This is a genomic window from Mycoplasma sp. 1578d (assembly GCF_024582695.1).
Lineage (GTDB): Bacteria > Bacillota_I > Bacilli_A > Mycoplasmatales > Metamycoplasmataceae > Mycoplasmopsis.
Map to the genome: position 1 here is coordinate 346,029 of NZ_CP102081.1, position 57,671 is coordinate 403,699.

The 57,671-nt window shown below is 29.4% G+C and carries 24 protein-coding genes and 1 tRNA gene (1 of these 25 only partly in view); 17 read left to right on the plus strand and 8 right to left on the minus strand.

The features are described 5' to 3' along the window. Window positions 1-26 precede the first annotated feature (26 nt). Window positions 27-968 (minus strand): DNA (cytosine-5-)-methyltransferase, encoded by a 942-nt coding sequence (gene dcm, locus NPA11_RS01530; protein WP_257043888.1) that lies wholly within the window; start codon window positions 966-968, stop codon window positions 27-29. A 287-nt stretch (window positions 969-1,255) separates the two neighbouring features. On the opposite strand from dcm, the gene NPA11_RS01535 reads away from it, so the two are divergent. The 13 genes from NPA11_RS01535 (at window position 1,256) to NPA11_RS01595 (ending at window position 45,636) form a co-directional block, all read left to right on the plus strand. Beyond that, window positions 1,256-1,636, plus strand: a complete 381-nt coding sequence (locus NPA11_RS01535) for a DUF6088 family protein (RefSeq protein WP_257043889.1) — start codon at window positions 1,256-1,258, stop codon at window positions 1,634-1,636. Window positions 1,637-1,969: 333 nt separating this feature from the next. Then, window positions 1,970-2,164 carry a nucleotidyl transferase AbiEii/AbiGii toxin family protein gene (locus NPA11_RS01540; protein ID WP_257043890.1) on the plus strand — a complete coding sequence of 65 codons (195 nt, stop codon included), beginning with the start codon at window positions 1,970-1,972 and terminating at the stop codon, window positions 2,162-2,164. Between the two features lie 214 nt (window positions 2,165-2,378). Continuing rightward, window positions 2,379-2,918 (plus strand): nucleotidyl transferase AbiEii/AbiGii toxin family protein, encoded by a 540-nt coding sequence (locus NPA11_RS01545; RefSeq protein ID WP_257043945.1) that lies wholly within the window; start codon window positions 2,379-2,381, stop codon window positions 2,916-2,918. 163 nt (window positions 2,919-3,081) lie between these two features. Beyond that, window positions 3,082-5,259, plus strand: coding sequence for a UU173 family protein (locus NPA11_RS01550; protein ID WP_373457156.1), 2,178 nt, complete (start codon window positions 3,082-3,084; stop codon window positions 5,257-5,259). Further along, entirely contained in the window at window positions 5,252-6,334 is a 1,083-nt protein-coding gene (locus NPA11_RS01555; RefSeq protein WP_257043892.1) for a M42 family metallopeptidase, read from the plus strand. Before NPA11_RS01550 ends, NPA11_RS01555 begins: the two co-directional genes overlap by 8 nt. A 58-nt stretch (window positions 6,335-6,392) precedes the next feature. Then, on the plus strand, window positions 6,393-6,644 hold the full coding sequence (locus NPA11_RS01560) for a YneF family protein (RefSeq protein ID WP_257043893.1): 252 nt from the start codon (window positions 6,393-6,395) through the stop codon (window positions 6,642-6,644). A gap of 17 nt (window positions 6,645-6,661) precedes the next feature. Continuing rightward, a complete protein-coding gene (locus NPA11_RS01565) occupies window positions 6,662-8,455 on the plus strand; it encodes a TrkH family potassium uptake protein (RefSeq protein ID WP_257043894.1) in 1,794 nt (597 codons plus the stop codon). A 5-nt stretch (window positions 8,456-8,460) separates the two neighbouring features. Next, on the plus strand, window positions 8,461-9,141 hold the full coding sequence (locus NPA11_RS01570; RefSeq protein WP_257043895.1) for a TrkA family potassium uptake protein: 681 nt from the start codon (window positions 8,461-8,463) through the stop codon (window positions 9,139-9,141). A 122-nt stretch (window positions 9,142-9,263) separates the two neighbouring features. Next, the gene (locus NPA11_RS01575; protein WP_257043896.1) at window positions 9,264-11,063 is read left to right on the plus strand and encodes a hypothetical protein; all 1,800 of its coding nucleotides are present in this window, start codon (window positions 9,264-9,266) and stop codon (window positions 11,061-11,063) included. Between the two features lie 226 nt (window positions 11,064-11,289). Further along, a complete protein-coding gene (locus NPA11_RS01580) occupies window positions 11,290-19,722 on the plus strand; it encodes a hypothetical protein (RefSeq protein ID WP_257043897.1) in 8,433 nt (2,810 codons plus the stop codon). A gap of 13 nt (window positions 19,723-19,735) precedes the next feature. Beyond that, on the plus strand, window positions 19,736-28,351 hold the full coding sequence (locus tag NPA11_RS01585) for a hypothetical protein (RefSeq protein WP_257043898.1): 8,616 nt from the start codon (window positions 19,736-19,738) through the stop codon (window positions 28,349-28,351). 257 nt (window positions 28,352-28,608) lie between these two features. Beyond that, window positions 28,609-37,044, plus strand: coding sequence for a hypothetical protein (locus tag NPA11_RS01590; RefSeq protein ID WP_257043899.1), 8,436 nt, complete (start codon window positions 28,609-28,611; stop codon window positions 37,042-37,044). Between the two features lie 15 nt (window positions 37,045-37,059). Next, on the plus strand, window positions 37,060-45,636 hold the full coding sequence (locus NPA11_RS01595) for a hypothetical protein (RefSeq protein WP_257043900.1): 8,577 nt from the start codon (window positions 37,060-37,062) through the stop codon (window positions 45,634-45,636). Between the two features lie 71 nt (window positions 45,637-45,707). Here the strand turns inward: NPA11_RS01595 and NPA11_RS01600 are convergent, their stop codons facing one another. After that, the gene (locus tag NPA11_RS01600) at window positions 45,708-46,727 is read right to left on the minus strand and encodes a nicotinate phosphoribosyltransferase (RefSeq protein WP_373457098.1); all 1,020 of its coding nucleotides are present in this window, start codon (window positions 46,725-46,727) and stop codon (window positions 45,708-45,710) included. 295 nt (window positions 46,728-47,022) lie between these two features. On the opposite strand from NPA11_RS01600, the gene pgk reads away from it, so the two are divergent. Together pgk and NPA11_RS01610 are read left to right on the plus strand one after the other, a co-directional pair. Continuing rightward, entirely contained in the window at window positions 47,023-48,213 is a 1,191-nt protein-coding gene (gene pgk, locus NPA11_RS01605) for a phosphoglycerate kinase (RefSeq protein ID WP_257043901.1), read from the plus strand. A gap of 84 nt (window positions 48,214-48,297) precedes the next feature. Then, on the plus strand, window positions 48,298-48,852 hold the full coding sequence (locus NPA11_RS01610; protein WP_257043902.1) for an inorganic diphosphatase: 555 nt from the start codon (window positions 48,298-48,300) through the stop codon (window positions 48,850-48,852). A gap of 318 nt (window positions 48,853-49,170) precedes the next feature. On the opposite strand, the gene NPA11_RS01615 is transcribed toward NPA11_RS01610, so the two are convergent. Next, window positions 49,171-49,261: transfer RNA gene (locus NPA11_RS01615), tRNA-Ser, on the minus strand. A 141-nt stretch (window positions 49,262-49,402) separates the two neighbouring features. Here NPA11_RS01615 and NPA11_RS01620 point away from each other — a divergent pair. Further along, window positions 49,403-50,323, plus strand: coding sequence for a hypothetical protein (locus NPA11_RS01620; protein ID WP_257043903.1), 921 nt, complete (start codon window positions 49,403-49,405; stop codon window positions 50,321-50,323). A gap of 197 nt (window positions 50,324-50,520) precedes the next feature. Here NPA11_RS01620 and NPA11_RS01625 read toward each other — a convergent pair whose 3' ends face one another. Together NPA11_RS01625 and NPA11_RS01630 are read right to left on the minus strand one after the other, a co-directional pair. Continuing rightward, on the minus strand, window positions 50,521-51,666 hold the full coding sequence (locus NPA11_RS01625; protein ID WP_257043904.1) for a trigger factor-related chaperone: 1,146 nt from the start codon (window positions 51,664-51,666) through the stop codon (window positions 50,521-50,523). 104 nt (window positions 51,667-51,770) lie between these two features. Further along, on the minus strand, window positions 51,771-51,986 hold the full coding sequence (locus tag NPA11_RS01630; RefSeq protein ID WP_257043905.1) for an MAG6790 family protein: 216 nt from the start codon (window positions 51,984-51,986) through the stop codon (window positions 51,771-51,773). A gap of 256 nt (window positions 51,987-52,242) precedes the next feature. On the opposite strand from NPA11_RS01630, the gene NPA11_RS01635 reads away from it, so the two are divergent. Further along, window positions 52,243-53,256, plus strand: a complete 1,014-nt coding sequence (locus tag NPA11_RS01635; protein WP_257043906.1) for a DNA adenine methylase — start codon at window positions 52,243-52,245, stop codon at window positions 53,254-53,256. On the opposite strand, the gene NPA11_RS01640 is transcribed toward NPA11_RS01635, so the two are convergent. From NPA11_RS01640 to ligA, 3 genes are all read right to left on the minus strand, one after another. Beyond that, window positions 53,249-54,379, minus strand: a complete 1,131-nt coding sequence (locus NPA11_RS01640) for a hypothetical protein (protein ID WP_257043907.1) — start codon at window positions 54,377-54,379, stop codon at window positions 53,249-53,251. The two genes, NPA11_RS01635 and NPA11_RS01640, sit on opposite strands and share 8 nt — an antisense overlap. Window positions 54,380-54,547: 168 nt before the next feature. Further along, window positions 54,548-55,528, minus strand: a complete 981-nt coding sequence (locus tag NPA11_RS01645; protein ID WP_257043908.1) for an aspartate--ammonia ligase — start codon at window positions 55,526-55,528, stop codon at window positions 54,548-54,550. A gap of 14 nt (window positions 55,529-55,542) precedes the next feature. Further along, window positions 55,543-57,671 carry the 3' portion of an NAD-dependent DNA ligase LigA gene (gene ligA, locus NPA11_RS01650; protein WP_257043909.1) on the minus strand. 85 nt of this gene lie beyond the right edge of the window, so 2,129 of the gene's 2,214 nt are visible here — the last part of the coding sequence; the start codon falls outside the window, past its right edge; its stop codon occupies window positions 55,543-55,545.

The window sequence follows — 57,671 nt, forward strand, 5'->3', positions numbered from 1 at the left end:
CTAGATTTATTTTTTTTCATTTTTACCTATTCTTTGATATTCTTTAGCATTGCTTTGGCAATACTTTCAATAACATTCACTGTCATTGCATTACCCGCTTGTGATAATACTCTATTATTATTTAATTGATATTTTTTGACTTTTTGTGCGATTTTCTTCGTAAATCCTTGTAGTAAAAGCGCTTCATATCCATTAACTTTTATTAGTTTGCTATTTTTAATGTAAAACAAACCATGCCTACCATTTCTCAATGTTGGGAAAACGTTATCATAACGTCTTAAATCTGATTGTCTTCAATCAACAACGCAATTTTCCCAGCTTAAAATTTGTTCATTGGTGAATTCGTTTTGATTATACTTATTTGCTAAATATTTTTGAAAAGTTGGATTGTTAATATTTAATTCTGAATGATTCTCTTGATCTAAAAAATAATCAAAACATTTACTTGATCTTTTTCTAGTTGGGAAGGTAAATTTACCGTAGTCATATTCTTTTTTAAAACCAACTAAATAAATTCTTTCTCTCATTTGAGGCACAACAAAACCAAGACTATTTAAAACTTTTGCATAAACATTGTAACCAATTTTTTCAAGCTCGTATTTAATAATTTTAAAGGTTTTACCCTTATCATGATTTTGTAATCCTTTGACGTTTTCTAAGATAAAATATTTAATATTTTTTTGTTTTAAGATTTTAATTAGCGAATAGATAATTAAACCACGTTCATCATTTAATCCAGCCCTTTTTCCAGCAATTGAAAAGCTTTGACACGGAAATCCGGCAATCATAAAATCAAAATCTGGGAGTTTATCTATTTGTAATTTAGTTACATCGCCATAATTTCGGTTATCATTAAAGAAAAGTTGATATGTATGTGCAGTTATTGGATCAATTTCGCTATGTCCAACACAGATTAACCCATTCCTTCCACCTCCAATTCCTGCACAAAAGTCAAAAAACTTTAACATATACTAACCTTTCTTTTCAAATTAAACAGTTATTTACAATTATTTTTTTAATTCTTTATCAACTTATTTATCTTTTATCTTTATTATATAAAAAACTTAATATTCAAGTAAAAAAGTCATTTTTCAACAACTCAACAAGACCAAAAAATGGACTTTTTCGTCAAAAATCCATTTTTTAATAAAATTGAATATTTTTTATTATGATATTAGTATATGTTGTTTTTGTAAATAGAAATAATAATTTTTTGCAACTATAAAATGTATACTTTTGGGTGCAAGGAGAAAGAATGCAAACAGCCACTAGTACAATCGAAAACATGATGATTAAGAATCCTGGGAAAATCTACTCAATTAACGATTTTTATAAAATGGCACCTAAAAACACTATCAAATCTATTTTAAAAAGACTAAAAGAAAAGGGAGTTATTGTTAGAGTTATGGATGGACTATATGCTAAGCCTGTATATATAGAGGAATTAAATAAACATTTTTATCCTACAGTAAAAGAGGTTGCAAACAAAATTGCTGAAAAATTTGATTGAACTATTGCTCTCGGAGGTCAAATTACATTAAATTATACCGGTCTATCAACCCAAGTTCCAAGCGAATATGTATACATATCAGATGGTAAATCAATAGTTTATAACTATCGTAATCAAAAAAATTAAATTTAAACATACTGCAAATAAATATATAAAATCACACTCAGCTGAATTATCAATTTTAATTGAAGCAATAAGAATGTCGATGAAGCAATATATCACGAAAAGAAACATAAAAATATGAGCTTTTTTTCTAAAAATATTAAAGAGGATTTAGAACAAGCAGCGAAAACTCTTCCAATTCGATTAAGAAATATTTTGTTACAAATTAAGGAAATTAGTGCAAATCAGTAATTTTTAACCTCCTCTTTTAAAGAAAGAAGATTATTAATTAAGGAAACTGCTAAAAAATTTCATCTTGCACCTTATATAATCGAAAAAGACTTTTGGATTTGCTACTTGCTTAATTATCTTTTTAAAAAATTTAAACACAAAGATGCTATTGTGTTTAAAGGTGGAACAAGTCTTTCCAAAGCATTTAATGTTATTGAACGATTTTCTGAAGACATAGACTTATCATTAAATTGAGAAATTATAGGATTTGATAAAAAAGAGTTAGATAAAGCAAAAAGTAAAAATCAGTATGAAAAATAGGAAAAGAAATAAACAAAAAACTTAGAGATTTTTTTGAAAATAATATCATTAATTTATTTAAAGAAGATTTTAAAAAAATTCTACCAAAAGGAAAATATGATTTTCGCTATGCGGATAGCGAAAGGGAGTGTCATAGAAAATTTCACTGTGTTTATTTTGAATACCCAAAACTATTTAATAGCAAAAAAATAAATATTTTTCACCATATATTAAATTAGAGATAGGCGCTTTATCAGAAAATGTTTCATCACTCAAAAAAGGCGTTAAATCTTATATATCTGAATATTATCCAAATTTATTTAAAGGAGAAATATCTCTATTAGTTACCGATCCACTTATAACTTTATTTGAAAAGATAACAATTTTGCATAGAGAAGTCCATCGAACAGATGAAGAATATCCAAGCAGGTATTCAAGGCATTTTTATTATATTTACAAGCTAATCCAAACAGAATTAAGACAAAGAAGTTTTAATGAACTAGATAAATTCCGTTCAGTGATTGAGAATAAGAAAAGATTTTTTCCTATCAAAAAAGCAAAATACGATGATATTTTTTTAGGAGAAGCAAGATTAGTTCCTAATGAAGAAGCAATAAAAATTTTTGAAAATGATTACAGAAAAATGAAAAGTATGTTATTTGGAGAAATTCCGACTTTTGAACAAATTATTGATGAGCTTAAAGTTTATGAAATCCAATTAAATAATAGAATTAAATCTCACAAAGATTGAAGTAAACTTACAAACCAAAACTAAAAGGAACTAACATGAACAAAATCATCAAGTGAAATTTATTTAAAAGAGTTTTTGAAATAATCCAGCGTTAATTTGAGTTGGAGATGATTTTGTTCAATTTTTAAATCAAGCTTTTGAACAACAGTGAAATAAAAAGCGAATAATTACCCAAGAAGAATCAGACTTATTTACTGAAAATGATGAAGCTCCTGATTTTGATTTTGGATATATGGAATCGCTTGATCAAGATCAATCCAATGAAAGTATTAATAATATCGATCTCATTTCGGTGCAAAATTTTAGAAAACTTAAAACTAAAGCAATTGAATTTTATGCACATAAATATCAAATCCAAATGGATCAAATTGGATATATACCAAGTAATTTAAAAGTAGAGCAAAAAATTACTTTAACTAATCAATTGCTCAACGATCACAATGTTCAAATAATTATTGATGCACATTTTTCTCACATTTTTCAAACAAATCAGCAAACTTATCAGTATGTTGCTGATTGTTTTATTTTTGATAAAACTAGCAAAAAAATGGTGCTCTTAGGTTATTCATCTAAATCACCTTTAGAGAATTTTTATAAATTCTTTTATTTAATTAACACGGCTAAAAAAGAGCATGAAATTTTAGATGCTAGCTTGATTATTATTGATCCAGTCATCAATCAACTTCGTCAAACCCAAGCAAAAGAAATTAATTTTAGCGAGAGTTTTTCAGCTCATTTAAGCAAAAGTTTGCCACCTAGCAATATTAAGTTGAGCTGTAAAGAAAACTTTTATAAGCAAATTTTAGCTCGAACTGGTGATGGGACTTTATTTTTAGATAGTCCTTATTGAAATAAAAGATTTTATTCTTTTTATGGAGTTGCAATCAAAAAAGAATTACCTATTACAACTTTTAAAGTCCAAGAATTAGAGCATTTACCAGATGATTTAAATAATTATCATAATAATAAAACTAAACCTGATTTTAAAGTTATTTTTAGCACAGGTAAAAATTTTAAAGCAATTGAATTTGAAAATATTGATTGATATTATCAGCTGATTGCTCGAGCAGATGAAAAATATTCAAATCAATCTAATTATAGTGATATTGCATATTTTACTCAAATTGATTTTTCACTCAAAGAAAATAAACAAATCTTAGAAAATTTTATTCAAGGAAGCTTGATCATACCTCCAGTAGTTTTAAATGTAGTTTTTCTGCCAAATTTATTTATTAAAAACGAAGAAATTTTAGCACTGATTACTTATGTTTTTGGAATTGCACAATGAACTTTAAGTAAGACACTCTTTAAATCATTAGGTCTGAAATACCAAAATTATCAACACATCCAACAAACAGAACAAGTTGCTAGCGAGCTAATTAATTATTTTAATATTGCTATTTTAGATGTGATTAAAAAAATTCACATCAAGGATCAACGGATTATTTGATACGACTACGAGGGATTTTCTGATTTATTTCCCATCTTAAAAACTTCAAAGTCATATGAGCAAATTGTTTCCCAAGTTTCAATTATCGAGACAATCAATGGGACTGAAACGAACAAAGTTAATCATGTAGTTGATACCAAAAATATTACTCTTCAAGATTTAGTGCAATTAATTTTATTAATTTATGCTAATGGAGCTGATTTATTTATTGTTTATAATAAAACTTACGAAAATACTCGTAATAAAGAAATTTATAATCTCGTTGAACAAGCTATAAAAAATTCTTCTAATGAAGAATTTAGTAATTGATTCACAGAGCAAAATTTAGATTTAACCACATTTAAAGCAATGATTGATCACATTAATCTTAATACAATTGATTTATATGATTGCTTTAAATATCGTGACCTAAATAGAGCTTATCCACATTTTTGTAATGATGAAAGCTTATTTACTTTTAAAATCAAAAATAATACTATTGTTCCAAGTAATCAAGTAAAAGAGTTAAATCCACAATTAAAATATAAAACTTTAATATTTTTAGATCAACTTATGCTTCAAGGATCAATTAAAAAAGTTGAAAAGTTTATCACTCATAATAAGCTAGAACTTAAAACATTAATTATCCCTTATACTGAATTAGTGATTCAAAAAGGAACAATGGCTATGAATGAAGCCATTTTACGTTATCATGGATATACTGGTCAATCACAATGAACTTGTATTAAAGGTGAATTGGAAAAATATTGTGAAAATGATGTTCGTGCTATGATTATGGTTTATGAGTTTATTATGCAAGCCATTCGAAGTGTATTTCCAATAATTGATCAATACGAATATCAAATCGCTCATCAAGATTTTGAGTACAATATAATAAATAAGCAATTAACAATATCAAGGAACAACAATGAATAAAGAGCAATTTAAACAAAGATTAATCCAATACATGGAACTTGAAGCTATGTCTCGCTTTGAAGAACCAGTGGTTAATGCACTCAAACAAAATGTGAATTCAAGTGTTTTTGAATTTACACGTGATAATTTTGGTTCACTAATTATGCATAAAAAGAGCAAAAATCCTAACGCACCTAAAGTCATGATTGCTGCTCATATGGATGAGATAGGATATTTAGTCCGTGAAATTGATAAACAAGGGCAATTATTGCTCTCGCCAGTAGGCGGAATATGACCAAGTGTAGTCATTGGGACTAAAGCAAAATTAATCAACTCACTTAATGAAGAATTTTTAGGTGTCTTTGGGCACACATCAATTCACATTCTTGAACCAGAAAAAGTGTCTAAAGCCATCACTAATAATGAAATATACGCTGATTTTGGATTTAAAAATCGTCAAGAAGCTCTTGAAAACAATGTCCAAGTCGGTGATCGAGTATATATTTCAGGTGAAACCGTTTTGTTCAAAAATGAGGATTTGATCGGTGGAAAAGCCATGGATAATCGTGCCGGAGTTACTGTACTTGATTATGTTGCATCACAAGTAGCCAATTTAGATTTGGATGTGGATTTATATTTAGTAGGAACTGTTCAAGAAGAAGTAGGGACTCGTGGAGCCAAAACTTCAGTAAGTTTAATTAATCCACAAGTAGCTATCGCACTTGATACTACTAGTTCACACGATACAATCGGAACAATTTCTGGAACAACACGTTTATTTGCCGGAGCAGCATTAAGAATCAAAGATGGTGGGACCTTAATGGACCCAAAGTTAGTGCAATTTGTTTATAATACGGCACAAAAATACTCAATCCCAGCTTATAAATTTGTTGCCATGGGTGGTGGAACTGATGCTCATGAGCTTCAATATGCTCGTGGGGGAGCCGCTACATTAACCATTTCACTTCCACAAAGATACTTACACAGTCCAATTGGAGTATGCTCAATTTCAGACTTAATGGCAGCTGGAAATTTACTGGTAAAATTTTTACAAGACTTTTCACAACAAGAATACATCAAGATGGAATATAAGTAGTTTAGTATTAATGTGCTAAAATTAAAACAATAAATATTAAATTTATAAAGGAACAAATATGGTTGAATTAAGTACCGGTGGTTTAGTAGGAATGATAATTGGAATAGTAATTGGTGTTGCTTTAATCACTGCTCTAATTACCTTTCTATTAGCACGTAAAATGTTTGAAAAGCAAATTAAAGAAAATCCACCCGTATCAGAAAAAATGATTCGTGTTATGTTCAAACAAATGGGACGCACCGCTTCAGAAACTCAAATTAGACAAATCATGCGTTCAATGCAAAACGCTAAGTATCAAAAAGATAAATAATTAACAAGCAGGTTGTAATGAACAATATTAAAGGCTGATTTAAAAAAAGTTGATTCACCCGTCCTTTTGATGAAATTAGCAAGTTCAAAAAAAATACATCAAAACTCAAATACTTGTTATTTGTGTATTTTTTGGTCGTGATTATTTCAGCATTAATGCTATGAAGTCCAATTGCTCAAAATCTAGTTGATCCAGTCACTAAAGTTGAAAATGTTCCTTTATCTTTTGTTGATGCATTGTTCACAGCTTCAAGTGCTTTTAGCGATACTGGGTTAACTGTTAAGGCTACTTATTCACAATTTAATATTTTTGGTCAGTTTTTGCTAGCTATATTAATTTTTAGCGGCGGTATTGGAATTTTTGCCATTAAATTATTTGTTTTTAACTTCATTTTTCGACGTAAAAATATCTCTCTGAGTGATGCAAATTTAGTTCAATCTGAACGGGGCGGAAACGATTCATCAAAGGTGATTAATTTAGTGATTGCTTCAGTGAAATTTTTAGTTGTTATCACCATTACCTTTGGCTTTTTACTTTCAATTTACTTTTATTATGCCAATGATAATGCCACTACACCAGGAATAGCTGTTTATTTAAAAGAACAAAATCCTGCACTTGTTCACGCTGATCATTATGCTGGTTTTCAATCACCAAGAGGGAATTGATCACTTGCGTTTCGCTTTGGTTTTTTTCACACAGTTTCAGCTATTAACAATGCTGGTTTTGATATTATTTCAAACGTATCATTAATGCCTTATTATAATGATTATTTTTTACAAATTTGTTTTATCATTCTTTTTATCATTGGTGGTTTAGGGTATCCAGTTTTGTATGATATTTATGGTTGATTTAAACATAAAATTAGCAAAAATACCAAACCATACAACTTTACTTTATTTTCAAAACTCTCACTTATTATTTACTTTCTCGTTTTTGTTGTTGGTTTTTCGACTTCGTTAATTTTTGAAACGCTCTCTAAAGATTACAATACTATTTGAAATAAATATTATGTTTCTGATCATCAAACCAATGCTTACCGACTTTATATTGCTAATAATTCACAATTTGTCACACCGTGAAAGGATCCAGACGGAAATGAAATAGCACCAGCAAAACTAGTTGGTTATCAAGTTATTATTAATAATATTAAAGCTAACGGCCCAATGTATGGTAATACATTTCAAAAAATCTTTGCCATTTTATTTATCAGTCTCTCAACCCGAAGTGCTGGATTTTATACTGCTTTATTATCTGATTTTACCTTTAATAGTTATATTACATATTCCATTATGATGTTCATTGGAGCAGCTCCTTCAAGTACTGGTGGAGGAATTCGTACCACAACTTTTGCATTAGTTATTTTAACGCTTTTTGCCACATTTAAAGGCGATTCAAAAATTCGTTTATTTGGTCGTTCAATTAATAAGGATAATTGTTTTAATGCACTAAAAGTGTTCATCATTAGTTTATTTTTAATTATTCTTGCCACTATTATTTGCGTGACTTCTTTTGATGTGTATAGTAAAAATGGAGCAACCACTTCAGGAACCTTAACTGATCAAAGTGGATTTAGAAATGTAACACAAAATTATCGTCTTGAGCAAATTGTTTTTGAAATTTGTAGTGCTTTCGGAACAACTGGACTTTCACTTGGAATTACCCCAGTTCTTAATGATGGTTCAAAAATTACACTTACCATTGTTATGTTCATTGGACAATTTGGAGTGAGCTCGTTAATGTTTGTGTGAAAACGGAAAAAAAGATACAATAGATATTATGAATACATCGAAGAAGATGTTGCGATTGGATAAAAATTATGGGAATTAAGTATAAAAATGATATTGCAGTGATAGGTACTGGTCGCTTTGGGCGAGCTGTAATTGATCAATTAATTACAATGAATAAAAGTGTCCTAGTTATTGATAAAGATGAAGAATCAGCTCGTAATTTTGTCGACGATGTTCAAAGAGTAGTTATTGCTGATGCTGCTGAAATTAAGGCACTCAAAGGAATTGGAATTGAAAATATTGAAACAGTAGTAGTGGCTGTTTCAGATAATATTGAAATTGTAGCTGCTTTACAAGAACAAGGAGTTAAAAATTTAATTGTGAGAGCCATTAACGAACGCCATGCTCGGGTACTGAATCAAATTGGGGTTAATATAATCATTCGTCCTGAGCATGAAGCCGGAATTAGAACCGCTTTAATCGCTGGGAATAGACATTTTATTGATTATAGTGCTAATTTAAAAGAATTAGGTGATAACTTTGTGCTTGGAACCACCAAAGTCATAAGCGAAAATTTTAGCGATAAAAAAATTCGCGACCTGAACTTTAATAACTTTGGTGTAACCATTGTATTGATTAAACGTGGTGCAGTAACCATTCGTCCACAAGGAGATACTGAGCTTAAACGTGAAGATTTAGTTACTATTATTGGTGAAATTGCTGATGTTACTCACATTTTTAAACTTCTTAACACCAGTGAAATTATTTAATTTTTTAGCAAATGGTAATTAATTTGACAAGTTTCAAAACGAAGGGAATTTGGTGTTCCCTTCGTTTTTATTGTATAATTGTATTACTTTTACTCACATAATATAAAAAGGAAAAAATCAATATGGGCAAAAAATGACGATTAATAACCCCTTTATTAAGCTTTAGTTCAATTATTTCGGCTTCGTGTACCAACACAAACCAAACTTCAGCACCCAGCCTTAGCACCCAGCCTGAAAAAACTCCTAAAGAAGACAAGGTTATGCAACCTAATCTAGATCAAGTTTCTCAAGAAAGTACTCAAACTCTTAGTTTTGAAAAGTTTAACAATGAGATTCTTGAATCAGCTCAAAATGAACATCCAAGTGTATTTATTTCACGCAACGCATCACAATTTTTTATAAGTAGTTTTATTGCAATGGTTGCTCAGTTACAATTAATAAAACACCAAACTGAGAAAAAACCTTATAATGATATCATCTATCTCATTGATTCTGATGTCAATTCATATGCTAAAACACTTAAAAATGAAGATCAAAGATTCAATTTTGCTCCATTACTAGAAAAATATGGTGATGCTGCTCTAAAAGATTATGAACAAAAATATAATCTTGGATTTGGGAAATTACTACTACTTGATAATACTAAATATTTAGAAGATTATCGATTTACTAATTATTCAATTTTCCCACGAAAAGTTGAAGAATTCCAAGCATATTTAAAACCTTATTTAGACGCTGGAGTTAAACTTTTTGATTTTTACATTCCTGATATTTCTTATACTGCTCTTGATTCTAAAGCCCGTAATTTCATGCTTGAACACGCAAATAAAATTGTTATTTTAAGCGATGGAAACGCCCAACCTTACAGTTTTATTAATAATAATTACATTAAATGAGTTAAAAATCAAACTAAGCATTATAATAAAGAGCAACTTTTACAAGCATGAGATAGTTTAAAAACTGATAACCCAATGAAAATTGATTATCATTACTTTTATCCACTCGAAGAAAAGTTTAAAATTTACAATTTATCAGGGAAATATTCAAATAGTTTTAATCAGGATTTGATTAAAAATGGATTTGATTGAGCCAAAATTAATGTTTATGATTATCCACTTAATTATCAAAACGTGACTAAGGAATTAACCCAATTAGATGAACAAGAGTTTTTAAACGATTATAATAAATTAGTTAATTTAAGCAGTAAAAAACTTGATGATTTGATCATTCACGGGAAAGAAAACTTTAGTAAAAGCAAGAAAAATCTTGTCTTTATTGGATCAAGTTTATTTAGACAAGATAAAGGTGGACCATGAAGAATTATCGCTGATGTCCAATCGCAGAAAGAACTGCACGCTTATTTTGCTAAGATTTTAGAGTTATATCCACCAGAACAATATAACTATTTCTATAAGCTCCATCCAGTGTACAAAGGAGCTCAAGCTATTGAATATATAAAGCATTTTACTAATGGACACGAAGATAAAGCTATTATCTTAGATCCATCAGTATCCTGAGAAAATATGCTCGCTCTTGATATGCAAGGAATTGCCAGCGGAGATTCGATTTTGTTTAATAAAGATGATTTTATCAGCGGAAAAGCCAAAACTAAACTCTTTGGAATTCAACCAACTTCAACAACATTATTAGCTACTTTAGTCATGCTTCAAGGATTTTTTAAAATAAATTTAGAGCAAGCTCTCTTATTTGTTGATCCTAATAATTTTCCAATTTCTGATACTTTTAATATTATTAAAAGAGACTTTCACTACTTTGGAGACCAAGGTCAAAAAGCTAATCGAAAAGAACTTTATAATGTCTATAAGTACTTTATTGATCCCGGATTATTTCCTGCTTTGGAAAAATTTCCGCCAATGAGTGAATTTTTAATGAAAACTCGATCTGAACTTAATCAAGACTAAAATATTCATTTTTTGAACGAATAATATTGTTTTTGAATCATATAGAACTTCAATGACAAGTTTTATATACCGTAAATTTATTTAAAATTTACAAAAATCGCCCCTGAATGTCAAACTTCCTTGACATATATTAGATGGAAGAAAGTGATAAAATATAAAAAAACTCATTAGTATAGTAAATACTAATTTTAGTTTTTAATACAAAATATTTTTTGAGGTAAATTTTATGAGGAATTCTAAAAAAACTTTAACTGCTTTAGGTATAGCCGGCGGTATTGCGTCAGGCACAGCTCTTATTTCGGTGGGAGTGTTGTTATCGTTGCACAACTCATTTAAACCGGAGCGGAAACAAACCTATTTTTTTAAAGAACTTCAACAACAAGTAATTGAAACTTCAAAAGCATTAGATTCAGTTCCAAAAGCTAATTTAAACAATCAATTGGTTCAAGAGCTTAAATCAGAGATTGCTTTTGCTAATCAATTATTATCTAACGAAGATTCTTCAATTGCTTTAATGCTTGAGCAAAGAAATAAACTTAAACAATTAACACCCAAAACCTTGCTTAGTGTCACAACTGATAGAGCCGAAATAAAAACCTTAATTAATGAGTATTATTCTTTGGTTAAAGCTGTTGATTTTCAAAGTGAAGCAAAAGATGCTAAAGACAAAGTTTTAAGTGCTCTTGAAACTTCAACCGATAAGCAAAATACATTAAATTCTTTTTATAATTTCATTGACCCATTAATTGAACGATCAAATCAATTTTCCTTTGAGTTAGAAACTAAAATTTGAACCAATCACGAACAATTAATCAAGCAAGGATCAACCCTATTTAGTGCTCAAGAAAAAAGCGCACTCTTCTCAACTATTGAACAAATTCTTAATTTACTCAACCAACCTGAATATTCGCGTGATGCAGTACTAGAGTATGAAAAAGTTTATGATCAAATGGTGGCTAAATTGAGCTCAAACAAAGCCCAAGAAAATAAAAATCTTAATAACTTTTTAGAAAATGTAATTAGAGTACGGAACGAGATTAGCATTCTTAATTTAAGCGATTCACTCAAAGACAACTTTCTAAAACGTATTGACGATTACAAAAACATTGCTTTAAATCCAGTTCCAAAATTAGCAATAACTAAAGCTGATGAAATTGTTTATTTAAACGATTTAGTCAACAATCAACTTAAGACTTTAATCGCTGAAAATCCAGATAAAAACAAGCTAGTACAAACATTAACTAACGATTTAGATAACCTACGTTCGTCTCAAATTGAAAATTCAATTGCTCAAATAGTTCAAATGCAAATTGATAAAATACAGCACAATCCACAGGAAAATGAAATTGATCTTTTAAATAGCATTGCTCAAGCTACTAATTTATCAAGTACTATTAAAAACCTTGAAAATTTAATCAAAACTATTAAATCAAGAATTAGCGAGTATTTAGCTCAGAAAAATCTTAATTCAAATGATGCTAGTTCTTTCGAAAAAACACTTAGCGAGATTATTGGTTCAAACTTTGATAATATTAATGAATATTTAAGTAAACTTAACGATTTATACAATGACATTTATGATAATGTCCTTTTAGGTTTGGTCTTTAAAAATTCACTCAAAGCACTCAATAATCAGATTTTAGAAGCACAAAACAAAGGAAGAGATGTTAACAAGAATGTCCTCGCTAGAATGTCCTCTAAACTCTTATCATTACTTAATTCTAATCCATCAGTTAAAGAACTTAACGATGCACTCAGGGAACAAAGTAACGCATTAAGAGAAATTAACCGTGCTGAATTGAAGAGCTGATTCAAAGCATCTAATTCAATTCTTGAAGCTGAAAATGCAATCAGTGTTGATGTTAAAGATAAATTAACCTTTTTAAATTCCCAAGCTGCTCCATTAATTGCTAATAATTCTACTGCGATTAGAGAAGAATTACAAAGTTTAATTAGACAATATCGTTCAGAGTTAGAAAAAGCCAACATCAGCGATGGGTTGCAAAAAACCCTAAGCGAATTTAGTAGTACCAAAGATGCCCTTTTTGGTGTTTTTAGTTTAACTGATGGCAAAATTAATTCACCATTTGGAAATAAACTATTTACTGAAACTCAAGAACTCAAAAAGCAAGCTGAAATTACTGCACAAAATCCTAATTTAACCCCTTTAGAAAAAGAAACTAGATTTACTCAAATTCAAACTCAGTTTAAAAATATTGCCCAAAATGCCGAAAACTTTGATAATTTAGAGCAAGCAGTTAGTGCAGGTGAGAAAACCATTCAATCTTCAGCGGGGAAAAATGCTGAACAAACCTTTTTAGAAACTGAAACCTTACAAATTAATCAAGTTAAAACTAAAATTTTAGATGCGTTAAATAATGCTGGAAACATTTCTGATCTAGGCACTTTGCTTAATCAAATGAACGAGGCTATTTCAGATTACAAAACTAAGCAAGCTGAATATCAATCAAAACAAGCACTCCAAGATAATTTTAATGAAATTAATCAAATCTTTGCTCCATATTCTTTAAATGGAGCTCCCACCCCAGTACAAAAGAAAATTCTTAATAAATTAAGTGAGTATCAAGGTCAATTATCAAACACTAGCATTACCAATGAACAAAGAGCCCAAATTAATAGTAATATTGCTAAGTTAATGGGGGCAGTGCTATCAGCTAAAGATTTAGAAGTGAAAAATAATGCACTCAAAGCTCTTATTGATGATACTGAAAGCACAGATTATGGAACCTTTAAACCACAAGACGAATATAACAAAGCTAAAGCATTAAATAGTTCTGTAAACACTTATTTAACAACTTTATTTAACCCTAACTTTGATAAAAACGAAATTAATACTAAAGTTAATGAACTAGAAAACCAATACAAAGCTCTTGGACTATCAATATCAATTGCCTTGTTAAGAAAAACTAATGATCAAATTCAAGATAATCGGATTAATACTGCAAATTTAAGAAGTACATCTCCATACAGTGAAATTAATACATCAATTGAAAGTATTAATACATTAACTAATGATTTAATCAATACACCAAACAAAACTCAAGCTCAAGTTGACGAACTTGAAAATAAGATTAAAAAATATCTTAAATTAGCCAAAGCCCTTAACAAAAGTGCTACTAAATTAGGATTGATTACTCAAACAGATAATCCGATTACATACCAAGCTCTTAAAGATTCAATCATCAATAAACCAAGTAGCGGAACAGCTAATGAGCCAACCAATACTCTTATTCATTATGGCGATTCAGTTTCAGTAATTGATTTTAAAACTCGGATCTTAACGGATGAACTCGATAAAACTGAGACTCGTTTAAATGGCGAAGGAGCCATTAAAACACTGCAAGCTGTTTATACTCAAAATGAGCAAAATCAAGCAATTTTTGATGATGCCATTGCTGCTTTTAACACTAAGATTGCTGATTATAAAACTAGATTAGCTGAATTTTACAGTTCTAAATCAAACTTAGGTACTCTAGTTGATGATATTAAATTCTTTACCGCTAGAGAACAAACTATCAAGCATGACATCCAAAAAGCTTGAGATGATGTAATTGCACTCAAAACCAATATGGAAACTGAGTATAATGCTCGCAAAATGGCTGATGGATTGACTAATATTCCAAAAACTATGGCAATTTTTACCGAGTTTGAAACCTTGAAAAATGCAACTGACACAAACGGCAAAAAGACCACTCTAACCAATCAACTTCAAGCTAATCTTGATCTTTTACCATTAGCTTATGCCCAAGATTTATTCAGTAAATCATCAGCTGAGCTTAATGGTAAACTTAACCCATTGAGCAATTATTCAAACGAAGTACAAACTAACTATAGCAATAATTGAAAGACTGCTATTACCCATTGAAATGAAGCAATTAAAAATACTGTTAATAGTTATACTGATTTACGGGACCAAGTTCAAATTAAAAAAGATTATCAAAAAATTTCTGCACTTAGCTCACTAATTGCCCAGTTAAATGTCATCTTTACTTATTTTGATAAAAATTCAAAAACCTCACCAAACCAAAAAAATTATCAAGTGCTTCAAGCAATAGCAAAAAATGCAAGCTTTTTTACAAAAATTAATAGTGCAAATTCTTATTCAAGTCTTGACACTAGTGCACTTTACGCACAAACACCTGAAAGTATTGTTGTACTGAGAAACGAGCTTAGAGATCTTTATTTTGACGCCATTTCACTCGAAGACGCTAAAGCAAGTCAAGATGAAAAAATTAATAATTACAAAACAGCAATTGATACTAAACTAGCTCCTTTAACTGATCTTGATCCGGCTTTAAAAATTCAAATTGATAATAAATTAAACGAGCTTAAAAATCAGGTTAATAGCGTTACTAATAAAAGCGATTTAATTGCAATTGATAATGCTCTAAGTGCTATCCAATTTAAGGAAGAAAACCTCAAACAACTAGCAACTACAGTTAAAAGAGCTAAAGATTTAGCAACCACTAATAATACTCAATCCTCAGCAGGAAAACAATCAATTCTCCAAGAAATACAAACTGCCTATAATGCTTATGAAAATGATTATTTAAGTATTGATTCAGTTGAATTAATTGCTAAAGAGAAACAACTTGAAGATAAGATTACTTTATTTACAAAATTTACTCAAGTTTACGATCAAGTAACAAATGATAAAAATGGTATTTCCGCTCAATATGTAAACGGAACTGGAACCCATGGAACTGGTTCAGACGGTATGAGCAAAATGCGTAATTATTATGATAGTTTAACTAATAATTTAGACACAGCACCAATAAATCAAAATAAATTATTTACCGTATCAAATACTTTAGCTGCTCTGAAAAAATTAATCGCATTACAAGAAGAAAAAATCCATACTCAAAATCAAGTCTTGCAAGATAATAGCTATAACAATTTTGCTTATAAAACTGGTGCAACCAATGCAAATTATGGATTTACCACTGATGCTCAACATCTTGCTGACGAAATTTTAAAAAGCATTCCAACAACTAACCAAAGTGCCACTGATATTGAAACCACTTTATACCCAACTTTGGTCAATTCTTTTGAAAATGTTTATCAACTATACCAAGCTCGGAAACGTGCACTTGACTTTATTTATAAAAACGTAGCAAATGCCAGTGATAATGGAATCAAAACCCAGCAAGTTGATCAATTAAACACTCAAGGAAATGCTAATTTAGACCCGCAATATCAAAATTTAAAAACAAAAGCTGATGACTTTTTCCATGCTCAAGCAGAAAACATTAAAAATGCCACTGATATTGCTGGGATTGACCAAGCCATTTTACAAGTAGTTGAATTTAATGTTTTCTTTAATAAGTACAAGAAAATTGCTGAGTTAGTAGCTATTGCTAAGGCCGAAAAAACTAGTGTTCAAAGTATGAATGCCAATATTAGTTCAAATGCCAATGTAACTGGCTCTCTAGCTAAACTTGACGATGAAATCAATAAAGGTGAATCGTATTTTTACACTCAAAAAGACAATGCCTTGCTTGATAGCAATATTTTCTTCCTAGATACATATGTTGCTCGGGTAAAATTAGCAATTTTAGCCGCTCAAAAAATTGGTGAAGTTGAAGATTTTAGTACAAATTCAGCCGATACCGAATATTTAACTGCTAATGCAAAAATACCACTTAAAAGCATTATCAATAGTGTTTTTACTGATTTAAACAATAATTCAAATCTTGAGACTAAAGAAAACTATGATATTTTAAAAGAAAAATACATCACCGGATCATCGAATAGTTCATTCAACATTGCCTTTGTTAACTCAAAAATTCTTCAAGCCAATATTCATAAAGCTCAAGAATATTTAGATAAATACAAAACTCAATTACAAACTAATTCAAACTATGAACCGTCAAATATTAGGGATTTATATACAGCTCTTGAAGCTAAAATCACTCAAGCTACAGAAAAGTTAAACAACACTAATCATAATGAAGGTGACAAACTAAGACTCGCTAATGAACTTTATAATTCAAATAATGGTGCTTTAGATGATATTTTAAAAGCTGAAACAATCAAAGCCAAATCTATTTTTAATGCTCATTCAGAGTTAAATCGCTATTTAAGTTTAAATTATACAGATCCAAATAATACTCCTAAGTTACCGGATTATGAAAGTATAGCTCTTGATTCAATTAAAAATATTGATATTTATACTGCTGAAAAATTGTTCAATTTCAACACTGCCTTACAAAATGCTCAAACTAAATACGATGATCAAAGATTAAAAATCTTTAATTGAGAAGCTCATCGTTATAACTCATATAAAGATAAATTCAATCAATTCTATGATTTTTTAAGTGTTCCAATGACTAATAATGTTAGTCAAGATTTTATTTTAAAAACAACTGGAATCACTCAAGCTGAACTCAACCAATTTAACAATGCAATTCATCCACAAGCTTCAGATAATAAACATACCAATGCATCAACTTATGCTGCTCGTTTAAGTCAATCAGATGATGCTAATAAAGCTTGATTAAAAACTTTTACTAATAATAGTGTACTTGAGACACTTTCAAGTGTGGCTAATGAATTTTTAGGTTACTATCAAAATTTAATTTCCATTAAAGCCATTCCAAATCTTTTACTCGGAATTAGCAATCACCAAAGAATTGATGATCAATTGATTGATGATAATGCAGTACACAATGTTCGTTATACTTTAAATCAAACAGCTTCAATTACCCAAGAATTAACCAGCCGGATTAATGCATATTTACAGGCAATGGATCCAATCACAAATACCACTTCAACTCAAGTGCGTGATGAAAATGATGAATCGAATCTATCATTCACAAATCCAACTGAACAAAGTGTTGTAAAAGCACGTACTGATTACTTTAACAATTTCAAAACCGCAGTTGTCGCGATTGCTCAAGCTAAACAAGAACTTGAAAAAATCGTTTTTGGAACTAATACTTCAGACCAAGATACTCTCCAAAAAGTTCTGGCTAAATTTATTGATGGAGTTACTGGATTTGACGGAAGATCAAATATTCATAATATTTTAAAATACATTGCAAGTTCTGATCAAAATGATCCAAATATTGCCACAAACGCTGATAAATTTCTTCAGGTAAAAAATGAATATGCTAAAATTGCCAATCCTTCAATAGAAACTGAACAATCAGTGGCCAATCTAGATAAAAATAGTGCAAGTGATTTTGATATTTATAGCACTATTACCAAAGGATTTGACACAGCATTTCAATTATTTGAATGAGTAACTGATACTAACAATACTGATTTATTCTTTGACTTTTTAACTCAAAGCGTTAATGGAATTATTAATTATGCTAACATCATTCCAAAAGAAAATACTACAGTAGAAAAATTTCAACAAACTCTTGATAATAATGCTCTTAACGAAGAAATGATCACTATTGACGGAACTAGTTATAAAGCTAAAAAAATTAATACACAAATTAATGCTCAAGGTGGCGGATTAATTGGAGATTTATTTGATAAATTCAACATTTTCAAAGGAGCTGAACACTTCTTTAATACAGATAATGTCGAATTATTTGTTTATAAATCAGCAACTGATACAAATGCTCAATACCTCAGATCACGTTTAACTTCAGACCCTTCAATTAAACGTGGATTTGTCAATTTTTACTTTAGATTTAATAAACCGGCATCTTTAACTCAAGCTGATAGTGCTTTTGGAACTGTAGCGAATTTTGGGATTAAGTTTGAAAATGTCGGAATTTCATTCCATACTTTAGATACCCTTGTGATTGATAAAGGAAATATTCAAAACACAAATACATTAACTACCACACTATTTACTGCCGAAGAAGCTGGATGAAATAATCTGCAAGCTCCAGCAAGACTTTTCGGAGCCTTTAATAAATATTCGGCTCTAAAATTACTTCATGATGATAAATACTTCTTTACCGAATCTGTAGATGATCCGATCGATGCACCTGCATCAGCAAGCTCAGATTCTTCGCCTGATTTCAGAATTAAAGTTAAACTAACTAGTGCATATAAAGGTTATACTCAAGTCGGAAACACTATTTACTGAAAAACTTTAAGCCCTAATTTTGTTGATGATAAAGGACTAGGGCGTCAAAACACTAATTATTTGATTAATATAATTAGCTCTGCAAACAATAATACATTTCAATGACGTCAAAATTACTTATACTCACTAGTTTCAAATAAAGATACAAATAAAAATCTACTTTTTTTACCAATTGTTATTGGAATTCCGGTTGTTGATGCTCAAAATAATCCAGCTTTAATGGTTATTTCATGACAAATTCTCAACCGTTTTGACAAAACTCCAACCACAGCAACTCAAAATATTTCGCTTGGTGATCCTGATGTATTGAGATACGTTTACTTTTTTAAACAAAGCACAACTGGTAAAACACCCGGACAACCGACAGCAACTCTACCAAGCTTTTATGAATATATAATGAATAAAATCCGCTTTAGAGATTTTGTGGGACTAACCTTTGAAGATTTACGTAATTCTTCTTTATGAAATAAAGATAATAAAATCGAAAAAGACACTACAAATTCAGGAAAAGGTGGAGTTGGATATGACGATTTCTTTAATGCAATTGGACAAAATGGAAAATTTGATATTCGATTAAAACTACATTAGAAAAGGAGATGACATGCTTAAAATAAAAAATAAAAAATTAGCTAAAACTCTTGTTATTTCATCAAGTATAGCAGCACCGCTTGCTGTTAGTTTGGGCGCAACCTTGTTCTTAATTCACTCAAAGGAAAACATTAATTCATCCACTGTATTTGGAAACTTTCTTCAAGGCGAAAACTTATTTAAACTTTACGCGCCTTATATTGAGGCTTCACAAAACGACAAAGAGCAAGTGCTAAAACAATTTAGTCAAGCTAAAAATATTTGAAATGATAAAGAAACAAATCTCCAAGAAAAACTAGTAGCTCTTGATAAAGCACAAGAAAAAGTTTTTAATTTCTATATTAATAACGTTGATCAACTTTTGGTTGAAAACATTGATCAATCTAAATCTTTTTGAAAGAAAGTTTTAAACAATCAAGAAGCCCGGATTCGTGAGCTAGATCTAAAGAACAAACTTACCCAACTCAAGCAAGATCGTTCAATGCTTTTTATTCACGATTTTGACAGCTTAAATAGTGAGCAAAGAAAAGAATATTTAACTACTCTTTCATCAGAAATATCAAAATTAGTACTTTCACAAAATGATAAACTCAATCCATTTATCAAATTACTTCAAGCAACTTCTAATCAACTTGATACTCTTCCGTTTAATGGACTCAAAAAGGATGCTAATAATTCATTAGTACCGCTTTATTCACGGATTATCAGTGCTAATATCAGACTTAATGAAGTTCAAATTGCTTCGCAAGATACCAAAAATGAAGTTAAAAAGCTTGAAAAAGTACTTGCACAATCTAAAAGTGAAATTAACGAAATTAACGATTATTTAAAGCAAATTGAGCCTTATGTTAAAAACACTGCATACACTCAGAGTGAAAAAGAAAATGTCAAAAAATTCCTAGATTCAACCAAAATCAATTTAGATATTGCCTTAACTCAAGCCGATATTAATAAAATTCGTAATGATGTGGTGACTTTTTATCAACAAATTTCAGATACCCAAAAAACTAGTGGCGAAATTAAGCAAGTTATTAGTGATTTAAATACTTACATTGATCAACTTGATCCAATGCTTCGTTTTAATAAAGATACTCTCAAACAATTAATTACTCAAGTGTTATCAATTAGTGATAAAAAAGAACTTATTTCAGCTAAAAGCGATTTATTCAGCCAATTTTACGCTCTTAAATTTTCAAATCAAGTTATTCACGAAACTAACCAAAAAATTGACCAAGCTCTTAAAAACAACATTATCACTCCAAAGAAATCAATTTTATTAAAATCACAAATTCAAGCCATTGTTAATAAAAATTTACCAGCTAAAGAGCTTTCCAACGAATTGTTTAATTTTTATAATTCCGAAGATAAAGAACTGGAAAGATTAGACTATCTCAATAATGAGCTCAAACTCATTCAATCACAAATTAAGTTAGTAAAAGAATTACCTTTCACTAATCAAGATATTATTAGTAAATTAAATGAGTTAGATAACCAAGTGGTCCAAACCTATTCTAATTCAGTTACATCAGCTTTTCTAGTCTCGGTTAAAAACCAACTTAATGAATCGCTTAGAACCATTTTAAAAAACAATTTATCACAATTAATCGATTTAATGAATCAACATATCAAACAACTTGCAAGCTTGAATAATGACTTTAACAAAGTTATTATTAGCGAAGCTCAAAAACTTAATGATGAGTCGACCCCATTAACTAAGGATTTTGATCCTGTTCCTTCAGCTAAATTAATTGAACAAATAAAAACTTACAATATTAAACTTCAAAACTTAATTAACGCAAGTAAACAAACCCAAGCTGAAGACTTTTCCAACTTTACTGATGATTATTTAAGAACAGTCTTTTCAAACAATGATAATACCTACGTTCCAACTGAACGTGAACAAAAAAGAATCGATTTATACAATTCATATAAAAAACGTCTTGATGAGCTTCGTGCAAAAATTAACTCAGGAGATGGGAATGCTGATCTTGCTCAAGAAATTGAAAGCATTTCACAAAAACTTAAAAACTTAAGTAACACCGGAAACGATTTCCGCGGCCTTTCGCTATTAGATCAATCAGCTGAGCAAATTGTTCAAGAACAATCAAGCGGACCAAACTCAATAGCACTTGAACCATTTATTAAGGATGTTCAAAAAACTCGTGATCAACTTGATAGTTTATTTGCCAATCCAGACGCAACTCCTGAACAAGTTGCTAGTGCACACGAAAACTTACAAAAAGTTCTCAAAGCCTTAACCCAAGCTGACACAAAAATCTTACTAGAACAAAAAATAAATCAGCTCAAAAACGCTATTGATCAAAGTTATGGTTCTGATTTAAGTTCAGATGGTGCTCAAGCTCTGCTTAAACAATACAATGATTTAGTTCAAGCTTCTAAAGATACATCAAACCAACAAAGAAGTAATGATTCAATTTCAAAAGCTAACCATTTAATTGAACTTACTCCATATTTATTTGATGCTGAAGTAAATAAAAAACGTTTACTTGATATTATTGGAGAAAAAACTTCAGCCCAATACTCTGGGGTTAAAACAACAAATGCAATTGGTAAGGGTAATGATGAAATTATCAGTGTTGATCAATTACTCAAACGTTTAAATTCATCGGATAATATCCCAAATCTACAAGCTTTTGAAAATGCTAAAACTCAATTGCTCGAAAGAGGAAATGAAATTTTACTTGCTTATGAGCAAGATAAAATCGAAATACTAAATAGTTCAATTCAAAGCAGTGCAAAAACCACAACTGGTGAAGCAAATGATGTTTATAAATCTAGTTTAGCTAAAATTAATCAATACGCAACTGTTCAAAAATCACAGCTTAACTTAGAACGTGCTAAAGCTGCTGGCGAAAAAATGGATCTATTTAATCAACTAGCGAATATTTCGTCTCATTTATTAGATTCTTACAATCTTTACAATTCTGGATCAACCACTACTTTATCAAACTACATTGGAAACTTATTATCAAACAATGATTTAGCTACTGGTGATGATGTTGCTCAAATTAAAGAGAAAATTACAACTTTAACTAAAGCCCAAAACATAATCCAAGCTAAAAAAGAATTTTTAGATGTTTATCAACAATTAGAGGTAGTTTTAAACAAAAACAAAGAGTGAAAAATCTACGAACCACTCAAACTAGAAATTAATCTTTTAATTCAACAAGCTAATACAATTCTTTTCAATAATGATTTAAGTGTTGAACAAATCCAAGCTCAAAGAGACCAATTTAAAGTTAAAATTAATTTATACCAAACCAAAAAAGCCGATTTAGAAAGTGCATTTAATCAGGCAATTGCTCAAGTAGATGCTAAAGAGCAAGCATTAAACGCTGATGCTCTTGCTAATAAAAATGCTAATCCTAGCTATAGTTTTGAGCAATATTATAAAGCTGCTAAAAGAGCTTATGTTAACGATAAAAGTCCTGCACAAAGAGTCAATGTTGACACACAAGATATTAATGATCATCTTGTAAAATTACAAATTGGCTTTGAAAAAGATCGTGCACTCAATAAACTCAAAGATATTGCTGCCACTGCAAGTTCAAGTAGTTTCGGAAATTCGACCTTACACACTAAAGTCCAAGGTGGACAAAGTACCTTTGATTCAAGTGTTAAAAATCAACTCAATTTATCAAGTTTAAGTTTACAAGACACCTTAGATAATATTAAAAAAATTACTCGTTATTCAGAATTATTTAATTTAGAAAAACGGGTAGCTGATTATGTTGTTAAAAACCAAAATAGTAGCTCAAATAAAACCTTTTCAATTGAACAATTAACTAATGCACTTGAAATCAGTTTGCCAATCTCGTCAGATACTTTTGACGATCTAGACAATAAATATAAAGAATTGAACAAAGTGTACCTCCAAGAAGTCGGTATTCAAGAAATTCGTGAGCGAATTATCGCTACCCTTGAAAATGACGATCTTAACAAAGGGGCTTTAGGGATTGTTAGAGAATTAGCTAATAATGTTGGTGCCACATATGATACTGATGTTAATAACAAACTTACTGAATATGTAGCAAACACTAAAAATACCGCAAACACTGCAACAGATAAGCAACCTTTAATTGACATACTTAATCAAGTTAATCGTGTTAAAGATGAAATACCAGCTATTGCAACTCTAGCCAAAAATGTTGATAGTGCTAAAAGTGCAATGGATGCTATTAATAATAATAGTTCAAGTTTAATTAGTACTTATATTCAAAAAATCAATACATTTTTAACTGAAGCTAAAGCTAATTACTTTAAAATAACTGTTCCAACTGGAAGTGATAATAACATTGAATACTATAATGATTTAAGTCACAAAATTATTTTTAGCACTCAAAAACTTAACGCTGCTGATCAACTCGCAAGCAAATTAGCTGAAATTCAAACAATTATTAATGGTTCAGACTTTAACTTAAGAAGTGTTGATGGAGTAGCTGGGATTGATAAATTAAATGAATTAAATACTTATTTAACTTCATTTGAAACCGCTGCAATTAATGATCAATACGATCAAGCTGGTGTAGATAAAATTACCACACTAACAGCTAAAGCTGGATCATTTAAAAATGTAATCAATGCTGATCATGATGCTTTAACATATGCCACTACACTTGCTCAAAATAATTCGTCAACTTCATCTGTTGATCTTAAAGCGATTCTCCTTTTAGTTTGAGATAGCATTCCAAGTGCAACTACAAACCCTAATACTACATTAGGAAAAGAAACTAATAATACTTATTCAGTCAATGATTTATTTGAATTAAGTTCAAATAATACACTTAATCAACAAGCGTACAATACACTCGCTGAAAAAATTATCACTGAAATTGGAGATAAAAAAGCTGCTATTCAAGCTCGTAATGCTTATAGAGACGCAACCCATACTCAAATTAATACAATCAAACAAACTCAATTCATTCCACTTGTGCACAATGAACTTAAAAATTCATTAATTTCCTTTTTAAATCAATTAGATCAAGAAAACAACACTTCGACCACATTAACTCTTTCTCCGAATGAAACCGGAACTCTTAATGTTGTCCGTGCTAAAGTTAACATTATCCAGAACAAACTTCAAGATTTAAAAAATCTAGCTCAACAAGCGCATGAGTTAAACGATTTTAAAAATAAAATTGTAAGTAATTTAGATTTAATTAATAATGCTAAAACTCAAGCGCAAACCTTAATTGATCGAGCTCAAACATATTACAATGATACAAGTAAAATGTCAGTAACTGGGAACGATTCAATTGCAAACCTTATTGCTCAAATTGAACAACAACAAGCTAAATTAACTTTGCTTGTTGCTTATGAACAAGTCAAAAATGAGTTTGAAGCAGATACTACACTTACTCAACCAGCTAAAAATGTCATTAATGGTAAATTACAAGCCTTTGTTAATGAATATAATACTAATAATCAAACTGCTCAACAACTTATTACTAAATACTTTAGAAGCGTGAACAATGTTCAAGCAAGCGAACCGGCTAGTGCAAAAAATAGTTTAATTAAATATGCACTTGATAATGCCATTGAATTACAAAAAGCGTATAATCGAGCAAATGGATTTATTGTCTTAAAGGATCCTAGTTTAGATAATAATAATGTTGAAAGTAAGTTTAACCAAATCACTACTTTAATTAACAATTCTACTACTGGAGTTAATGCTACTTTATCAACAAATAATAATGATGAAGTTACTAAATTAACTTTAATTAGTACAATTAATAATAATATTGATCAATTAATTCAGGCCAAAAAAGCTCAAATTCAAGAACAACTTGACACTGATAATCAGATCAAAAACTTCTTTGATTCAGTAAACACTCATTTTAATACACCTGGTACCACACCAAGTACTTATGTTGATCGCTTTGAACAAAAAGGAATTAATGATTTAACAACTGCTAATAATGATAAAGATAATTTATCATACTCACAAATCAATGTTTATCTAGCCAATGCTAAATCAGTAGCAAGTTTACAAATTTTTGATTTGTATAATCGTGGAATTAATGTAGTTGAAAACATTAAAAACACTGTAAATGAATACTACAATGATTTTGATGCTTCTAAAGTGGCTGTGCGTGCAGGTTCGCAAGTAGGCACTAATGAATATGCTCCAATTTTAGCTTTAAAAAACCAAATTGATAATGTGTTAAACAATAATTTCACAGTGATTGATGATTATTCAAGCAAAATTAATTCATTAGTAGGTGTTATTACTGGTAATTACCAAAGTGTTATTGATGCTTTTATTGACCATATCAAACAATCTTTTGCAGAAAAATTTGCTCCAATCCCAACTCAAACCGGAGCTAATAATCAAGCTGGATTTTACATTAAGTTAAAGCAAAAACTAGACCCATTAAAACAAAACATCATGGGTAAACAACAAAACTTATACAAATACAATCAGGTTGAAAGTTTAGAAACTCAATATGATGCTTTTGTTAACTCGATTAATTCAGCTGTACAAATTTACAATTCAATTAATGCTAAAAAAGAATCAGGATCACTTGCATATTTTGCTACTGTGATTGAACGATTAAATCATGACTTTATTGAGTTTGAAAAAAGTGTTAAAAATGCTGTCGCTCAAGCATTAAGCAAAAACCCACTTGAACCGATATTTGCTGATATTTTTGAAACCATCCGTTATTCAGACACAACATCAAATCCGGATACAGCACAAATTATTCAGAAATTTCAAGGTTTTAAACAAGGGATTGAAACCTTGAAAAATAATGTCAATACAGATCCTAACTTTGATTTTGCTACTCTAAATAAAACAACTAATATTCCAGATACTTTATACAGTTTATTACAATCATTAACTGCCTATAAAGATTGAATTACTTTAGACGATAATAAACAGCTTTTATTAAAGTCATTAGATGATAATCCAAATCAAACTAATGACTTTATGCCAACTGAGCAAAGTTTAAATGATCTAGCAACTTTTGATAAAAAATACAAAGTAATTGTGACTAATAAATCATATACTCGTTCTAAGTTTGTTTCTAAGTTTAATGAAATTATTGCCCAAAATACTAATAATGGTTCACAACCTGAAATGGTTGAAATTCACAACAATCCTGACTTTTTAGACATGTTTGAACAATTTGCTTACACTAGCAAAGATGTGACCAGCGATAATCAAGTTAAATCGATATATTCGCCAATTAAGTTTAAAGTGTATATTAAAAAATACGATCAAAATGGTTGATTTAGTATGGTTGCACCAACTCAAGCCGAAGTTGATCGTCAATCGCTTAAAGCTAAAATTGTTTATTCATACGAATCACAAGCCACTGATATTGGAACTTTAAAAGTCGAAAAAGAAGTAGTTATGACTTTCCAAACTTTAGATAAGATTCAAATTACTAATGGAACTACCAGTATTTTTGTAAATAATAACAACCAAGCTGGTTATGCTGCTAAATATGAAGTTATTGATGTTGATGAAGCTGGATGAAATATTCCTCAAGTATCAAGTGCAAGCGCTTCTAATGCTGCAAGCGTAAAAAATGATGTTATCACTAAAGTGTATAACAAAATGAAGTCGGCTATTTTCAATTTAAATTCAACAAATTCAACTGAAAATACAAGTACTCATATTCTTGAACCGAATTCTAAATATAAATCAACTTGACAAAATAGTACTGATCCAGCTCTAGCAAATCTTAATTCTACAACTACTGGAAGTGCTTCTCGAATAAGTGCTTATTTAGATAAAGATAACCGAAATACTAACAACAGATATAGTTTTGATATTGAAAATCAATCTTCAATACCAATTACCTTTAATTTGAGTTTAACCACATCTAAAGATGATGAACGTTTAGTAATTATTCCAAAAGACAATGAAAAAGGTTTTGCGTTTTTACAACTTCAACCTGGTTATATCACTGGATTTCCAACTCACGGAGCTGCAAGTGGTACAGGTACTCCTGAAATCTATGATTTTATTCTTAGAGAACTTCCGGATTCAGGTGGTCAAAATCTTTGAAACGATTCGTCTTCTTGATGAAATACTCCAAATTCAAGAATTCCTACCGGAATAAACGTTATTCTATATGAATTTAATATTGATTATGATCCTGTGTTAAGAAAAGTGTACTTATACAACTCGTGAATGGAAAATGTTTTCTATGGAATCAGTAAAAATGCTTTCAAATCAAATCTGGATATTCAAAAAACTAAAACAGAACTTAAGACAGATGATCAAACCTTCTTGAATCAACTTTCAAATAATTTTGGGTCAAATCCAGCAAATTACACACCTACTCCAGCTGAATTATCAAGAACAATACAAATTTATTCAATTTTTAATAATCAAGTAATGCCCGATTCTGGATCTTCGCTTTTATTTTCTAGTTCAACAAAATTTCCTGGAGTTGCAGCAGTTTATCCTTTAAACGGGGGACAAAAAGCAGTGTTCCGTTCAAACCCAAATACTCCAACAACTGCTCAAATCGCACCTACTCCAAATAAGGAATTTTCAACAAATCAAAATCCTAGAAATTCACTACAAAAATCTTCAGCTCGTGGAGTACTTTACTCGGCCACAATTGGTGAATTCTGATTTAAACTCCGTTAAAATTCATTATATTTTAACAAAAAAGCAAAACGCACTTCTAAATGGTGTGTTTTTGTTTTTTTGGAGAAAATAATATAATATATAGGATTTACTTAATTTTAAGTTTAGTAAATATGAAATTGATTTCATTCATTTATTCAATTATTGGGTTATAATATTTTACTATATAGTTATAGTATATATATATTGAGAAAATTTTATTATTTTTATCCCAAAAATTAATTTAAAATTATCTATACAAATTTGAGGAGTATTTTATGAGAAATTCCAAAAAAGCTATAACCATCCTAGGAATTAGTACTGGTATCGGAGCAGGAGCTGCGATTATTTCTGTGGGAACATTGCTATCTTTACACGATTCTTTTAAGGTCTTACCTAAACAAACTTATTTTTTTTCAGAGCTTCAAAAACAAGTCCTTAAAACCGAAAATGCACTAAAATCAGTTAAAGAAAAAAATAAAACAAGCCCAGAAATAAAACAACTTGCTTCTGAAGTCGATTTTGCTAATCAGCTTTTAGCTAATGAAAATTCATCAATTGCATTAATGATTGAACAGAGAAATAAGCTCAAGCAATTGACTCCTAAAGCAATGTTAAGTGTTACTGATGACGCTATTGAAGTAAAGAATTTAATTAATGAATATTACTCTTTAGTTAAAGATGTTGATTTTCAAAGTACTATTAAATCCGCCAAAGATAAAGTGATTAATTCGATTTCTTCGTCTGAGAGCAAATCTTCAGCTTTAAAGAATTTTTATAGTGTTATTGACCCTTTAATTGAGCGTCAAAATCAATTTTCATTTGAATTGGAAACCAAAATTTGAACTAATCATGAACAATTAGTAAGAAATAATTCCAATTTATTTAGTGCACAAGAAAAAAGCGCACTTCTTTCAACTATTGATCAAATTTTAAACTTGTTAGCTCAACCAGAATATTCTAAAGACGCAGTACTCGAGTACGAAAAAGTTTATGATGAAATGATTACCAAACTCAGAGTTAACAAGACACAAGAAAATCAAAATTTAAATAATTTTTTAAAGAATGTTATTCGTGTCCGGAACGAAGTTAATAACTTAGATATTGAAAATTCTCTCAAAAACAACTTTTTACAACGAATTGAAGATTATAAAAATACTGCTCTAAATGCTTCACCAACACTAGCAGTCACTAAAGCTCAAGAAATAGAATATTTAAATACTTTAGTTAACAATCAACTTGATACATTAATTCAAGAAACACCAGATACAGATAAATTATTACAAACTCTTTCGCAGAATTTAAACAATTTAAAATCAATTAGCACTAATCCAAAAATTCAATTACTTGTGCAAGTGCAAATTGATAATATTTTGAAAAATCCTAAAGAAACACCAAATGATATTTTAAATAGTATTGCTCAAACCAGCAATTTAGAAACCAGTGTTAAAAATATCTCCAATTTAATCAATACTATTCAAAGTAACATTAAAAAATATGTAGATGAAAAAAATCTTTCACAAATAGATGCTCAAAAATTCAATACACAATTAAACGATATTGTTGAATCAAAACTTAATAATGTTAATGAATATTTAGAAAAACTTAATGATCTTCATAATAACATTTACGATAACGTATTGTTAGCTTCAGTGTTTAAAAATTCTCTGTCAAAATTAAATAATCAAATTTTAGAATCTCAAAATAAGGGAAGAGATGTTAATAAGAATGTCTTAGCTAGAATGTCTTCTCAAATATTGTCATTGTTAAATGGCAATGTTTCGGTTAAAGAGCTTAACGATGCTTTAAGAATTCAAAGCAATCTTTTAAGAGAAATTAATCGGAAAGAGTTAAAAAGTTGATTTGATTTATCACAAGCGTTCCTTAATGGTGAAGGTGTTATTTCATCAGACATTAGAGATCGTTTAGAGTTTTTAAATTCAAAAGCAATAGAATTAATTCCACAAGACTCTACTGCCATTCGTGAGGAATTGCAAAATTTAATCGAACAATATCGTACTGAAATTGAAAAAGCCAATATTAGCGATGGACTTTCGAATGTTTTGTCAAAATTCAAAATAACTAAAGATGATCTCTTTAGTATATTTGATGCTAAAGACGGAAAAATTGATTCTTCTTTTGGACAAAAACTTTTTGAGCAAGCTCAAGAACTCAAAAAGCAAGCTGAAATTACTGCTCAAAATCCGAATCTTAATGCATTTCAAAAAGAAAAAAGATTTAACGAAATTCAGCAACAACTTACTAATTTAACTAATAACGCCCAGAACTTTAAAGATCTTGAACATTCAGTTGCACTTGGTGAACAAACTATTTTTTCATCAAACGGAAAACGGGCTGAACAAGCGTATTTACAAGCTCAAGCATTAAAAATTAATCAAGTTAAAGCAGATATTCTTTCAGCTTTGAACCAAGCAAGTACTGCAAACAATGTTTCTGATTTAGTCGATCAAATGAACGATGCTATTAAAGAATACAAAGAAAAACAAGCTGAGTATCAAAGTGGACAAGCACTTAAAGATAATTTCCAAAGAATTAAAGATGTTTTTGCTCCTTATGCACTTAACGGAGTCCCAACTCCAGTGCAAAAAGCATTAACTGATAAACTCACTGATTATCAAAACGAACTTTCAAATACAAATTTAAATAGCGAACAAAGAGCTGCAATTAATGAGAAAATTGCTAATTTAATGAATGTAGTTGAATCTGCTAAAGAACTTGAAGTGAGAAATAATAATCTTAAAACTTTAATAGCCGATACTGAAAGTGCTGATTATGGAACTTTTACTCCAAAACAACAATTCACTAAAGCAAAAGATTTAAACCAATCAACTGATCAATTTATTAATACACTTTTTAAGCCTGATTTTGATAAAGATCAAATTAACGCTCATACACAAGCGCTTTCGGACGAATCGAATCAACTTTCACTTGCAATTTCTGTAGCCTTATTGCGCAAAACCAATAATGAAATTCTTAAAAATAAAATCACAAATACTAATTTTAAGAATGTTAGTCCTTATAATAAAATTAACGATTCAATCGATAGTATTAACACTCAAACTGAAAACTTAATTGGTGATCCACAAAAAACTCAAGCTCAAATTGATAATTTAGAAAGTAGCATTAAAAAATACTTAAAATTAGCCCAATCACTAAAAGCAAGTGCCGAAAAATTACAAAATATTAATCAAAACGATAATCCAATAACTTATAAAGCTTTATTAGATTCGATTATTGATAAACCACAAGGCGGGACTTTAAACGAGCCAAACAATAGTTTGATTAATTTTGGAGATTCGGTTTCAGTAATTAATTTTAAAACTCGAATTTTAAATGATGAACTTAGCAAGTCTACAACTCGTTTACAAGCCGAAAATAATATTAAACAACTTGAAATGGTTTATAACACTACTAACAAAAATCAAGCAATTTTTGATGATGCAATCACTACTTTTAATGCAAAAATTGCTGATTACAAGATTAAATTGGCTGAATTTTATGCTTCTGCTTCAAGTCTAGCAACCCTAAATGATGATATTGTTTTTTCTAAGAATCGTGAACAAGCAATTCGAAACGGCATTCAAAAGGAATGAGATGATGCAATTGCACTAAAAACAAAATTAAAAAATGAATATGACCAGCGTAAAAAAGCCGACCATTTAAATAGTTCAACAAATACTGATGCTGTATTTAGTCAATTTGATACTTTGAAAGAGGCTCAAGATGCCAATGGAAAGAAAACCACTTTAACCAAACAATTATTATCTCAATTAGATTTACTTCCGCTTGCTTATACTAAGGATTCATTCTTACAAACTGCAAAAGAATTAAATAATAAATTCAATGCGTTTAATAATTATGATCAATCAATCAAAACTAATTATAGTGACAAATGAAAAACGATTATCACAAATTGAAATACTGCAATTCAAAACACTGTTTCTAATTATAATGACTCATCAGACTTGGTAAAGATCAAGCGAGATTATGCTAAAATTTCATCTTTAAGTTCGTTAATCAATCAATTACAAACTATTTTTGATTATTTGAATACTCCATCTAAATCTACTCCATCTGAAAAGAATATTCAAGTTCTAACTACTCAACATCCAAATAATAGTTTATTTGCTAAACTCAACGATACTAATGCTTATACTAATGCTGATGATCACTTCTTTTACACAAAAACTCCAGATAGTATTATTGGATTAAGAAATGAATTTCGTGATTTATACTTTGACACTGTTTCGCTTGAAGATGCTAAGGCTTCAGAATTAAACAAAATTAAAAATTACAAAACCGAAGTAGATAATAAACTTACAATGCTTGCTAATATTGATTCAGAACTGAAAACTCAACTTGATAATAAACTAAATGATTTGATGAATCGTACCAATGCCGTGACTATGAAACAAGCACTTATTGACATTGATAATGAGCTTAGTTCAATCCAATTCAAAGAAGAAAATCTCAAACAGCTTGCTATTGTCACAAAAAGAGCTAAGGATTTAGTAACTAATAAAACCAAAGCAGCACAAAGCTCAACAGGAAAACAATCAATTCTCACTCAAATTACTAATATCTACAACACTTATATGAGTGATTATTTAGCTATAAGTCCAGTTGATTTAATTGCTAAAGATCGTGATCTTGAAGATCAAATTAGTTTGTTCAATAAGTTTGAGCAAGTATACCAATCAGTTCAAAATAAAAAATCAAGCATTCCAAACACATATCCAGACGGTACTGGAGCTCACGGTACTGGTCAAGAAGCCAAAACCAAAATGCAAGCATATTATGATCATTTAACAAGCTTGCTTGATGCAGGATCTGTTACTCAAAGCAAATTGTTTAATGTGCAAAATACTCTGACTTCACTTGATAAGTTAATTGCTCTGCAAAATGAAAAAATTACAACTCAAAATCAAGTATTAAGCACTACTGATTATAATAATTTTGAGTATAAAACTGGAACTAATTATAATTATGGATTTGAAAATGATGCTAAGAAACTCGCCGATACTATTTTAGAAAATATTCCAACTACAAGTTCAACTGCCACTGAAATTGATACTACTTTATATCCAAATTTACTTAATTCGTTCTCAGATGTGCGTGATTTATATCTAGCTCGTAAAAATGGTCTTGATCTAATTTATAAATCAACAGCCCCAGACAAAGGAACCAAGGTCAAACAAGTTGATCAATTAAACACCCAAGGAACTACTACCCTTGATTTACAATATCAGACATTAAAAACTAAAGCAGACGAATTCTTTCACACTCAAGCTCAAGCAATTGCAAATGCAACTAATCGTGGAGAAATTGATAATGCAATTATCAACGTAGTTGAAAGCGATGTTTTCTTTGAAAAATACAAACATATTGCGCAGTTAATTAAAAAAGCTAATGATGTGAAAAATAGTATGAATAGTGGTTCAAGTACCAATATTGCTAATGATAGTAATGTCCAAGCTTCATTGAATAAACTGCAAACCGAAATTACTAAAGGAGAAGGTTACTTCTATAGTGAAAAAAGTAATGCTAATTTAGATAGTAATATCTTTTTCTTAGACACATATACTAAGAGATTGCAATTAGCTCAACAAGCTGCTCAAGAATTAGCTAAATTAAATAGCTTTAACTCTACTCCTGGAAACGCAGAATATTTAACTAATAATGCTAAAAACCCATTAAAAAACATTATCAATAGCATTTTTACTGATTTAAATAATAATCCTTCGCTAGAAACTGAAGATAACTATAATATTTTAAAAGAAAAGTATCTCACTGGTTCATCGAATAACTCATACAATATTGCTTTTATCAATTCAAAAATTCTTCAAGCTAATATTTATAAAGCTCAAACATATTTAGACAAATATAATTCACAAATTAATAATCCAAATTATGAGCCACAAAATATTAAAGATCTTTATACTCAATTACAAACTAAAATAAATGAAGCAACAAGCGCACTAGAAAATAACACTCATAACGAAGAAGATAAGTTGCGTCTTGCTTCAGAGTTATACAATTCAAATAGTGGAATTTTAGATTTAATTTTAAAAGCCGAAACCGCTAAAGCAAAAGCAGTTTTTGCTAAAAACTCAGAATTAAATAAATATTTAAATAGCCATTATACAAATCCAAATGCCACTCCTAAAGAAAATGATTATGAACAAATAGCTTTAGATGCAATTAAAAACATTGATATTGCAACTGCTGATAAGTTATTTACTTTCAATTCAACTCTTACAAGCGCAGTTGAAAAATACAAAGAACAAAGGTTGCTTACTTTCAAATGAGAAGCTAATCGTTACAACTCATACAAATCTAAGTTTGAACAATTTTACAATTTCCTCAATGCTTCTCAAACTCAAGGAGCAACTAAAGAATTTATTTTAAAAGTAACCGGTATTACCCAAGACGAATTAAATCAATTCGCTAGTGCAGCATTACTAACAGCATCAGATACAACTCACACTAATGCATCAACTTATGCACAAAAACTAAATGAAAGTGATGCTGACATTAAAACCTGATTAGATACATTTACAAACAATGATGTTATTGAAGTTTTATCAAATGTTGCTAGCGAGTTCTTTGATTATTATCAAAATTTAATTTCAATTAAATCAATTCCTTCAATTTTACTTTCGATTAGTAATCTAAAAAGAATTGATGAACAGTTAATTGATGATAATTCAGTTGAAAATGCTCGTTTCACTTTAATTCAAACTAATTCAATAACTAATGATTTGACCAATCGAATTAATAATTTTCTTACTGAAATGAATTCAATAACTAATAATAGTTCAAGTGATATTCGAAACGAAAATGATGAATCGAATATTATGTTTAATCAAGCGACAACAACCGCTATTACAACATCTAGAGACACATACTTTAATACCTACAAACAAATTGTTTTAACTTTGGCAAAAGCTAAAGAAAAACTTGAGCAAATTGTTTTTGGAACCAGTGATACTGACCCAAATACTCTTCAAAAAGCAATTGCTAAGTTCATTGAAGGAATTACCGGATTTGATGGAAGATCACAAATTAGCAATTTACTTAAATTCTTTGCTAGTGCTGATCAGATTTCTCCAAATTTAGCTTCAAATAATGATAAATTTAGTGATCTTAAAAATGAATATGCTAAAATCTCAAGCTTGTCAGTTCAAAGTGAACATCAAGTTGAAAACTTACAAAAAGCAAGTTCTACTGATTTTGATATTTACAGTGCAATTACCAATGGATTTAGCACTGCATTATCATTATTTAAATGAATGGCTAATCCCGATAATACTAACTTGTTTTTTAATTATTTATTCAAAACCGAAAATGGTAAATTAAACTACGAAAACATCACCCCCAAAGATTCTACTTCGCTTGAGACATTTGATAATTTATTAAATGGCAATCAAATTACCGAACAGAACATTAGTATTGACAATACCAATTTCAAAGCCAAAAAACTTAACGATCAATTTGATGCTACAGGAGCAGGATTAATTGGCAATTTATTTAATACTTTTAATATTTTAAAAGGATCAGCATCTATCTTTAATACCAGCAATGTTGAAGTTTTTGTCTATAAATCAACCGATCCTAATGCTCAATATCTTAGATCGCGTTTAACATCAGATCCTTCAATAAAACGTGGATTTGTTAATCTTTACTTTAAATTTCATAAACCAGCTGCTCTAACCGAAAATACTAGTGCATTTGGAAATGTCAATGAATTTGGTATCAAGTTTGAAAATGTGGGAATTAATTTTAAAACTTTAGATCAATTTGTTATTAGCAAAGCAAATATTCAAAACACAACAACATTACAACAAACATTATTTACCGCAGAACAAGCCGGATGAAACAATGTGCAAGCCCCATCTAAATTCTTAGGAGCATTCAGTAAATATTCAACTGTGCAAGCCCTTGCTCAAAATCTAGATTACTTTACCGAAAATGTTAACGAAGATATTAACGCTGCTCCTTCAAGTACTACAAACTCGTCTAGAAACTTTAGAGTTAAGGTTAAACTGACTTCTGCATATAAAGGATATACACAAGCTGGAAATACTATTTTTTGAAAAACCCTTAACCCTAACTTAGCTTCGGATACTGGAATTGAATATCAAAATAATCCTAATTATTGAGAAGGGATTGTCACTCAAGCTCAAAATACTTCTCTTGGATGAAAAAATAATTATCAATATCAATACAATAGCACTACTGATGCAGGTAAGAACTTGTTATTCTTGCCTCTAGTAATTGGAATTCCAGTATTTGATACAACAAATAATAATGATGCTGGTTTGATGGTTATTTCATGACAAATTCTCAACCGTTTTGACAAAAACAAAACCACCAGTGTCCAAAATATTTCGCTTGGTAATTCTGACGTTATTCGTCATGTCTTCTTCTTTAAACGGACAATAGCTGGTAAAGCAACAGGTGCTCCAACAGAAGGACTTCCACAATTCTATGATTATGTAATGAAGAAACTTAAAATCAGAGACGTGCTTGCCTTTACTTTTGATAATTTAAAACCTTCAAAATTATGAGATGCTGATCAATATGTACAAAGAGATGTTGCTAAATCAGGAAAAGGTGGAGTTGGATATACAGATTTTGAAAATGCTATTGGTGCAAATGGAAGATTTGATGTTCAATTCAAATTACACTAATTAAGGAGGAATTTTATGCTTAAAAATAAAAATATTAAAAAAGCTTTTGTATTAGTTCCGACCACTGCAGCTACACTTGCTATTGGTTTAGGTGCTACTCTATCTTTAATTCATTCAAAAGAAGCTGTCAATACTTCGACTGTATACGGAAACTTTTTGCAAGGCGAGAATTTATTTAAACTTTATTCTCCATATTTTCAAGGTTTCGATCAACACGATCAAGTATTAAACATCTATCGCTCAGCTAAGGCTGATTGACAATCCAAAGATAAAAAACTCCAAGATAAATTAGTGTCACTTGACAAGGCACAAGCAGCAGCTTTTGATTTTTACATTAACCACATTAACCAAATTCCTTTCAAAGACCAAGAAGCTCTTATTTTTTGAAATAAAGTTTTAACTAATCAAGAGGATCGGATTCGTGAACTCGATCTCAAAGATCAACTAACTCAACTTAAAGATGATCAATCAATTAAGTTTTTAGACGATTTATTTACCGCTAACGAAGCTCAAAAAAAAGAGTATTTAAAAAACCTTTCTCAAGGAATTTCTAAATTAGTTGTTGTCCAAAATAACGATTTAATGCCATATATTCAACTTTTAGAAACAACGGCTAACAAAATTGATAATCTTCCTTTCCAAGGACTTAAAAAAGATGTTACTTCTTCATTAACTCCACTATATTCGAGAATTATTAGTGCTAATATCCGTTTAAACGAAATACAAATTGCATCACAAGATACTAAAAATGAACTTGATAAACTTAAACAAGTTCTTGATGATTCGCAAACTGAAATTAATGAGATTAACGAGTATTTAAAACAAATTGAACCATATGTACATAATACTGCTTATTCAGCTAGTGAACAAGCAAATGTACAAAAGTTTCTTGATTCAACTAAAATTAATTTAGATATTGCACTTAACAAAGCTGATATTAATCAAATTCACAACAGTGTAGTAACTTTTTATCAACAAATTTCAGATACACAAAAAACTACAACTGAAATTAAACAAGTAATTAAAGATTTAACCACTTATGTTAATGCCTTTGATCCGATTTTAAGATTTAACCAAGAAATGGTTAATTCGCTCATCGATCAGACACTTTTAATTAACAATAAAAAAGAGCTTATTTCAGCCAAAAGCAATCTTTTTAGTGTCTTTTATGCTCTTAAATTTTCAAACCAATTGATTACTGAACTAAAAAGCAAAATTAAATCAGCTTTGGATAATAACATTATTACTCAGAAACGTTCAACCATTTTAAATTCACAAATTGATGCTATTGTCAATCAACATTTATCGGCTCAAGAATTAGCAAATCAAATTTTTGCATTTTATAATGTTGAAGACAAAGAACTTGAAACACTTACTTATCTCAATAATGAGCTCAAGCTCATCCAAACACAAATATCTGAAGTTAAAAGATTTAAATTCACTAGCAAAGATATTGCTGGGCAATTAACCGAGTTAAACAATCAAGTGATTAAAACATATTCAAACGATGTTACTTCGTCCTTTTTAACAACAGTTAAAAATCAACTTAATGAAATTCTTAGAAATATTTTAAAAAGTGATTTAAAACAATTAATTGATTTATTGAATAAAGAAATCAAAAAGATCAATAATTTAAATGAGCCCATTAATAAAAATATTGTAAATGAAGCCCAAAAACTCAATGCTGAAACTAGCATAATGGTCCAAGATTTTAATCCAATCCCCTCGGCTCGTTTGATTGAACAAATTAAAACTTATGATATTAAGCTTCAAAACCTAATTAATGCTGACAAGCAAACTCAAGTTGAAAATTTTTCAAATTTTACTGATCATTATATGAAAACTGTATTTTCAAATAATGATGATACTTACCATCCAACACAAAACGAAAAAAAACGGATCGACTTATATGATCAATATAAAAAACAACTTGATGATCTCCGTGCACAAATAAACGATGGAAATGGTGATCCAAAGTTAGCACAAGATATTGAAACTATTTCTGGTAAACTACGTAATTTAACTAATACCGGGAATGATTTTAGACAACTTTCTAACCTTGACAAACAAGCACAGCAAGACACATTCGAAAAAACTCATGGACCAAACTCACTAGCTCTCGAACCTTATATTAACGCTGTAAATCAAGCCCGAGAAGAAGTGGAACAATTATTTAGTAATCCTGATGCTACATTAGAACAAATCCAAAATGCTAAAGATAGTTTGCAAAAAGCACTTGATGAACTTAATCATGCTGATAGTAAAATCTTGCTTGAACAAAAGCTTGCTCAACTCAAAAATACTATTGATCAACAGTATACTAGCGAACCAAATTTATCTGGATCTTTAGCTCTGTTAAAACAATACAATGATTTGCTTTTAGCTTCGCAAGCCCCATCAAATCAAGCTAAAAGCAATGAGATTATTAGTAAAGCAAATAAATTAATTGAACTCACCCCCCAATTATATGAAGCTGAGATTAATAAAAAACGTTTGCTTGATATTATCGGAGATAAAAACTCAGGCAAATACACTAATGATAAAACAATTGATGCTATTGGTAGGGGAAATCTTGAAATTATTAGCATTGATCGATTAATAGATCAATTAAATAACCCAGATAACATTCCAAACCTTGCTTCGTTTGAAAATGCTAAAACTGAATTACTTGAACGAGGGAATGAAATTTTACTCGCTTATGAGCAAGATAAAATCAATCTAATCAATCAAGCAATTCAAAAAACTAAAAATAGCAATAATGGCGGAGCAAATGATGCTTATGCTATTTCACTAAAAAAAGTTGATAATTATGCAACCATACAAAAATCACAACTTAACCTAGAACATGCTCAAGAATCTGGTGAAAAAATGGAATTATTCCAAGAACTTGCAAATGTTTCAGCCAAATTACTCGAGTCATATAATTTATATAATAATGGCTCAACAGTCACATTATCTGATTACATTTCAAGCGTTTTAACTACCAATGATCTTTCGGTGGGTGATACTAATCAACAAATTAAAGATAAAACTAATGCTTTAAATAAAGCACAATCTATAATTCTAGCTAAAAAAGAATTTTTAGATGTTTATGAACAATTAAAACTTGTCCTTGATCATAACAAAGAGTGAAAAATTTATCAACCTTTACGTAGCGAAATTAATCTCATTTTACAACAAACAAATGCCATTATTTTTAATAATGATTTAACTGTTGAACAAATCCAAGCCAAAAAAGCAGAATTTGCTGCCTTAATTAAGGTATATAAAACTCGAAAAGATAATTTACTAAATGAGTTTAATCAAGCTATTACATCAGTTAATGCAAAACAAGATGAGTTTGATGCTGATATTGCTACTCAAGTAGGTCACCATTCAAATTATAGTTTTGATCATTACTATGCACGAGCAAAACAAGATTACGCAAATGCACAAACCCCAGCCCAAAAAACCAATGTTGATACACAAGATATTAAAGATTTTGCTGTAAAACTAGAAATTGGATTTTTAAAAGATCAAGCCTTAAATAAACTTAAAGATATTGAAACAAGTGCTAAATCAGCTCAATTTGGATCTTCGAACTTACATACTAAGGTCAAAAGTGGATGAACTAGCTTTGATAATAGTGTGAAAAATACTCTAGATATTGATAATTTAACTTTAGAGCAAGTAAAAGACATTAACAACAAAGTTAATCGCTATTCAGATTTATTTAATTTAGAAAAACGTGTGGCTGACTATGTATCCAAGACCCAGAGTCGGGTAAATGCTCCAACGCTTTCAATTGAACAGCTCAAACAAGCGCTTGAAAGCACTCTCCCAATTGCTTCAGATAATTATGATGAAATTAATAATAAATACGAACAACTTAATACTGTTTATATTAAAGAAGCTGAAATTCAAGAAATTAGAGAAAACATTGTTTTCCAACTTGAAAATAATGACATTACTTTAGGTGCTCAAGGAATATCTGGTAATCTTACTAATGCACTAGGTGCAACATATGATTCAGATGTAACAGTGAGATTAAGAAATTGATCTGATAATATCAAAACTTCAGCTAATACTAGCACATCAAGAGATGTATTAGCCAATCTGTTGAAACAAGTTCAACGTGTCCGTGATGAAGTGCCAGCAATTGCTACACTGGCTAAAAGTGTGGCCAGAGCTAGAAATATCCTTGATGGATTAAATAATAATAGTTCAAATCTAGTTAGTTCATACGCTCAAAAACTTAATGCATTTATCACTCAAGCTAAAAGCAACTACTTTAAAGAAACAGTTGATCAAGGAAAAGCTAATAATGTTGATTTTTACAATGATTTAAGTAATAAAATAAACTTTACTAATCAAAAACTCACTGCTTCAGATATGCTTGCAACTAAGTTAGATGATATTGAGACTATTATCAATAATTCTGACTTTAACTTAAGAAGTTTAAATGGTCAAGTCGGACTAACTAAACTCCAAGACTTCCAAAACTATCTTAATTCATTTGAAATCGCTGCTCAAAATGACGAATATAATCAAGGTGCTGTTGATAAAATTAACGCACTAATTACTAAAGCAAATTCATTTAAAAGTATCATTGATATTGATAGAGAAACATTGCAATATGGAAATACTTTAGCTCAAACTAACTCACCAACAGCTACTTTAGATCTTGAATCAACTTTAGCATTAGTATGAGATAGTCTTCCAAGTGCAAATCAAAACCCAAATTCTTCACTTGGTAAACAAGCAGGTAATAATTATAATGTCAATGATCTGTTTGATTTAAGTTCGCCTAATGCATTAAACGCTCAAGCATATAATGCATTGGCTGAAAAGATTGTTACCGAAATTAGTGTTCAAAAAGATGCAATTCAAAACAAAAATATTTATCGTAAAGCAACAAATACTAAAATTACAAATCTTGAGCAACATCATTTTACAGCACTTGTACATAATGATTTAAGAAATGCATTACTTGGATTATTGAATAGTTTAGATCAAGAAAATAATAACGCAAGAACATTAAGTATTACTCCAGATGAAACCGGAGAACTCAATATAGTTCGGGCAAAAGTGGAAACTATTGAAACCCATCTTACTGAATTGAAAAATTTAGCCCAAAAAGCTTATGAATTATCTAATTTTAACAATACAGTTATCAGTAATTTACCATTAATCACTAGTTCAAAAAACCAAACAACACAATTACTTCAAAAAGCTGAAAGTTATTACAATAGCATTGATAAAATGAAACTAACTGGGAACGATTCAATTCAAAGTGTTACCCAGGAACTTGAACAGCAACAGTTTAAATTAAGATTATTATCAACATATGAGCAAGTGTTTAATGCGTATAATGACGAGCTAAGTTTATCAATGCCAGCTAAAAACGTAATTAAAGCTAAATTAGATGCTTTTGTTACTGAGTATAACAATAACACTTTAACCCCAAATCAATTATTTGACAAATATTTTAGAAAAGTAACTGAACTGCAACCTAATGAACCAGCTAGTGCTAAAAATTCGCTGATTAAATATGCTTTAGATAATGCTGTTAATTTACAAAAAGCTTACAATAATGCAATTAGTTATCTCGCACTAAAGGACCCAAGTTTAGATAGTGTCGATGTACAAAGTAAATTCACACAAATTACCAATTTAATTAACGGTGCAAACGGTGTTATGAATACACTTAACGCAATGAATAATGATGAACAAATCAAGATTAATTTATTCAATAATATCAATACTAATATTGAACAATTAATCAACAATAAAAAAGCTCAAATCCAGCAACAATTGGATGAAAATAATCAAATCAAAACTTTCTTTGATTCAGTTAAAAACAACTTTTCAAATAATAATAACAACGCTCCTACCTATGTGGACGGATTTGAACAAAAAGGGATTACTGATCTCACTAATGCAAATAGCAATAAAGTTAATTTATCGTATTCACAAGTTAATGTGTATTTAACAAATGCTAAAGCTGTAGCAAACCTACAAATTTTTGATTTATATACTAAAGCAATCAATGTGGTTGAAAATATTAAAAATGAAGTACTTCAATACTACAATGACTTTGATGCAACTAAAACCGCTGTTCGTTCTGGCTCGCAAGTCGATGCCATGAAATACGCACCAATTTTGACCCTTAAAAATCAAATTGATAGTGCTTTAAATGCTAATTTTAATGTGGTTGAAAATTATGTGTCCAAAATTAATAGCTTAGTTGCTATTATTAATGGAAATCACAATCAAGTTATTGAGCAATTTGTTAATACAATTAAGATGGAATTTGCTCAAAAATTCAATCCAAAGCCAACAACAAATGGTTCGACTGATAAACCTGGCTTTTATGTTAAATTTAAAGAAAAATTAGACATGCTCAAGCAAAACGTTGCAGGGCAAAACGTTAATTTATTTAAATACAATCAGATAGAAAGCATTGAAAACCAATACGACGCCTTTATTAATGAATTCGAATCTTTAAATCAAATTTATTCTTCGATTCAAACTAAAAAAGATTCAGGATCTCTATCGAGCTTTGCTACTTCACTTGATAAACTCAATCAAAACTTTATTGAGTTAGAACAAAATGTTAAAAATGCTGCCAATGTGGCATTGAATAAAAATCCACTCGAAGCAGTTTTTGCAGATGTTTTTGAAAACATTCGTTACTCAGATACTTCAAAGTATACTAGTGATATTAAAAACACGTTTCAAACTTTTAAAGCTTCAATTGTTTCAAAAATCAATAATGTTCACACTGAACCTAACTTTAATTTTTCAACCCTTAACAAAGATAGCAATGCAGATGAAGATTTATCAAATTTACTAAAAGCTTTAACTGAATATAAAGATTGAATTAAACAACCCCAAAACAAAAACAAACTTCTTACTCAATTGGATGATAATCCAAATCAAACTAATAATTTTGCCCCAATTGAAGCAGGGTTAGATGGAAACTTTGATAAAAAATACAAAGTTATTATCACTAATCAAGAATATACTCGCACTAAGTTTGTTAATAACTTTGAAAATATTGTTAATAACGATCCTAATGCAAATACCACTCAATTAGTAGAAATTAGTAATAATGATGCATTTTTAGCAATGTTTAATCAATTTGCTTTTACTAAAAAAGATGTTACTAGTGATACTCAATTAAAATCAATTTACTCACCAATTAAATTTAAAGTGTACATTAAAAAGTACAACACCAATGGTTGATTTGATTTAGTTGCACCAGTACAACCTGAAGTTGATCGTCAATCTTTACGTGCTAAAATTGTGTATTCATACGAATCGGACATTACTGATATTGGTGAATTGAAAATAGAAAAAGATGTTGTGTTAACTTTTAAAACCCTTGACACCATTGAAATTCTACCTGGAACTTCAAGTGTATTTATTAACAACAATTCACAGGTTGGTTTAAACGCTAAATATGAAGCAATTGATGTTGATGAAGCTGGATGAAATATTCCACAAGTCACCAGTACAACCGCTCCTAATGCTACAACCGTAAAAAATGAAGTTATTACTAAAGTGTATAACAAAATGAAAGCAGCTATTTTTGATCTAAATAATTCTAACTCAACTATAGCAAACTCAACAAGTCCGATTACGCCAAAAACTCAATATTTAAACACTCTTAGAACAGCCACTGATCCTGATCATGTTAACTTAAACTACATTCATTCAGGAAATACTACTAGATTAAGTGCAAATATTGACGCTACTAACCGCAATACTTCTACTCGATATGGATTTGATATTGAAAATCAAAGTATCATACCGATTACTTATGCTCTTTCGTTAAGTACTAATAAACAAGACGAGCGATTACTAATTATTCCTCAAGATAGTGAAAAAGGATTTTCGTTCATGCAAATTCAAGGTGGTCGCATTACTGGGACACCAACTAATGGGAATCTTTCGGGTAGAGGTGCTCCTGGAACTTATGATAGTAAACTCAATAAAGTCGCTAATGGTGGAAACAATATTTATAATAGATCAAATGATTGATGAAATGCCACTGTATTCCCTACTGGATTTAACATTAATTTATATGAATTTAATATCGATTATGATCCAGTATTGAGAAAAGTTTATTTATATGTTTCATGATTAGAAAATGTCTTATATCCTATTAATAAAGTCTCAGTGAAATCTTGAGTTGATAAGTATAAAACTAAACCAGAACTCAAACAAGCTGACAAAGACTTTTTAACTCAATTATCAAATAATTTTGGGTCTGTACCAGCAACATACACTCCAACTCCTGGAGAATTATCAAGAACTTTTGAGATCTTTGCATTATACGACAATATTCTATTTAAAAAACAAGGAATAGCTAATTGATTAGCAGTTTCGGTTGCAACAGCTCTTGGTGGAGCACCAATATTTCCACTTACTGGTGGACAAAACATTATTTACCGAACTTCAGCTAATGATCCAAAAACCGCTACTTTAAGAGTTGCTCCTACACAAGATTATCAAAATATAGATCGAAATACACAACTTGAAAAAGGTTCAGCTCTTGTCACTCTTTATTCAGCCTTAATTAACAAATTCTGATTTAAAATTCGTTAATTAAATAACAATAAAAAAACATTAATCCACACTTAAAGGGATTAATGTTTTTAATATTAAACAAAATTTGTTTATAACTTTATTTTTGAATAAGTGATTAAATTTGGATTTGGATTATATTCACGCCCCTCTTTAGCTTCTAATTGACCATTTAAAATAACCGCATCAGCTGAAAAGGAATTGTTAATTTTAAAAATACTTTGACCAACACCATAATAATCTACTGGAACGTTTAGTTCTTCAAATTCCTGGATTTTTTGTGAATTAAACCCACTTGAAACTACTATTTTGTAATCATTCGCTCCGGCTTGATCCAACGCTTTTCTCAGACGAATAATTTGCTCAGGATTAACACCAAATTGTGGATTTTCATTATCAAACATATGGTCGACCATATTTTTAGAAGTATCAATTCGCACACCTCAAACTTTGTTTCCGAGAGCGTTTCACACTCTAAGCGAATCACTAATCACATCATTATTGTAATCTACTAAAGCAATTAATTTTGAATTTGGGAAGTGCTTGTGGTATGCTAATGTCGCCTGAACAACATCGCCCTGAAATCCTTGTATTAAAACATGGGGCATTGAACCAAATACTTGCTCATCATTTTGTATTTTTGAACTAATTTTTTGAGCTAATGTAGAAACTAATTTTACTCCACCCACTGATACTGCATAACCGTCAATTTCTTGATTGATATAATGATCAGCTCGATCCCCCATAAAAATAATCTCTTTATTTTTAGCAGCTTTTTTGCAATGATATATATTTGTTGCTAACGAAGTATTACGAGATAAAATTCCGTCAATTAAACCTTCTCAAATTCCGAATTCAGGATATGGGCCACTTAATTCAAGGACAACATCTAATTTATTAATTAGCGAACCTTCTGGAAGGTATTTAATCGTGTATTTGCTAGTATCAGTAACTTCTTCAAGTAATTTAATCACTTCATTCATTCCAGCTAAAAGTGCATCATCTTTTCGTTGGAAAAATTGCATGGTAACGATATTATTTGGACGTTCTTTTTGCAATATTGCTTTGGTTTTTGCAAAGTAACTTGCGATATATTTTTCTTTATTTAACATTGAAAACTCCTTGGAGTTTCCGACTATTTTGTTTCTTTATTCAGACTATACTGTCGGTTTAGGAATTCCACCTAATCGTGCTTAAAAAAGTACAAAGACTATTACTTCCGGTTTAGATTTTCACTAAGTCAGGAAACCTATTAATTTGTGTAATTATTATAAACTTTTTCCTTAATATATAAAAATTAACAATCTTTGCATATTAAGGATTTGATGAAGTAAAAATTGTAAACATGTTAAAATATTAAAGTAAATAAATAATATCTATTTATAAACATTTAAAGGATGAAAGATTATGATCAAAACACTTAATGATATTTCAGTATCGGGAAAAAAGGTAATAGTGAGAGTTGATTTAAATGTACCACTTAAAGATGGTGTGATTACTTCAATTAAAAGAATTCAAGCAGTGGTTCCAACCATTAAAAAACTTGTTTCAGAAAATGCCAAAGTAATTTTATTATCACACTTAGGAAGAGTTAAAACACAAGATGATTTACCAAAGCGTGATTTAACCCCTGTGGCTGTTGAATTAGCTAATCAATTAAATCAAACCATTACTTTTGTTAAAGCAACCCGTGGTGAAATAGTCGAAAAAACAATCAATGAAATGGGATTTGGGGAAGTAGTTTTACTTCAAAACACTCGTTATGAAGATTTAAACAACAAAGCCGAAAGCAAAAATGATCAAGAACTTGCAAAATATTGAGCCTCACTTGCTGATGTGTATGTTAATGATGCTTTTGGAACCTCACATCGTGCTCATGCTTCAAACGTGGGAATTAGCTCATACATTAAAGAATCAGCCATTGGTTATTTAGTTGAAAAAGAAATGCTTGCAATGCATAAAGCTATGGACAATCCAGAACATCCATATGTGGCAATAGTTGGAGGAGCTAAAGTTTCAGATAAAATTCAAGTTTTAGAAAATCTAACTAAAATTGCCGATAAAATGATTATTGGTGGAGGGATGGCTTACACCTTTAAAAAAGCTCAAGGATATTCTGTTGGTGATTCGTTGGTTGAAGATGATTTTATTGGTTTAGCTAAAGATTTCCTTAATAAATATTCAGATAAAGTAGTTTTACCACTTGATCATTTATGTACTCGTGAATTTGCTGATGTAGAACCTGTAATTCAAGGTTATGGAATTGAAGAAGGGTTTATGGGAATGGATATTGGTCCTAAATCAATTGAATTATTCAAAGAAGTACTTCAAGGAGCTAAAACTGTTGTATGAAATGGACCTGTTGGAGTAACTGAATTTGAACACTTTAAAACTGGAACTTTAGAAGTGTGCAAAATGATTGCTTCACTTGAAAATGTGTATTCAGTTGTTGGTGGTGGTGATTCTGTTGCTGCTGTTCAAAAACTTGGTATGGAAGATAAGTTCTCACATGTATCAACTGGTGGTGGAGCTATTTTAGAAATGCTCCAAGGACGTAAATTACCAGGGATTGAAGCAATTCAGAAAAAAACTTATTAATAAAGACATAAAATCTAAACTATTTAAACTTAGTTTAGATTTTTATTTATCTAATTTGATGGCTTTAATGTTATTATTTAAATTATGAAAAATATTATTGACGTTAAAATTGAAATTCAAAAAAATTCACGGATTAAATATGAATACAACCGCAAAACTGGAGCAATTGAAGTTGATCGTATTTTAAGAGGTGATTTTGTTTATCCAGCTAATTATGGATTCATTCCTAATGCTCTTGATTGAGATGGTGATGAACTTGATGTACTTGTATATTCACAAGAAACATTTGCAGTTGGATCAATGCTTAAAGCTAGAATTATTGGAGCTATGAAAATGATTGATGATGGTGAAACTGATACTAAATTAATCGCTGTACATGCTGATGATTATCGTTTAGATCACATCAATAAACTTGAGGATTTACCACTCCCATTTTTAGATACAGTTAAACAATTTTTCAGTACATACAAAAACTGGAAACGTGTAGGAATTACTAGTGTTAATGGTTTTGAAGATACTCAATGAGCCCTTAATGAATATGCTGAATGTGTTGAATTAATGGATCAATATGGTTCAATGGATAAAAAAGAATTTATTAAACTCATGCAAGAAAAACATCCAGAAAAATATACCAAATAGATAAATAAAAAATAATCTTGGATAGATTTTAGAATTTTTTAAATGTTTACGAACTTACCTCAATTTTTTGGGGTTTTTTCATTTTAATACAAACTGATATAGAGATAAACTTAAAATATTCCTTTGATATTTTTCGTAATATTCAAATCATTTTAATCATTATTCAAATTTCAATTGACTTATAATTACTTTTATTTTAATTATAAATTAAAAAAGGCACGCTCCAATTTGCGTGCCCTAATTTATAAGTTTATTATCTTTTAATTTTAAAAGGTATGACAGAATTTAAAAATGCATCAAAAAACCTAAATAAAAAAATGGCGGAACAGAGAGGATTTGAACCTCCGCGGGAGTTGCCTCCCCTACAGTCTTAGCAGGACCGCCTCTTCAGCCTCTTGAGTACTGTTCCGTTTGTTATAGCTTACTAATTATACCTCAAAATTTAATTGTTAAAAGAAGAAAATTTTTACAAAAAATTAGTTATTATTTCCTAGTTTAAAAAAATTTAAAATATTTATATTTTATTGTGCAAAAAGACTATAATTTAGCAATGAAAACAAATAAATATAAATTACTTAGAAATTATTTACTTTTAACAACTCCTGTTGCTGTTTTTGCAGCATCAGTGTCATGTTCTAATTCAGCTACAAAAACAGAGGATCCTAAAAAAGATACTCCAAAACCAGAAACTCCACCTAAAGACAAACAAGATCCTCAAACACCACCAAAAACAGAGGATCCTAATAAAACCGAAACTCCTCCAAAACCAGAAACTCCTGCTAAACAAGATGAAAACAAACCTACAACACCTTCTAAACCTGATAAAAAACCATCTGAAGGTTCAAATACAGAAGGAAGCAAAACTGAAACTGTAGAATCAAAACAATTAAAAGAAGAAATCTCAAAACTTTCACTTTATAAAGATGATTTTACAAAAGAATCTTATGATCAATACTTTGCTAATTTAGAAAAAAGAGAAGAAGAGTTCACTAATAAAAAGTATGGATCAGGCGATCAATTTCATAGTGAAATTCCAGCGAATGAAGGATATACTAAAGATCAATTCAAAAAAGATGTAAGCACTTTAAAAACATATTATTCACAAGTTCAAGAATTATTAAATTTATTAAAAAGTAAACCTGAAGAAGTTTCGAAGTTTTTAGAAACTAAAAAATCAGATTCTACATCAATTTTTAAAGTTTCAGATGATAAAGTTTCGATTGATGTTCTAAAAATCAATACTCTTTACAATAAATTAATTGCTGAAAATTTGAAAAAAGTGCAAGAAAAGAAAAATAATTCAATTCCAGATTTTGTTACTATTGGATTCGGATTTGGTGGTAAAAGATCTGAAGTAAAAGATCTTTTCAAACAAAGAACAGGCGAATTTGTACACTTGTTCCCTGGTATTGGAGGTTTTCCAGAGGAAATCAAACAAATTAATACAAATCAAACCGCAAAAAATAAATAATTAAAAGATAAAGAGTTACAAACTGGTAAGAAACACAAACTACATCTAAAAAAATAATAAATAATTTTTTAGTATTAGTAAATGTTCTTAATATAATAATCAAGTTAACAACAACAACAACATTTTATAACTTGGATTTCATTAATTAAAATTTAAAAGATCAATACTTCAAGTATTGATCTTTTTCTTTCAGTTTTTTATTGAAGGTTTAAATGTGAATATTTTTGATTATCTTGGTATCTTTGAGAATCGTATTTAGCTAAATAATATAAGGCAATTTTTTTGATAATAATTGCATTTACCACCATTTCAGGTCTGATTGAATTTTGACTTTCAATTGGGAAAAAGTTTTGTGCATAAGCAAATTCATTTTTGAATTCTTGCTCTGTAATGTCAAGGTTTAATTTAATTCTAAAGATCATTTGTCAAAAGAAATTATAAATAGTTGCTATAACAAATTCAGACGGATTACCTTGAAATTCTGGTCCAAAATTAAAATGTTCCAGATCGTTTTGAACCAAATCATCAGGTATTTCAACTACTTTGCTACTTTTAATTAATTGATCAATAATACCAGTTCCATATTGGAATAAAGCCTCATTATAAATTTGGGCTCTTGTAGTTTGATAGATATCAGCCTTAACATCTTGTAGGTTTGTAAAATTTTTACCTAAAATCTCTTTAGCATTTTCGTCAGTAATAGGAGCATTTTTAAAGTACACTGCACTCTCAATTTCAAACATTAAAGGTGAACCTAATTTATCACTTTCAAATGTTTGACCAACTTTTTTACCCAACACTAAGTTCTCAAGAACTTGATTTTCATTTGGTGAAGCATAAATTGTGTGCATTTGAACATTTTTCTTATCTTTATCACTTACTTTGACTGAAACTAATTGGCCTTCTTGGATAACTTTGTCTTTTTCTAAATAAAAACGAAAAGCATAATCTTTAATAAAATTGTCAGTAAAGTTCTTGATCATTTCTTCGTAATTTTCTGGCATTTTGAATTTGACTTCTGGTTCAAAATCAGTATTAAAATGATTTAGTTCTTCATAGTAATAAATTTTAAACTCAGCATTAATTTTTTCAGGTGTTACTTCATGTTTAACATCCATTGGTCTAAAATAAACAATGTGATCTTTTTTGTTTAAATAAGAATTTCAAACCTTTTGCATTTCTGGCATAACAAACAATTTGTATGCATAATCTAAAATTTTATCTTGAGTAATTTTAAGTGATGAATCTGATTGAGCTTGTTGTTGCAATGCTTTTAAAGCCTTACTTTGATAATCAACTCAAGTCACAACATCAATTTGAATAGGTTGTGTTAAAAATTTCATTTATTCTCTCCTTATTACTTTAAATTTTACTAATATATTAAGCATATTATTTCCAAAATATCAAATAAAAACAAAAGATGCCATGCATCTTTTGTTAATTTAAATTAAACAATTTTTAAGACAACTTCTTTTGAAGCATATTTTCCGTGTAAATTATCTCTTTCTACGTGTATAATCTCGATATTTTCGTTAGCCTTGGTATGGGTACCGTGTTTGTGTCCTCTGCGATAGTTTTTGATTAATCCGCTTAAATCATCAAGTGAGTTTGCTTGAGCAACGATTTCTCCACTTGCAACTAATTTAGCTTTATATTTGTACATATTTATTAAACCTCCGAAAATGATTATATCTACATATAAATTATATTAAATTATAGTCTAGATTGATAAAAATGGAAAAATTAGTATATTTTCCTCAAGAGAAAAAACACAAAATTCAATGGATAATTTTGAATTTTTGCTGGAATATAAAATATAATTTAAATAATCTTTTAAATAAATAAATTTCAGCATTATTTTGTTGAAATTTATTTATTCAAAAATTTTTTTAACGCACAAAAAATGCAAAGGAGTAGCAATGAATTATATCGGATCTAAATATTCTTTGTTATCTTTCATAGATAAAAGTATTCAAGAAGTGACAAAATATAAAGATCATGATAATTTAATTTTTGCTGATCTATTTGCTGGAACAGGCGTGGTAGGCAATTATTATAAAAAAAAGGGTTGAAAAGTCTATTCAAACGATATTCAGAGTTATAGCTATATTATTAATAAACATTATATTGAAAACAATTCGAAAAAAATTGATTTAAAATGACTTGAATATTTAAATAACCTTAAACCAATTCAAGGGTTTATCTATCAAAATTATTGTAATGGCTCTGGTAGTGGAAGAATGTATTTTAGTGACGAAAATGGCAAAAAATGTGATGCTATTCGAACTAAAATTGAACAGTTATATCAAGAAAGGGTTTTTAACGAGAACAATTACTACTTTTATCTTGGTAGTTTAATTAATTCAATTGATAAATATGCTAACACAGCTTCAGTCTATGGAGCATTTTTAAAAAAACTTAAAGCTTCAGCACAAATGACTTTTGAGCTTGAACCTCTAGAAATTATTGATAATACACTTGGTAAAGCATTTAAAAATGATGTTAATGATTTAGTCCACCATATTCAAGGTGATGTTTTGTATTTAGATCCGCCATATAATTCAAGACAATATTATGCAAATTATCACGTTTTAGAAACAATTGCTAAATATGACAACCCATCTTTAAAAGGAAAAACTGGATTAAGGAATGAAACTAATCAAAGAAGTGATTTTTGTTCAAAAATCAAAGCTCCACAAGCTTTAGAACATTTAATTGCTCACGCTAAATTTAAATATATTTTTCTTAGTTATAACGATGAAGGAATTATGTCCTTAGATACAATTAAAAAAATTATGTCTAAATATGGCGAATATTCTTATAAAACTAAAGTTCATAAAAGATATCAAGCTGACAAGAATAATAATCGTAACATTCTTCGTAATGAAACTATTGAGTATTTACACTGCTTAATAAAAAACGATTTTAATTAATTGTTATTTGTTCTTTTTTGATAGACAAAAGTTTCAATTTAATTTTGTTTACCACTAAATTTTTATTATTGTGTTTGAAAATGTATTTATTTAATTTTTCAAATACTTCAGATTGTTTTCTCGGTGTTTTATATCCAACTCCAATTATTATTGGGTCGATAGTTATTTTCTTTCCTTCGTATTGATATATTGGAACTAAGTAATCTAAAATCCATTTTAAATATCTTTCTATTTGTAAAACAATAGAATCAGGTTTAATTGTTTCGTCTTTGAGTTCAATTAAAGAAATATAAATATTATCATTTTCTTCTTGAATTGTCATACAATCTATTTTTTGCATACCCACCCCACAACTAACTTCGTTTCCAATCCATTTTAAAGGAATTTTTTTATCTAAAATTATGTGAGGATTTGTTTTTAATGTGTTTAAGGTTCAAAGTTGTACATAGTTCTCAAATGCTTTTTTTGCACCAAATTTAAAAATCAAGTTATCAAAAGCAGTAGGTAAAGGATTTAACTTTTTACCTAAGTAAGCATTAGTTTTTGCAGAAGGGACAATTATTTTTTTAGTACTATCATATGTAAAATGCTTTCCTTGCAAAATCTTGTTATTTTTCGAAATTAATTTTTTAAATCGTTTAAATTCATAATCTTTAATTGGAGTGCATCCACGTTCTCCTTTGAGTTTACGATAAATTAATGATCAACACATATCTTGAGGCATTCTTATTTCATTTAATGAATCGAGCAATTCAAATTCAGAAATTCCGTGTTGAAAAACAATATCGGGCTTTATATCAATTCTGTATGTTAATGTTTTTCCTAATTCATTTTGTAAATAATTATTTTTTACATTATCAATATAAACCTCGCTTGTTGCTTTAAAAATTCCGAAAAACCTTGAAATGCCTGTAACAAAAAAGATAATATCATCGCCAATTCGAATTCTTTCAAGATCAGAAAGCATTGAAATTGCTATATTTTCCATTTGCGTTCCCGCTTGTGTGTTTTCACTTTTATTTACTAGAAAATTAATATCACTAATTGAATTTCCTGTTCCAGCAAACATATATTCTAAGTGCACTTTAAAAGTCTGCTCGTTTACTATAAAAACGTGTGCCATAAATTTTTTCCTTTAAATTAATAATAAAAATTAATGTATTTTTTAAATTTTAAAGAAAAAATAGGGTTTTTTCCACGAAAATATGACAATAAAATAAGAAAAATTTTAATTCGAATAAACAAAAACCAGGATTAATTTGAAATAATCCCGGTTTTAAATAATAATTAATTAAAGTAATTCAATGTTGTTTTCTGAACAATGTTTTTTAGTTTCTTCATTTCAAGTAGACACTTGAACTTCACCAATGTGTTTTTTTTCTAATAAAAACATTGAAAGTCTGCTTTGCCCAATTCCTCCACCAATTGTAAAAGGAAGTGTGCTTTGGTAAATTCCGTTGTGATATTCACCGATTTTTGAATCATCAATATTTAAGTATTCTTTTTGTTTTGCAAGTGCACTTGCATCAACTCTAATTCCCATTGAAGAAATTTCTAAAGCTGCATCATTGACTTTATCATAAACAATTAAATCCCCATTGAGTGTTCAATCATCATAGTCAAAAGCTCTTTTTGAATGCTCAACCCCGTCAGGTAGTTTATATCCAACTCCAATAACAAAGAATGCTTTGTGTTTTTTAGAAAATTCATTTTCTCGTTGTTCAGGAGTTAAATTTGGATATAAATCATATAGTTCTTGTGTAGTGATAAAGGTTAGTTCTTCCGGTAAATCATAAACAAGTTGAGGAAAGTCTAAAATAAGCTCTCTTTTAACAAATTTAATTGATTCATAGATTTTTGAAACAGTTGCTTTTAAAAAATCTACATTACGATCTGATTGGTCAATAATCATTTCTCAATCTCATTGATCAACATAATATGAGTGTTTATAGTCAAGTTGTTCTTCACGACGAATGGCATTCATATCAGTGTAAATACCTTCGTACTTAGCAAAATGATATTTTTGAAGTGCAGTACGTTTCCATTTTGCTAGTGAGTGCACGATTTCGTGTTGTTGGTCAATTCCTTTTGGGAAAAAAGTTACTGGAGTTTCTCCGTTTAATCCATCATTAATTTTTGAATCACTTTTAACAAATAAAGGAGCACTAACTCTAGTTAAGTGTAAGCGTTTGTGCAATTGTTTAGTGAAGTCAAATTTTAAATCTTGGATTGCTTGTTGAGTTTGCTTAATATTTAATTTTGATTGATACATTTTCTGCTCCTTATTTAATTTAGAAGATCGTTGAATTGTTCTTCACTTAAAATTTTAACACTTAAAGCATTTGCTTTATCCAATTTACTTCCCGGATTTTCTCCTGCCAGTAAATAGCTTGTTTGTGTGCTCACTGATGATGATACTTTGGCTCCATTTGCGATTAAAAGGTTTTTATAATAATCACGCGGTTTAGATAGTGTTCCAGTAATTACAAAGGTTAATCCAGCAAGCTTAGTTCCTTTGGTAATTTTTTGGTAATTGAGCAAATTATCTAAAGATTCAAGTAAATTTTGATTTTGTTTTTGAGCAACAAAAGTTTTCAAATTATCAACAATAACATTACCAATGGTATTAATTTGAGTAAGTGTGTCTAAATCCACACTAATTAAATCTGATAATTGATTAATTTTTTCAGCGATTAATTCAGCTACTTGAGCCCCAATAGTTTTAATTCCAATGGCAAATAATGCTTTAGCAAGAGTAGTGTTTTTGCATTTTTCAATACTTGCGATTAACTTTAAAACTTTTCTTTTTCCAATTTTTGGAAGTGATTCGAGTTGTTCTTTTTTCTCATTTAAGGTAAAAATATCTAAAATATTTTTTAAGATATTTTCTTTATAAAACAAACGAATATTTTCTTCACCCAAATCAACAATATTCATAGCATCACGGGAAACAAAATGGACAAGCGAACGAATTATTTTTTCTTCACATTTATCGTTTTCACACATTTGATCAACGATTTCCTTGTTTTCAACTAATAAGCTACCACACGAAGGACAATTAAGTATTTTAGGAAAGACACTTTGAGTATTTTTTTGAATTAATCCAATAACTTTTGGAATAATTTCCCCAGATTTAATCACTTTAACTAAGTCTCCTATATTCAATCTCATATTAGCAATATATTCATAATTGTGAAGGGTAGCTGATTGAACGGTAGTTTGATTCAGTTGAACTGGATTTAATTTAGCTAAATATGTAATTTTTCCAGTCCGCCCTACTTCAGCGGTAATATCTAATATTTTGGTAATTGCTTCTTCAGTTTCATATTTAAAAGCAATTGCATAACGTGGAAATTTTGCGGTTGCTCCTAATAAATATCACAATTCAATTTCATTAACTTTAATTACAAATCCATCACAATCATAATCTAAATTTGGTTTGATATTTTTGAATTCTTGAATTTTATCAATGGCTTGTTGAATATTATTAGCTTGTTTTATGTAATTATTAGTCACAAAACCATGTTGTTTAAGAAATGTTAATACTTGAATTTGAGTATTGAGATTATGCACTTGCGGAGAAACAATTTCATAAACAAAATAGTCTAAATTTCTTTGCTTGACAATTGTTTCATCCAATTGCCTTAATGTTCCACTAGCTGCATTCCGTGGATTAGCAAATAATTTTGGTACACTAACTTGATAAACATAATTAATTAAATCATTTTGAGCAAACAAATTTTCAACTTGTTGGCAAAAATCAAGCAATAATTCAGGTCGATCGTTTAAATTATTTTTTAAATTTTCTCCCTCATTTAATAAATCCTTAAATTGTTCTGTTTTATCAATTAATAATAAATTTTGCTCAATTTGTCCAATAAAATTTTTTAAATTTTTCAGTGCATCAAAAAATTTAGTTTCTCTGATAATTTTCTCATTTGCTTTTTGATAATTTTGTTTACTTAAATATACTTCTCCACGAATTTCAATATCTTGAAGATAATCAATTTTTAATGGAACGTTGTGAATTTGTTTAATGTTTTGAGTGACTAATTCACCAACCACACCATCTCCACGAGTAACTGCTCGAATCAATTCTCCATTCGAATAATGAAGCGAAATGGATAATCCATCGATTTTAGGTTCAAGACTATATGTATGCCCGCCTGAACTAACTTTATTAATATCATTATCAAATTTTAAAATATCTTCAATTGAATAAGCTTTGTTAAGTGAGAGCATAACTTTTTCATGTGTGAATTTAATAAAACGGTTTGATGTAGTTGCTCCAATTTTTTGAGTTGGCGAATTTTTACGCACAAATTCAGGATATTGAGCTTCAAAAGCAACTAACTCTTGATAAACTTGATCATATTCAACATCTGATACACTTGGGAAATCTAAGTCATAATATT